Source organism: Rhodococcus sp. RS1C4, assembly GCF_002258225.1.
GTDB classification, from domain to species: Bacteria; Actinomycetota; Actinomycetes; order Mycobacteriales; family Mycobacteriaceae; genus Rhodococcoides; species Rhodococcoides fascians_E.
This window is the reverse complement of sequence record NZ_NOXZ01000056.1, coordinates 1-54,103: the sequence shown is the minus strand read 5'-3', so window position 1 is coordinate 54,103 and position 54,103 is coordinate 1. Positions and strand designations below refer to the sequence as shown.

At 64.0% G+C, this 54,103-nt stretch carries 67 protein-coding genes (1 of these 67 cut by a window edge); 32 read left to right on the top strand and 35 right to left on the bottom strand.

Translation table 11 applies throughout. From position 1 onward, the window contains the following. The 8 genes in view from CH289_RS27675 to CH289_RS27645 are tightly spaced (each overlapping or abutting the next) and all read left to right on the top strand, a layout consistent with a single transcriptional unit that may run on beyond the window. On the top strand, nt 1-1,241 hold the 3' portion of the coding sequence (locus CH289_RS27675; RefSeq protein ID WP_094729123.1) for a P-loop NTPase family protein. It extends 676 nt beyond the left edge of the window; only the last 1,241 of its 1,917 coding nucleotides appear in the window; its start codon lies off the left edge, out of view; it ends in the stop codon at nt 1,239-1,241. Further along, on the top strand, nt 1,238-1,603 hold the full coding sequence (locus CH289_RS27670; protein ID WP_462052420.1) for a hypothetical protein: 366 nt from the start codon (nt 1,238-1,240) through the stop codon (nt 1,601-1,603). The genes CH289_RS27675 and CH289_RS27670 overlap by 4 nt, the downstream gene beginning before the upstream one ends. Beyond that, nucleotides 1,600-3,297, top strand: a complete 1,698-nt coding sequence (locus CH289_RS27665) for a M23 family metallopeptidase (protein ID WP_094729121.1) — start codon at nt 1,600-1,602, stop codon at nt 3,295-3,297. The genes CH289_RS27670 and CH289_RS27665 overlap by 4 nt, the downstream gene beginning before the upstream one ends. Then, entirely contained in the window at nt 3,294-3,884 is a 591-nt protein-coding gene (locus CH289_RS27660) for a hypothetical protein (protein WP_094729119.1), read from the top strand. Before CH289_RS27665 ends, CH289_RS27660 begins: the two co-directional genes overlap by 4 nt. Beyond that, complete coding sequence (locus CH289_RS28475; protein WP_179276890.1) at nt 3,881-4,054, top strand: hypothetical protein; 174 nt, start codon at nt 3,881-3,883, stop codon at nt 4,052-4,054. The genes CH289_RS27660 and CH289_RS28475 overlap by 4 nt, the downstream gene beginning before the upstream one ends. Next, nucleotides 4,051-5,934 (top strand): type IV secretory system conjugative DNA transfer family protein, encoded by a 1,884-nt coding sequence (locus CH289_RS27655; protein ID WP_094729117.1) that lies wholly within the window; start codon nt 4,051-4,053, stop codon nt 5,932-5,934. The genes CH289_RS28475 and CH289_RS27655 overlap by 4 nt, the downstream gene beginning before the upstream one ends. Next, complete coding sequence (locus CH289_RS28895) at nt 5,931-6,719, top strand: DUF4913 domain-containing protein (protein WP_256977622.1); 789 nt, start codon at nt 5,931-5,933, stop codon at nt 6,717-6,719. The genes CH289_RS27655 and CH289_RS28895 overlap by 4 nt, the downstream gene beginning before the upstream one ends. Beyond that, entirely contained in the window at nt 6,716-8,566 is a 1,851-nt protein-coding gene (locus tag CH289_RS27645; protein WP_094729115.1) for a hypothetical protein, read from the top strand. Before CH289_RS28895 ends, CH289_RS27645 begins: the two co-directional genes overlap by 4 nt. A gap of 48 nt (nt 8,567-8,614) precedes the next feature. On the opposite strand, the gene CH289_RS27640 is transcribed toward CH289_RS27645, so the two are convergent. The 3 genes from CH289_RS27640 to CH289_RS28470 all read right to left on the bottom strand — a co-directional run bounded on the left by CH289_RS27640 (nt 8,615) and on the right by CH289_RS28470 (nt 12,299). After that, a complete protein-coding gene (locus CH289_RS27640; RefSeq protein WP_143545147.1) occupies nt 8,615-10,099 on the bottom strand; it encodes an ApeA N-terminal domain 1-containing protein in 1,485 nt (494 codons plus the stop codon). A gap of 65 nt (nt 10,100-10,164) precedes the next feature. Beyond that, nucleotides 10,165-11,892: a relaxase/mobilization nuclease domain-containing protein gene (locus CH289_RS27635; protein WP_256977619.1), complete on the bottom strand. Its 1,728-nt coding sequence runs from the start codon at nt 11,890-11,892 to the stop codon at nt 10,165-10,167. A gap of 26 nt (nt 11,893-11,918) precedes the next feature. Then, entirely contained in the window at nt 11,919-12,299 is a 381-nt protein-coding gene (locus CH289_RS28470; RefSeq protein WP_179276889.1) for a plasmid mobilization protein, read from the bottom strand. A gap of 301 nt (nt 12,300-12,600) precedes the next feature. On the opposite strand from CH289_RS28470, the gene CH289_RS27625 reads away from it, so the two are divergent. Both CH289_RS27625 and CH289_RS27620 read left to right on the top strand, forming a co-directional pair. Continuing rightward, complete coding sequence (locus tag CH289_RS27625; protein ID WP_256977618.1) at nt 12,601-14,127, top strand: toll/interleukin-1 receptor domain-containing protein; 1,527 nt, start codon at nt 12,601-12,603, stop codon at nt 14,125-14,127. A gap of 203 nt (nt 14,128-14,330) precedes the next feature. After that, nucleotides 14,331-15,734: a pentapeptide repeat-containing protein gene (locus CH289_RS27620; protein ID WP_094729107.1), complete on the top strand. Its 1,404-nt coding sequence runs from the start codon at nt 14,331-14,333 to the stop codon at nt 15,732-15,734. Between the two features lie 11 nt (nt 15,735-15,745). Here CH289_RS27620 and CH289_RS27615 read toward each other — a convergent pair whose 3' ends face one another. Further along, a complete protein-coding gene (locus CH289_RS27615; protein ID WP_094729131.1) occupies nt 15,746-16,090 on the bottom strand; it encodes a helix-turn-helix domain-containing protein in 345 nt (114 codons plus the stop codon). Then, nucleotides 16,090-16,293 (bottom strand): hypothetical protein, encoded by a 204-nt coding sequence (locus CH289_RS28890; protein WP_256977617.1) that lies wholly within the window; start codon nt 16,291-16,293, stop codon nt 16,090-16,092. Before CH289_RS28890 ends, CH289_RS27615 begins: the two co-directional genes overlap by 1 nt. A 386-nt stretch (nt 16,294-16,679) precedes the next feature. Here CH289_RS28890 and CH289_RS27605 point away from each other — a divergent pair, with 386 nt between their 5' ends. The 4 genes from CH289_RS27605 to CH289_RS27590 are packed head-to-tail and all read left to right on the top strand — an operon-like array spanning nt 16,680 to nt 18,563. Next, on the top strand, nt 16,680-17,132 hold the full coding sequence (locus CH289_RS27605) for a hypothetical protein (RefSeq protein ID WP_094729105.1): 453 nt from the start codon (nt 16,680-16,682) through the stop codon (nt 17,130-17,132). 4 nt (nt 17,133-17,136) lie between these two features. Then, complete coding sequence (locus CH289_RS27600; RefSeq protein WP_094729103.1) at nt 17,137-17,337, top strand: hypothetical protein; 201 nt, start codon at nt 17,137-17,139, stop codon at nt 17,335-17,337. A 57-nt stretch (nt 17,338-17,394) separates the two neighbouring features. After that, on the top strand, nt 17,395-18,222 hold the full coding sequence (locus CH289_RS27595) for a hypothetical protein (RefSeq protein ID WP_094729101.1): 828 nt from the start codon (nt 17,395-17,397) through the stop codon (nt 18,220-18,222). Then, nucleotides 18,219-18,563 carry a hypothetical protein gene (locus CH289_RS27590; RefSeq protein WP_094729099.1) on the top strand — a complete coding sequence of 115 codons (345 nt, stop codon included), beginning with the start codon at nt 18,219-18,221 and terminating at the stop codon, nt 18,561-18,563. Before CH289_RS27595 ends, CH289_RS27590 begins: the two co-directional genes overlap by 4 nt. Nucleotides 18,564-18,665: 102 nt before the next feature. On the opposite strand, the gene CH289_RS27585 is transcribed toward CH289_RS27590, so the two are convergent. From CH289_RS27585 to nrdH, 5 genes are read right to left on the bottom strand one after another with little or no spacing between them, the layout of a single operon-like run. Then, on the bottom strand, nt 18,666-19,460 hold the full coding sequence (locus tag CH289_RS27585) for a hypothetical protein (protein ID WP_256977616.1): 795 nt from the start codon (nt 19,458-19,460) through the stop codon (nt 18,666-18,668). After that, the gene (locus tag CH289_RS27580; RefSeq protein WP_094729095.1) at nt 19,457-20,077 is read right to left on the bottom strand and encodes a DnaB-like helicase N-terminal domain-containing protein; all 621 of its coding nucleotides are present in this window, start codon (nt 20,075-20,077) and stop codon (nt 19,457-19,459) included. The genes CH289_RS27585 and CH289_RS27580 overlap by 4 nt, the downstream gene beginning before the upstream one ends. A 49-nt stretch (nt 20,078-20,126) precedes the next feature. Further along, nucleotides 20,127-20,264, bottom strand: a complete 138-nt coding sequence (locus CH289_RS28465; RefSeq protein WP_179276888.1) for a hypothetical protein — start codon at nt 20,262-20,264, stop codon at nt 20,127-20,129. Next, on the bottom strand, nt 20,261-20,401 hold the full coding sequence (locus CH289_RS28460) for a hypothetical protein (protein ID WP_179276887.1): 141 nt from the start codon (nt 20,399-20,401) through the stop codon (nt 20,261-20,263). Before CH289_RS28460 ends, CH289_RS28465 begins: the two co-directional genes overlap by 4 nt. Before the next feature lie 32 nt (nt 20,402-20,433). Further along, nucleotides 20,434-20,667 (bottom strand): glutaredoxin-like protein NrdH, encoded by a 234-nt coding sequence (gene nrdH / locus CH289_RS27575; protein WP_094729093.1) that lies wholly within the window; start codon nt 20,665-20,667, stop codon nt 20,434-20,436. A gap of 489 nt (nt 20,668-21,156) precedes the next feature. On the opposite strand from nrdH, the gene CH289_RS28455 reads away from it, so the two are divergent. Then, entirely contained in the window at nt 21,157-21,330 is a 174-nt protein-coding gene (locus CH289_RS28455) for a hypothetical protein (RefSeq protein WP_179276886.1), read from the top strand. A gap of 177 nt (nt 21,331-21,507) precedes the next feature. Here CH289_RS28455 and CH289_RS27570 read toward each other — a convergent pair whose 3' ends face one another. From CH289_RS27570 to CH289_RS27545, 7 genes are all read right to left on the bottom strand, one after another. Further along, nucleotides 21,508-22,530: a DUF4192 domain-containing protein gene (locus tag CH289_RS27570; RefSeq protein ID WP_094729091.1), complete on the bottom strand. Its 1,023-nt coding sequence runs from the start codon at nt 22,528-22,530 to the stop codon at nt 21,508-21,510. Nucleotides 22,531-22,583: 53 nt separating this feature from the next. Further along, a complete protein-coding gene (locus CH289_RS28450; RefSeq protein WP_155291694.1) occupies nt 22,584-22,724 on the bottom strand; it encodes a hypothetical protein in 141 nt (46 codons plus the stop codon). A gap of 494 nt (nt 22,725-23,218) precedes the next feature. Continuing rightward, a complete protein-coding gene (locus CH289_RS27565) occupies nt 23,219-23,683 on the bottom strand; it encodes a hypothetical protein (RefSeq protein ID WP_094729088.1) in 465 nt (154 codons plus the stop codon). A gap of 15 nt (nt 23,684-23,698) precedes the next feature. Continuing rightward, on the bottom strand, nt 23,699-24,085 hold the full coding sequence (locus tag CH289_RS27560) for a hypothetical protein (protein ID WP_094729086.1): 387 nt from the start codon (nt 24,083-24,085) through the stop codon (nt 23,699-23,701). A 43-nt stretch (nt 24,086-24,128) separates the two neighbouring features. Continuing rightward, the gene (locus CH289_RS27555; RefSeq protein ID WP_094729084.1) at nt 24,129-24,485 is read right to left on the bottom strand and encodes a hypothetical protein; all 357 of its coding nucleotides are present in this window, start codon (nt 24,483-24,485) and stop codon (nt 24,129-24,131) included. A 34-nt stretch (nt 24,486-24,519) separates the two neighbouring features. Further along, on the bottom strand, nt 24,520-24,801 hold the full coding sequence (locus tag CH289_RS27550; RefSeq protein WP_143545144.1) for a hypothetical protein: 282 nt from the start codon (nt 24,799-24,801) through the stop codon (nt 24,520-24,522). Nucleotides 24,802-24,897: 96 nt separating this feature from the next. Continuing rightward, complete coding sequence (locus tag CH289_RS27545; RefSeq protein ID WP_094729080.1) at nt 24,898-25,113, bottom strand: hypothetical protein; 216 nt, start codon at nt 25,111-25,113, stop codon at nt 24,898-24,900. A gap of 113 nt (nt 25,114-25,226) precedes the next feature. Here CH289_RS27545 and CH289_RS28105 point away from each other — a divergent pair, with 113 nt between their 5' ends. Further along, a complete protein-coding gene (locus tag CH289_RS28105) occupies nt 25,227-25,412 on the top strand; it encodes a plasmid mobilization protein (RefSeq protein WP_143545143.1) in 186 nt (61 codons plus the stop codon). Nucleotides 25,413-25,466: 54 nt separating this feature from the next. Here CH289_RS28105 and CH289_RS27540 read toward each other — a convergent pair whose 3' ends face one another. The 6 genes from CH289_RS27540 to CH289_RS27515 form a co-directional block, all read right to left on the bottom strand. Continuing rightward, the gene (locus tag CH289_RS27540; protein ID WP_094729078.1) at nt 25,467-25,727 is read right to left on the bottom strand and encodes a hypothetical protein; all 261 of its coding nucleotides are present in this window, start codon (nt 25,725-25,727) and stop codon (nt 25,467-25,469) included. A gap of 58 nt (nt 25,728-25,785) precedes the next feature. After that, on the bottom strand, nt 25,786-26,136 hold the full coding sequence (locus CH289_RS27535) for a hypothetical protein (RefSeq protein WP_094729076.1): 351 nt from the start codon (nt 26,134-26,136) through the stop codon (nt 25,786-25,788). After that, complete coding sequence (locus tag CH289_RS27530; protein ID WP_094729074.1) at nt 26,133-26,999, bottom strand: hypothetical protein; 867 nt, start codon at nt 26,997-26,999, stop codon at nt 26,133-26,135. The genes CH289_RS27535 and CH289_RS27530 overlap by 4 nt, the downstream gene beginning before the upstream one ends. A 39-nt stretch (nt 27,000-27,038) precedes the next feature. Continuing rightward, nucleotides 27,039-27,245, bottom strand: coding sequence for a hypothetical protein (locus CH289_RS27525; RefSeq protein WP_094729072.1), 207 nt, complete (start codon nt 27,243-27,245; stop codon nt 27,039-27,041). Between the two features lie 311 nt (nt 27,246-27,556). Continuing rightward, nucleotides 27,557-27,772, bottom strand: coding sequence for a hypothetical protein (locus tag CH289_RS27520; RefSeq protein ID WP_094729070.1), 216 nt, complete (start codon nt 27,770-27,772; stop codon nt 27,557-27,559). A gap of 327 nt (nt 27,773-28,099) precedes the next feature. After that, nucleotides 28,100-28,342, bottom strand: coding sequence for a hypothetical protein (locus tag CH289_RS27515; RefSeq protein WP_094729068.1), 243 nt, complete (start codon nt 28,340-28,342; stop codon nt 28,100-28,102). 610 nt (nt 28,343-28,952) lie between these two features. Between CH289_RS27515 and ligD the strand changes: the two genes are divergently transcribed. Together ligD and CH289_RS27505 are read left to right on the top strand one after the other, a co-directional pair. Next, the gene (gene ligD / locus CH289_RS27510) at nt 28,953-29,888 is read left to right on the top strand and encodes a non-homologous end-joining DNA ligase (protein WP_094729129.1); all 936 of its coding nucleotides are present in this window, start codon (nt 28,953-28,955) and stop codon (nt 29,886-29,888) included. 89 nt (nt 29,889-29,977) lie between these two features. Continuing rightward, nucleotides 29,978-30,358: a histone-like nucleoid-structuring protein Lsr2 gene (locus CH289_RS27505; protein ID WP_094729066.1), complete on the top strand. Its 381-nt coding sequence runs from the start codon at nt 29,978-29,980 to the stop codon at nt 30,356-30,358. Between the two features lie 151 nt (nt 30,359-30,509). Here CH289_RS27505 and CH289_RS27500 read toward each other — a convergent pair whose 3' ends face one another. The 3 genes from CH289_RS27500 to CH289_RS27490 form a co-directional block, all read right to left on the bottom strand. Further along, nucleotides 30,510-32,288, bottom strand: coding sequence for a ParB/RepB/Spo0J family partition protein (locus CH289_RS27500; RefSeq protein ID WP_179276885.1), 1,779 nt, complete (start codon nt 32,286-32,288; stop codon nt 30,510-30,512). A 95-nt stretch (nt 32,289-32,383) separates the two neighbouring features. Then, complete coding sequence (locus tag CH289_RS28445) at nt 32,384-32,698, bottom strand: hypothetical protein (protein WP_094729061.1); 315 nt, start codon at nt 32,696-32,698, stop codon at nt 32,384-32,386. 357 nt (nt 32,699-33,055) lie between these two features. Beyond that, on the bottom strand, nt 33,056-33,787 hold the full coding sequence (locus CH289_RS27490; protein ID WP_256977613.1) for an ImmA/IrrE family metallo-endopeptidase: 732 nt from the start codon (nt 33,785-33,787) through the stop codon (nt 33,056-33,058). Between the two features lie 145 nt (nt 33,788-33,932). On the opposite strand from CH289_RS27490, the gene CH289_RS27485 reads away from it, so the two are divergent. Next, the gene (locus CH289_RS27485) at nt 33,933-34,256 is read left to right on the top strand and encodes a hypothetical protein (protein ID WP_032364207.1); all 324 of its coding nucleotides are present in this window, start codon (nt 33,933-33,935) and stop codon (nt 34,254-34,256) included. Nucleotides 34,257-34,404: 148 nt separating this feature from the next. Continuing rightward, a complete protein-coding gene (locus CH289_RS27480; RefSeq protein WP_094729127.1) occupies nt 34,405-34,845 on the top strand; it encodes a VOC family protein in 441 nt (146 codons plus the stop codon). Nucleotides 34,846-34,894: 49 nt separating this feature from the next. Here the strand turns inward: CH289_RS27480 and CH289_RS27475 are convergent, their stop codons facing one another. Further along, nucleotides 34,895-36,289, bottom strand: coding sequence for an MFS transporter (locus CH289_RS27475; RefSeq protein ID WP_218828477.1), 1,395 nt, complete (start codon nt 36,287-36,289; stop codon nt 34,895-34,897). 85 nt (nt 36,290-36,374) lie between these two features. On the opposite strand from CH289_RS27475, the gene CH289_RS27470 reads away from it, so the two are divergent. The 4 genes from CH289_RS27470 (at nt 36,375) to CH289_RS27455 (ending at nt 39,423) form a co-directional block, all read left to right on the top strand. Next, nucleotides 36,375-36,959, top strand: a complete 585-nt coding sequence (locus CH289_RS27470) for a TetR/AcrR family transcriptional regulator (RefSeq protein ID WP_094729059.1) — start codon at nt 36,375-36,377, stop codon at nt 36,957-36,959. A gap of 63 nt (nt 36,960-37,022) precedes the next feature. Beyond that, on the top strand, nt 37,023-38,240 hold the full coding sequence (locus CH289_RS27465) for an MFS transporter (RefSeq protein ID WP_143545141.1): 1,218 nt from the start codon (nt 37,023-37,025) through the stop codon (nt 38,238-38,240). A 51-nt stretch (nt 38,241-38,291) separates the two neighbouring features. Next, a complete protein-coding gene (locus CH289_RS27460; protein WP_094729055.1) occupies nt 38,292-38,711 on the top strand; it encodes a DUF6153 family protein in 420 nt (139 codons plus the stop codon). An 85-nt stretch (nt 38,712-38,796) separates the two neighbouring features. Next, nucleotides 38,797-39,423 (top strand): DUF305 domain-containing protein, encoded by a 627-nt coding sequence (locus CH289_RS27455; protein ID WP_094729053.1) that lies wholly within the window; start codon nt 38,797-38,799, stop codon nt 39,421-39,423. Nucleotides 39,424-39,527: 104 nt separating this feature from the next. Here the strand turns inward: CH289_RS27455 and CH289_RS27450 are convergent, their stop codons facing one another. Both CH289_RS27450 and CH289_RS27445 read right to left on the bottom strand, forming a co-directional pair. Beyond that, nucleotides 39,528-41,696 (bottom strand): heavy metal translocating P-type ATPase, encoded by a 2,169-nt coding sequence (locus CH289_RS27450; RefSeq protein WP_094729051.1) that lies wholly within the window; start codon nt 41,694-41,696, stop codon nt 39,528-39,530. A gap of 34 nt (nt 41,697-41,730) precedes the next feature. Continuing rightward, the gene (locus tag CH289_RS27445) at nt 41,731-41,961 is read right to left on the bottom strand and encodes a heavy-metal-associated domain-containing protein (protein ID WP_032364250.1); all 231 of its coding nucleotides are present in this window, start codon (nt 41,959-41,961) and stop codon (nt 41,731-41,733) included. A 213-nt stretch (nt 41,962-42,174) separates the two neighbouring features. On the opposite strand from CH289_RS27445, the gene CH289_RS27440 reads away from it, so the two are divergent. From CH289_RS27440 to CH289_RS27430, 3 genes are all read left to right on the top strand, one after another. Next, entirely contained in the window at nt 42,175-43,287 is a 1,113-nt protein-coding gene (locus CH289_RS27440; protein WP_032405569.1) for a tyrosine-type recombinase/integrase, read from the top strand. A gap of 13 nt (nt 43,288-43,300) precedes the next feature. Beyond that, nucleotides 43,301-43,651: a helix-turn-helix domain-containing protein gene (locus CH289_RS27435; protein WP_094729049.1), complete on the top strand. Its 351-nt coding sequence runs from the start codon at nt 43,301-43,303 to the stop codon at nt 43,649-43,651. Between the two features lie 317 nt (nt 43,652-43,968). Then, nucleotides 43,969-45,048 (top strand): hypothetical protein, encoded by a 1,080-nt coding sequence (locus tag CH289_RS27430; RefSeq protein WP_032364200.1) that lies wholly within the window; start codon nt 43,969-43,971, stop codon nt 45,046-45,048. Here the strand turns inward: CH289_RS27430 and CH289_RS27425 are convergent. Beyond that, entirely contained in the window at nt 45,024-45,251 is a 228-nt protein-coding gene (locus CH289_RS27425; protein ID WP_094729047.1) for a hypothetical protein, read from the bottom strand. The two genes, CH289_RS27430 and CH289_RS27425, sit on opposite strands and share 25 nt — an antisense overlap. 589 nt (nt 45,252-45,840) lie before the next feature. Between CH289_RS27425 and CH289_RS27420 the strand changes: the two genes are divergently transcribed. The 3 genes from CH289_RS27420 to CH289_RS27410 all read left to right on the top strand — a co-directional run bounded on the left by CH289_RS27420 (nt 45,841) and on the right by CH289_RS27410 (nt 48,579). Further along, complete coding sequence (locus CH289_RS27420; RefSeq protein ID WP_143545140.1) at nt 45,841-46,554, top strand: hypothetical protein; 714 nt, start codon at nt 45,841-45,843, stop codon at nt 46,552-46,554. A 501-nt stretch (nt 46,555-47,055) separates the two neighbouring features. Continuing rightward, on the top strand, nt 47,056-48,201 hold the full coding sequence (locus CH289_RS27415; RefSeq protein ID WP_143545139.1) for a hypothetical protein: 1,146 nt from the start codon (nt 47,056-47,058) through the stop codon (nt 48,199-48,201). A 162-nt stretch (nt 48,202-48,363) separates the two neighbouring features. Further along, nucleotides 48,364-48,579, top strand: coding sequence for a hypothetical protein (locus tag CH289_RS27410; RefSeq protein WP_143545138.1), 216 nt, complete (start codon nt 48,364-48,366; stop codon nt 48,577-48,579). Between the two features lie 45 nt (nt 48,580-48,624). On the opposite strand, the gene CH289_RS27405 is transcribed toward CH289_RS27410, so the two are convergent. Further along, the gene (locus CH289_RS27405; RefSeq protein WP_094729039.1) at nt 48,625-49,668 is read right to left on the bottom strand and encodes a hypothetical protein; all 1,044 of its coding nucleotides are present in this window, start codon (nt 49,666-49,668) and stop codon (nt 48,625-48,627) included. Between the two features lie 183 nt (nt 49,669-49,851). Here CH289_RS27405 and CH289_RS27400 point away from each other — a divergent pair, with 183 nt between their 5' ends. Further along, nucleotides 49,852-50,400, top strand: coding sequence for a recombinase family protein (locus CH289_RS27400; RefSeq protein ID WP_094729038.1), 549 nt, complete (start codon nt 49,852-49,854; stop codon nt 50,398-50,400). A 59-nt stretch (nt 50,401-50,459) separates the two neighbouring features. Here the strand turns inward: CH289_RS27400 and CH289_RS27395 are convergent, their stop codons facing one another. The 4 genes from CH289_RS27395 to CH289_RS27380 all read right to left on the bottom strand — a co-directional run bounded on the left by CH289_RS27395 (nt 50,460) and on the right by CH289_RS27380 (nt 52,846). Beyond that, on the bottom strand, nt 50,460-50,759 hold the full coding sequence (locus tag CH289_RS27395) for a hypothetical protein (RefSeq protein ID WP_094729036.1): 300 nt from the start codon (nt 50,757-50,759) through the stop codon (nt 50,460-50,462). Nucleotides 50,760-50,833: 74 nt separating this feature from the next. Then, nucleotides 50,834-51,184, bottom strand: a complete 351-nt coding sequence (locus CH289_RS27390; RefSeq protein WP_143545137.1) for a hypothetical protein — start codon at nt 51,182-51,184, stop codon at nt 50,834-50,836. 290 nt (nt 51,185-51,474) lie between these two features. After that, nucleotides 51,475-52,383, bottom strand: a complete 909-nt coding sequence (locus CH289_RS27385) for a zeta toxin family protein (RefSeq protein WP_094729032.1) — start codon at nt 52,381-52,383, stop codon at nt 51,475-51,477. A gap of 1 nt (nt 52,384) precedes the next feature. Next, nucleotides 52,385-52,846: a helix-turn-helix domain-containing protein gene (locus tag CH289_RS27380; RefSeq protein ID WP_094729030.1), complete on the bottom strand. Its 462-nt coding sequence runs from the start codon at nt 52,844-52,846 to the stop codon at nt 52,385-52,387. A 205-nt stretch (nt 52,847-53,051) separates the two neighbouring features. On the opposite strand from CH289_RS27380, the gene CH289_RS27375 reads away from it, so the two are divergent. After that, on the top strand, nt 53,052-53,936 hold the full coding sequence (locus CH289_RS27375; protein WP_094729027.1) for a hypothetical protein: 885 nt from the start codon (nt 53,052-53,054) through the stop codon (nt 53,934-53,936). Nucleotides 53,937-54,103: the final 167 nt, after the last annotated feature.

The window sequence follows — 54,103 nt, the reverse complement described above, 5'->3', positions numbered from 1 at the left end:
TCGATCCCGGTCCGATCGGGGTCGCACTGGCCCGCTACATCACCATCGACCCGGACCTGCGTCGCCGCTACGAGTTCGCGCTGCATTTCCGTCAGGTCAACCTCGTCCTGGCCCTGTGCGAGATCGTGCGCCGAAGTCCGTTGCAGGACTACGAGGAAGCGGTCATCGACTCCGGTATCCGCCTGCTCTACACCCCCGTCGTGGGCGGTGGCCGCGGACACGACGTCGAGAGGCCCGCGCGCCTGTCGGATCTGCTCGACCTCGTCGACAGCTGCCCCGACGAGCTGCAGAACGACGTGGTCGCCGACAGCCCCGAGGAGTACCGCGGACAGGTCAAACCGCTGCTGCGCACCCTGCGAGCCCTCACCAAAGGCCGATTCGGCGAAACGTTCGACTCCGCCACCACCGTCCGGATCGACATCGACAACCCCTCGACCTGCCTGGACATGTCCGCCGTACCCGAAGGCGACTCCCTGATGCGCGCCGCTGTCCTGGTCTCGGGCTGGTCGGAGTGCTTCGCCGCGGTCGACGCCGCACACCTGCGCGCCACCAGCGGCAACGGCCCACACCTGGCGTTCTCCATCCTCATGGACGAGCTGTGGCAGGTCCTCTCCTGCGGTCCGACAATGGTCGACCGCCTCGACGGTGTCCAGCGCCTGCAGCGCACCAAAGGAGTCGGCGTCATCGCCGTCACCCACTCGGTCGCCGACCTCGAAAAAGTCGGTGCGTCCGGGTTCTTCGAACGCTCCCGCGCCCGCATCATCGGCCCCATCCCCCGCAGTGAGGTCGCCCGCCTGTCGGAGGTGATGCAGTTCTCCGAACGCGAGAAGACGATGCTCACCAACTGGTCCGACTCCGCCGACCTCGGCTCGGCTGCCACCGCGATGACCGCTGCCCGCATCCGCTGCAAGCACTGCTCGAGGTCGCTGCTCTTCCTCGCCGGCACGCAGACCCCCATATGGGTGCACCAGGACAGCGAAGCGCGGCACTGCGACGCCGTCGACCCGCACGAGAGCGTCCAAGAGTTCGACCCCAGCCGTATCGCCGAACCATTGGAGTCGGTCAAACAACCCCCCTCCGGGATGGGGCACTTTCTGCTCAAGCTCGGCGAAGGTGGCCGCCCCGGTGTGCCGTTCCGGGTGTGGGTGACTCCGGCGGAGAAGAAATCCGGAATCCACGACACCGACGAGCGTCTGGACGCCGCCACCGAAGAGCAGCGCCGTGCGGCGGTGACCCGATGAGCGCCCACCTCGCCCGGCACACGACGATGACACCGGACGCCGCCGAATCCGCAGGGGCCTGCTCCGCCGTGGGTGAGCGCCGGAAGTACCGGCTCGTCGACGACGACACTCGCGATGCTGCGATCGGCACCGTCTGCACAGCCATCGAACAAGGAACCTCCTTCACCGCTGCCTGCGCGGTGGTCGCCGCACACATCGGTGTCGCTGCGACCACCGTCCGCGGGTGGGTCAACGACTCCGGACGCCGCCCTCGTACGGACTACGACGAAGTCCTCGAATTGCGCCGCGCGTTGGCTGCGGCCGCCGAACTCAACCACCGTCTCGCTGCCGGACGAGAACCACCGACGACGGAGCTGCGGTGAGCGATCAGGGTGGCTCCTCGGGCCTGACGGCAGTCGCGATCGCGGCCGTCGGGGTCCTACTGGGGGCCGCGGTGCTCGCAGCATTCCTCGCTCAAGACGAGCAAGACCGCGCCGCTGCGTCGACCGACTGCCTACCCGGAACCTCTCAGCTCGGCGCGACGCCCGGGAACCTGCTCGCCGCCCCCGGCTCGTTCATCAAACCCGTCGACCCCGCCACGGTGACCTTCACCAGCGGTTTCGGACCCCGCTGGGGTGCGCAACATCAGGGCATCGACCTGGCCGGTCCGATCGGAACCCCGATCTACGCCGCCGCCGACGGCACGGTCTACGCCGCCGGGGAAGCGTCCGGTTTCGGGCAGTGGGTCGTGCTCGATCACGTGCTGGGCGGCAAGACCGTCTCCACCGTCTACGGACACATCGACTCCTACAGTGTCGCCGCCGGCCAAACTGTGCGCGCCGGACAGGTCATCGCCACCATCGGCAACCGGGGGCAATCCACCGGGCCGCACCTGCATTTCGAGATCTGGGACGGCGGCCGTGCCGGCGGGAGCGCGATCGATCCGCTCGCCCAATACGAGGCCGCACCAGCCCCCGGCGCAGCACCACCTGCTCCAGCACCGTCCGCTCCTGTCTCGGCTCCGATACCTGCGCCGGTGGATCAGCTCGCCGGAACAGTCCCGGGCGCTGGCGGGGATCTGTCGACGCCCACCCCGGCATCGATGGGAAACGAGACCAATCTGCAGGTCGGCACCAAACGCGTGATGCGTGCTCTGGCACTGAAATTCGGTACCCGTCTCGATTCCCTCGGTGGTTGGCGGGCGAGCGGCGGAGCAGTCGACGATCATCCGCAAGGCCGCGCGGTCGATGCGATGATCCCGAACTACTCCTCCGGAGACGGCGTCGCGCTCGGCAACGAGATCCTCGACTACGTCATGGCCAACGCCGACTTCTTCCACCTCGAGTACGCCATCTGGCGGCAAACCATCCACTTCCCCGGCCAGGAACCCTCCCTGATGGAGGACCGCGGCTCGGACAACGAAAACCATATGAACCACGTCCACATCACCGTCGACGCCTCCGGATTCGACGACGCAGGCGCAGTGTGGGGCCAACTGCCCGGCGGAACGGCCACAGGGCCGGGTGCGTCCGCAGCCGCCCCCGGATGCACCACCCCCGGGGCCGGGCTCGGTGAGGATCTCGCCGCCGGCACGGTACCGGCGGAGTTCGAACCGTGGCTTCGCAAGGCCGGGGGGATCTGCCCGCAGATCAAGTCCTCACTACTCGCCGCGCAGCTCGACGCCGAGAACGGCTTCTCCTACGGCCCCTACGCCCCCGTCTCGAGCACCGGCGCCGGTGGCCCCGCGCAGTTCATGCCCGGCACCTGGGCGAGCTACGGCAAGGACTACGACGGCGACGGGTCGATCGACATCAACTCCATCGGCGATGCAGTCATGGCGCAGGGCCAGTACATGTGCGACATCGCAGGGGTCATCGACGCCGGGATCGCCGACGGCCGGGTGAGCGCACCGAACGGACCCACCGAGCTCTACCTCGCCGGCTACAACGCCGGCGAAGGCGCAGTGCTCTCCTCCGGCGGATTCCCCACCGGCTCCAACGATTACATCGTGCAAACCCGCCCGTACGCGGACAAGATCATCGCCGCCGAACCGACGTTCAGGAGCCAGAACTCATGACACACACTGCTTATCGTATCAGGTTCTCGCACAACACATCCGGTGCCCGTGTGCTGGCATCGGTGGCCGCTGCGATCGCCACCGTCGTGCTCGCGGCTGGCTGCGGTAGCTCACCGGACCCCGATCCGGTCCCCGAAGGCACCGACGCTCACGTACAGATCGACCCGCTCGACCCCACATCCCTCGGGCCGCAGGAGGCAGCCTCGGTGGCGATGAACGCGATCCTGTCCTGGCAGCCCGCGTTCGACACCAGCAAGACCGACGCCCTCGCCCGGGCGCGGCCCTGGCTGACGGTGCCGCTCACCGACACGCTCGACGCGCCGCAAACCTCGACGCAGTTGCGTCCGGATCGGGAATGGGACGCCTGGGCAGCATCCGGAGACACACTGACCGCGACGTGCACCCCGTCCGCCGATACCCCGGCCAGCCCGGAGGGTATGCGGACCGTCATCGTCGACCTCGACTGCCGCCAACGCGTCCTGCACGCCAGCGGCGCATCGACGCTGCGGCCTGTCGAGACCTGGAGAACCACGATCATCTCCACCCCCGGCGGGTGGCGACTGTCCGACTTCCGGTACCGCACATGACATCGCCCGAGACGTCGATCGCGCAGTGGACGGTGCTGATCGCCAAAGCCGCGGCCCTGGGCGTCCTCCCCCGCTCCGACGAGCTCGACACGGACCAAGCGGATCCGGCCAACGAACTCGACACACACCTAACAGCCATGACCCGTATTCACGAGAGGACTTCACCATGAACACCGACGTCAAAGATCCCAGCAACGACTCCGCGACGATGTGGCTTCTCGGCGGTCTCGCCTCCGCTGCCGTGCTGATCGGCGGCGGAGCATCGATGTCCCTGCGCCTCGGTAGCGAGCAGGAGGTCCCGGCGAATCCGGCCGACGTCGTCTCCCAGCTCTACACCGGCGATCTGGTGTGGACATCCGGGGCCACCGTCGTGGCCGTATTCTTCACACTGCTGATGCTGGTCCTGCTCGGCGCGGTCGGTGTTGCTCTCGGTCGCCGGCGTGCTCGGCGTAGCCGCGTCGACGACGCCGCCGAACACCTCGGGCGCATCAAAGACGTCCGGTCGCTGACCTACAAATCCTGCCGCTCGGTGGCCGAACGCCTCGGAACACCCGTCGAACGGGGAAGCGAACCCGGTGTGCCGCTGGGAATCATGGTCGGCACCCGCGCTCACCTGTACGCCGACATCGAATCCACCCACGTCGACATCTGGGGTCCACGTTCCGGTAAGACCACCTCCCGGGTGATACCGGCGATCCTGGCTGCGATGGGCTCGGTGCTGACCACCAGCAACAAACGCGACGTCGTCGACGTCACCCGCGCCTACCGCGACGAGATCGGCACCGTCTGGATCTTCGACCCGCAGCGGGTCGCGCAGGAACCGGCGACGTTCGTGTGGGATCCGCTGTCCTGGGTGCGCTCGGACACCGCGACCGTCGCCGACGCCGGCGACCTCGCAGGGCTGGATGCCGATGTCTCGGTGCAGGAACGCAAAGCAGCGGCGCTGGCGAAACAGTTCGCTGTCGGTGAGGACGGGCAAGCAGCGAAGAAGGATGCGTTCTTCGACCCGGAAGGTGAGGATCTGCTCGCCTCGCTGATTCTCGCGGCCGCGGTTGCCCGCAGGCCGATCACACAGGTCTACCGGTGGGTCACCGATGTGCAGAACCTCGAACCGATCTCCCTGCTACGCCAGGCCGGCTACGCGCTGATGGCGGACGGACTGTCCGCGCACTACACCGCCACCGACAAGCAGCGATCCGGGGTGTTCACCACCGCCAAGAAGATGATCAACTGCCTCAAGTTTCGATCGGTGCACCCGTGGATCGAACGCACCGGCCCGGGCGATACCCGCCCGGAATTCGATCCTGCGCAGTTCGCCCGGTCCGACACCGACACCCTCTACAGCCTGTCCAAGGAAGGGATCGGGTCCGTCGGTCCGATCGTGACCGCACTGACCGTGGCAGTGTGCGACGAGATCCTCGAACGCGCCAGCGAGATCCCCGGCGGCCGTCTGAAGACGCCGTTCCTGTTCGCACTCGACGAAGTGGCCAATGTCGTTCGGTGGCAGGAACTTCCCGGTCTCTACAGCCACTTCGGTTCCCGCGGAATCATCATCATGTCCATCCTGCAGTCCTGGTCGCAGGGCGCACGCTGCTGGGGCGAGGACGGTATGAAAGCTCTCTGGTCGGCCGCCAACGTCGCCGTCTACGGAGGCGGCGTCAAAGTCGACGACGGGCCGTTCCTGCGGAACATGTCCACCGCCCTCGGCGATCACTACGAGATCACCGGTTCGATCTCCTCCGGACGAGGCGGCAACTCCCGCTCCCGTCAACGCACACAGGTCCGCACCCTCACCGAATCCGATCTCGAAGCGCTCCCCCGCGGCCGCGCGATCATCCGCTCCTCTGGCAACCGGCCCGTCCTGGTCGAGACCGTGCAATGGACCCACGGACCCCACGCCGACGCCGTGCAGGACGCGACCGCACGCGCGGACGAGTCGGCGACGGCGACGGACGACTCAGGGGATCGGCGTGACGCCATCGGAAGTGGAAGCGGTGTGGCTTTGGGTAAGACACCGAGCTTCACCGGGACCGAGAGCGAGGCACTGTGAGCGACGACGAATTCGATCCCGCCACCGAATTCGCAACCCCCGGGGACGATTCGGAGCCTGCCAGGATCGATCACGACAACGTTGACGCGGAGGGTGCGCTCCCGGTAGCGGACGACGACCGCGGGGCAGCCGGCCATGACGAGTTGTCCGCTGCGTTCCAACAGCAGGTCGACGCAGCTGTGTCCGCCCGGATCCGCACGGAAGTGGCGGCGATCGCCGACGCACAGTTCGGTGAAATCCTCACCCCGGAACTGTTCAAGCAGTTGCAGGCCGCGACCGCACGCGCTCTGGCCGCGACCCTCGACAAAGAGGTACAGAAGGCGCAGGCGGCCGCCGACGATGCCGAAGCCGCACCGGTCTACACAACGCTGTTGGACTTCGTCGACGAGGTGATCCGCCCGCACTACCGCCGAGAGGTCTCGGAAGGAAATCAGAAGAAGTGGTGCCCACAGTGGTGGGCACACGGGGAAGCCTACCGGCGACTCGATGCCCTCTGGCGTGCGTGGGAACACCTGCGTAAAGACCCGAACGCCGGGGCGAGTGTGTGGTGGAAAGACCACGCAGACCACCACATGGGCATGCTCCTCGACCCACAGGGCCCGTTCTCCGCGTGCGGTGTTCGGCACGGGCACAAGACCACCCTCCCCCCGCTCCCTGCCGACGAACCGGACCCCGCTCTGTTCGCGATCCCGGCCGATCCCGACACCGCAGCCGACGCCGACGTCCCACCGCCCGCCGACACCCGCTCGACCACCACCGCCGCCATTGAAGGAGCACAACGATGACGCAAGCACCCGACACTCTCACCGACGACCTCGGTCGTTCACTGCGCACCAGCCTGCAAGTCGCCCTCCTCGCCGGCGAAGCGATCGCCCGCCGCCGGGAGAACCGACTCCGCGAGGCCCGCCAACGCAGCGACGAACGCGCTCGCGCATTTCAGACGCGGCTACGCGCCGAACGAGGATCCGCCGAAGCGCAACTGCGCCCGGTGCACTCGTCTCGGTGGTGGGAGGCAGCGACACCCGAGATCCTCGCCGAGACGTACCGCACCGCCCACGCGTGGAAAGAGCAGTCTCCTGTTGCTGCAGACGCGCTGGCACGCCTGGACGATCAGCTCGCCGCTCGGCACGGGATCGACACGGCCACACTCGGAGTCGAACAGGCCGGTGTGGCGGATCGTTTGGCCGCGATGATGAACGAACGCGCCGCCCGGGAAGCAGCATCGAACTCCTACACCGAGCGCGGCTTCACCGTCGTCGATGATCGTCCTGCCGGCCGCGGGTTCATCCCCACCTGGGATCTTCGCCAGGCAAACGGCAAGAACATCGACCGCGGCGCTATCGACGAAGCACCGCAACATTGGGCCGTGTTTCTCACTCGCGACGACAAGAACGAATGGGCCCCAGAATTCTTCTGCACCGACGTCGCCGCCGCAGGCCTCGACCGTCCCGTCCCGCCGCTGTACCTCGCTCACGAGGACTGGTGGTGGGAGATGGCCGCCGAGCATCAGATCGCCGAAATCTACGAGCAGTTCATCCACAACGGTGGCACCTACGGCGTAGCCCGCATGGAAGATCAGATCTCACGTCACTACGGCATCGACGCCAGCACCTCACGGGGCCTACCTGACGAACTCGCCGACCGCATCGCTGCTGTGAACGCCGAACGCGCCGCCACGGTCAGCGCCGAGAAGTCGACACGAGAACGCGCGGACACCGTCGCCGCGATCACGCTCGCAAACAGCGTCGACGCCTCACGCGGTGCCGCACGAGGATCTGTCGAAGCGCAACTGCGCGCGGTGCACTCGACCCGTTGGTGGGACGCAGCCACATCCGAGACCCTCGCCGAGACCTACCGCATGGCCAACACGTGGAAAGACCAGTCGCCTGTCGCCGCGGACGCGCTGGCACAACTCACCGACCAACTCGCCACCAGATATGGAATCGACACGACCACACTCGGCAACGATTCGGGCTCGGTGGCCGATGACCTGGCGGAGGTGTTGAATAGGCGCGCCGCCCGGGAAGCACAGTCCACCCCCACGCCCGACCCAATGGCGGACGTGTTGAACAAGCGCGACCCACAGGCCGCGGAATTCGACGCTGCGCTGGAGTGGGCTAAAACAGCCGTCCCACGCGACGCCGAACGCTACGTCTACGCGGGCGGAGAACGCAAAGACGCAGCGCGCGAAACCATCACGACCGGATGGGAAGTCGTCCAGTCCAAAGCCTGGGCCACCGAGAACGCACCGGCATTGGCAGCGCAATTCGCGCAGACCGAAATCTCGGCCAACCGTCAGGACTACCTGACGGCGAGAACCGAGCTGATCCAGGAATGGTCCACAGCGGGACGCCCGCGCGTCGACGCCGCACTGGGAACACAACCCGCCACCGCATCAGCGAGCTCGGCCGCACCGTACCGGTACGACTCCAAAGAACGACGCGACGCACTGACCGCACAGCTCCACGCCGCTGGCGTCGACCCGGACGCCATCGAAGCCCGCCTCGCCGCCGACCGCGACAATGCACACCCCATCGGCACTCCCGCTGCGTCCACGTCGAAGTCCCCGAAAGCAAGCAAGGGCGACCGCAGCAACTCCCGCTCTACGAGCACCGAACGCGGAGACCGCTGACAGCCCATGGGCGTCGCGGTGTAGGGCCTCCCCTAACTTGGCGGGGCCCTACCTGCGCTCGGATTCCAGCGCTCGTTGTTGCTCCTCGTGGCCACACCCCAAAACTCGCAGCAAATGTGCCCTGATGATCCGGTGGAGAACCTCGCTAGCGCCGGCAAGGCTGCTCGCCGGGTGGTCTCGCGTTCCGTGTGCGAGATCATTTCGCACCATACGTAAAACATTCTCGGGTACCGGCGGGTCTGCAGTTGAATTCTCTTCCAACACCGCAGCCCTCACCTCCGCTACAAGAGCCAGCGCATCGAGCTCAACTTGCACCGAGCTCGGAGGAAGCATCTCGATCAACTGCTTCAAAGCGGCGTCGAGACCTGACGTAGCTCGGTGACCGAGCGCTGACTTCGCGAACTTCCAGTCCTTACCGGTCAAACTTGAGCCTTCAAGTTTGCGTATGGAGTCCAGATGCTGAAAGAAGTTCCAGCGCTTCAGATTGTGGCTCCGCTGGTTCGATCGGATCGCCTCTTGGTTCTCGAAACCGTGCAGACTTTCCAGGCATTGCATCGCGAATAAGTAGCGGCCACGTGGGTGCTGATCCTGGTCCATCATCCCCGGCCGGTAGGTCTGCAGAAGTGGATTTCCCGCAGACCTGGCCTCCAGTGACGCACGAATCAAATCGATGGGCGAGACCTTCGAGAACTTCAACGCCGCTCCCACTCGCGCACTGTCGTCCTTGTTGGAGTGGAACACCTCTTGACTAATTCCCGCGGCGAAAAGCTGTGCCACAGCGTCCAAACGTCCCTCGGCGTGCAAGTCCGGTAGTAGTCCGAGATAGGTAATCCTTTCGGTCTTGCCGGTGGCGAGCGACGCCACGTCCCTAAGGGGCTCGATCCACAGATCGATCCACGCTTGAATCCCTATGGGCGAATGCTTATTGAAGCGCATGAGCGGGATGTAGCGCAGTCTGAATTCGTACGGATCGTGCATGCGCGCGGTCATGTTGTACTCGTGGCTGACCTCGATCTCTGAGTCGGTCCACACCTGCTTACTGTCGCCGTTCCCCTGGACCGTCCACTCCCCTCCCGCCCAATCCTTAGTCGGATAGCGGATGGTCTCCAGCGGCGTTTGACCGCCGAGCACATCGAGGGCGGTGATCTGAACTTCGGCACCGAGGAACCGGAACTCGTCGCTGGGCGGCAATTCGACTCCGACGACTGCGGCGCTTGCCCGCACCCACGACACTTCGTTGCCCATGATCGTTATTTGCGCGCCAATCAGGGCAATGTCGAGCCCTTGATTGACCAACCGGCCGCGCAGCAGCGGAAAGTCGAGATACTGCGGAAATGTACTTGACGTTTCACCGCTTTCTGGATGAGTGATCAACTTCCCAGTAACGCCGTGGACCGTTCCTGTAGGTGATCGCGACGCCACGAGATCGACTGTTCCGGCGTGCGTCTGCACTTCACCGTCTGAGTCCGAGACATGCCATTCACAGGGATAGTCCCCCGGTTCGATGGTCGACAGATTCAGCGCGGAGGGCATTCAAAAGTTCCTAATCTGAGTCAATTCGAGAGCACCTGTTTGATCTGCGGCCGTTGCAGCAATGCTCATCGTCCTCTGTCCCTAGGTTCACGGTTCAGCTGTCCGTCTCGGGTCGGTTTAGCTTGAGGTGACTCGGTCAATCGCCGCCCCTTCGACTTGGCAACCCCGACAGTGTCGGCGTGGCGTGCCTTAAGAACCTCTTTGATCTCCTCGGAGATGTCAGTGCGCGCATCGACTTCCGCGTTGTACGCCTTGCGTTGCTCACTGGCCGTCAACGGCCGCGTGCGCTCGGCAACCGAAACCGGTGACGTCGCCGGAGCAGCCTCGGACACGGGCTGCAACCGTGCACGCACAGCCGCGAGTTCGATTCGCGCCAACGTCTCCACTGTCGACGCTCGGGCCAGATCCCCTGCGGCGCGGTGCGCGTCCGCGATCGCTTGCACTGTCTTGGTCAACTGATGCAACAGCAGCATGTACCCCGCGGCCGGATCGGTTGTCCCCACTTGCAGCAAGATCAGTGCGGCCCCGCCTGCGGACAGTCTTTTAGGTGACACCGGGGCACGCTGGTGCGCTGAAATCTGCGCCGAGTCGGCCAAGGTGCGGGCGGCTGCTGCCAGTGGTCCCGGTGTCGGTTCCATCCGCGCCGACCATGCTGCGAACACACCTGATGTGCGGCCCGCAGCGCGCGCCCATTGCGCGGTATCGGTGGTCGGTATCGACGCCAGATAGGCGTTCCACTTGCCGATGTCCTGGGCGGCGCGGGCGATCAGCTCCGGGTCGATCGGCGCGCGTTCGCGGCCATTGCTCACGGTCACCGCTGTACCGCGGCGCGTTGCCTTCCATTCCGCGGCCGCCGCTGTCCGTGCGTCTTCGCTCTGATCCCACTCGTCCCGCAACCGCGGCAACGTGAGGTCCTTCGACAACCGTCCGCCGCCGTACCAGACCGGTCGTCCGCCGTTGGCTCGCTCGGCCGGTGTCGGCGTCGTGGCAACGGAGTATCCGACGACCTCGCCGGCGGTTCCCTTCTCGTAGCGCGGGCGCACCAACAGCTTCCGGGCGCGCAGTCGTCGCACGAATTCCGCTTCGGTCTTCGATGCCGTCGCGCACGCACGCACCGTCCGCTCCATCGCCTCACGCGCAGTCTCCGGCGCGTTCGCGCGGCGGGCGCGTGCCGCTTCGGCGGGTTTGATTCCGCGGTTTCCGCGTTCGGCTTCGCGCGAGGACAGGACCACCAACTGGTGGCGGTGTTCGAGAACGTTGCAGGCGGTCTGGGCACGCTTGAAATCGTTGAAGGTGTTGACCTTCGTACCGTCCTCGCGGACCGCCGATGCAGCGATGTGGATGTGGTCGCCGCCCGCGGTGGTCTTGCCGTGACGGATGGCCACCCAGCGGGCAGGTGCGCGTGGAGAGTCCGGGTCGTCGAACCCCATCTCCTTCATGAAGTCGGAGGCGATCGCAGCCCATTTCTCGTCCGAAAGTTCACCCTCGTCGGGGTTCAGTGACAGCGAGCAATGCCATACGTTCTGATCCGATGTCGCATCGGCCAACGCGACCGACCGGGCTATACCGTCGTCGATCGCAGCGTTCATCTTCCGCTTGCTCGTGACGGTCACCTCGGTACCGAACACCACCCGAGCAGCGTCCAACTTTCCAGCAAGCTCGATCGCGTCCTCGTGTGACAGCTCGCCCGATGGCGCCGCGTACATGATGGTTTCGTGGCCGGCGACGACGTGCGGGTTCTCGTGCTCGTTCGACTTGCCCGGCCCGGCGAGATACACCACGAGCCCGGTCATTTTCGCGCCCCGAGTGATGTTCGGAATCAACGCCCGACCAGATCCCGTGGGAGTCGTTCGAGTCGATCGAAAACCCTGCGCACCGCATCCACTGCCGCAGCCGTTTCCGGTGGCACCTCGCCCGTCGCGTTCGCGACCTTCGCGAGCTGGTTCAGGTTGCGGCCGACCGCAGCGATGAGCTTGGTGACCGCGAACAATTCAGTCAGATCCTCACGCGACACCGACGCCCGCGGAGCCTTCAACGCCGAATCAGCAAGTAACCGCGCCACCGTCACACCTTGCACCCGTGCAGCGGCCTGGACCGCGAGCTCTTGCTCCTCGGTCAGCTTCACGACATGTCGGTGCATCCGGCCGCCGACGACGTTCGACTGACGGGTGCGCAGCCACCCTGCTTTGGTCTCCCCCATCACCCGCTCCTCAAGTCCGCACCTCACATTTGCCCAGCGCAGCGACCCCACACCTGGGGACCCACACCAACAGTGTGGCAGCTGCCCGCCGAAATCGCCAGATTTAGGGCACCCAAGTAATAGCTTGCTCCGCCCGCGCATCGCTAGTGGCTCGCGGAGCATGCGGAGTGGGTCGCCGGAAAAGATGCTCAGGACGAGCGCCGCGAGTTTCCGATTCCGTGCACGGAAGATCTGCGGCCGCCGAAGGCAAGATGCGGTTACACACCCAAAAAGAGACGGGACGGTCTCTAGACTTTGGTTCATGACATCGTCCGGTGCGAAGCACGTATTCATCTCCTACGTCCGACAGGACGCAGCAGAGGTAGACAAACTGTGCGACCTGCTGAAGGCCGCCAATATCCCGTACTGGCGCGATCGAGATTCACTAGGCCCGGGTGACTCATGGCAACGCGTCATCCGCGATGCGATTCGTGACGGTAGCGCTGTCTTCCTGGCTTGCTTCTCCGAGAACCAGCGGTCCAAAGAAAAGTCAGTCATGAACGACGAGATATCCATAGCCGTGGAGGAATACAGGCAACGCCGCCCCGGGAAGACCTGGCTCATACCCGTACGTTTCGACGACGGCGACATCGATGATTGGCCCCTCGGAGCCGGGCAATCATTGCGCGGAATCAACTACTCCGATCTCTTCGGTGACAGGTACACCACTGAGGCTGTCAAACTCATCGCAAGAATCCAGGACGTGTTCGGCGGGCCCACCTCCGATCCCGCAACGATCCAGGCGTCCGTCAAACAGCTGTCCGAAAAGGATCTGCCGGCCAAACTGCGAGAGCTGACGAAGACGTTCATTCTCGACCCCACCAAGCGCATCGAGCTCGATGACCTAGTCGCCTCCGAGACTCAGCGCGTTCTGGCCGAACTGAAATCGACAGATCGGTTTCCGCTCAATGTCACAGCGGACAACGCCGACCGCGATCTAGATCTACTCATAGCTGAACTGGCCACCGACTATTGGCACCTCATCGAACCACTGTGCTGGTCGCTTCAAGTCGCAGCCCGGTACGCCACCAAGGCCGAACAACTGACGCCGTGGATCCGCGCCCTCAAAGCACTGCACACATATGCCGCCGAGATGGTCGGCGGACGAACCGTGCTCATAAAGCTTCGATACATGCCGATGCTCGCCTACGTCGTAACCGCAGCTGTAGCCACCGTCGGTGACGAACGCTGGGACAACTTCCGCCAGCTCCTCATCGAGACCACTGTGCCGGTCCGCGCAGGAGACACCACCGTGACATCAGTTGCCGAGGCGGTCGACTTCTATACCCCGTTCGCCGAAGCGGGGAAGAACGCACCCAGCGCACTCGCGTACGCGGCGGACGGTGACAAGTACACCCTCGAATCCGCACTAGCCGCCCTTCGGGGGCAAAGCATCCCGTACAGGCTGCAACCGACTGCGGACTGGATGTGCGTAATGCTCCGCCCAGTATTCGCCGGCCAGTTCGCCGACAACGACTCCTACGAGAATGCGTTCGACCGCGCAGAAATAATGCTCGGACTCGTCACCACGGACATCATCAGCATGTTCGCAAAGCAAAACCCTGAATTGGCCTGGCTCAGCGGCACCCACTGGTTCGGACGGTCCGCCTGGCGGTACAAGCACAGCAGGACTAACCCCGTGGACGAGTACGCCCAACTACTAGACACCGCCGGAACCAACTTCGGCCCGCTGAAGGCCGGGCTCTTCGGTGGCCAAAGGGACCGCGCGGAGGCCGCAATGACGAGCTACGCAGAACAACTCGCCAAGGTCTCACGCGGATACTGGTGACCATCGTCCAACTCTGAAGGTTATCCCCGGTTGTGGATTCGGATCCGATTGTGGGTGCCTGAGATCAAGCGGAGCGGCCCGGAAACTCTCGGACATCCACATGAGGACCAAGTCCGATCCACAGTTGGGGGCAACCACAAGGTTCCGTCCTGCACCCGAATGGAAGCGGCCGCAACAAAGGCGATCGGTGGTTACATTCAAAGATGGCGCGACGCGACAGCAAACCAGAACCCACACCAACAAAGGCGTGGTGGGTCGTCGGCGGCATCGGCACATCGACGGCGGCTGGCCTCGTTCTCTTCTACCTCTTCGCATGGCAGCAACAAGGACCGTTCGGAAACTTCTACTTACAAGGAGTGACCGGGCAGCAGCTCTTCGATTCGGCGCGCACGACGGTAGCTCTCATCGGAATCATCGGCCTTGGCGGAGCAGGCTTCCTCGCCTACCGCCGCCAACGGACGAGCGAGGAAGTGCAACTGACTGCCCTGAATTCCCACAACCTTAGCGCCGAGCAGTTCCGACACGAAGCCACACGAACCTTGCGTGATCGATACACCGCCGCCGCAGAGCAGCTCGGATCGGAATCTTTCGCTATCCGACTTGCCGGCGTGTACGCGATGGCCGCCTTAGCTGACGATTGGGCGGCGGCCCGGAAGCCGAGTGAACGTCAAACATGCATCAACGTTCTGTGCGCCTATCTACGCACACCGGAGCCCGTTGAGCCGGACGGCTCCGTCTCCAGAGGGGTGGCGCGTGGATGGATCGCGGCTCAGGCAAACCGGTGGCGAGATCAAAGTGCGGCCAGCCTCATTCTGATCAGGCAAGAACAGGAGGTCCGGCAAGCTATTCTGTCGGTCATTGCGTCGAAGACGTCCGACTATCCCGATCCCGGGGAAGGCCCATGGTCACCGTGCCGATTCGATTTCACCGGTGCCGCGCTCGGCGCAGTGGCCTTCAGACACTGCCGGTTCGAGGGCCAAGTCATCTTCACCAACGCCACCTTCACCGGGACCGCAGACTTCAGCAACAGCATCCTGTGCACCGCCGATTTCACCGGCGCTCACTTCTATGAGACAGCACAATTTTCCGGTGCGACCCTCGACTGGAGGGTCGAGTTCGAGCGGGCAACATTCGCCGCAGATGCAATCTTCAAGCGCACTCGGTTCGTGAAAGAAACCTCGTTCATAGGCACCGCATTTCGCGGCAACCGGGTGGACTTCCGGAAAGCAAGTTTCGAACCGGATGGATCGACCTACGTTCAACCCCAATGGGTCAGCTCGACGACTGTCCTCGACTTTTCCGACGCCCAGTTCAATGGGACCGTGTTGCTAACCGGTGATGCTCTCGCGAACGCACAATCAATCGTTTTTCGTAGGACCACGAAGCCGTGGAAGGTCATTCCGACCGTCAACTGGAATGAATCTGCTCTGCCGCAGAACATCCAACCGCGGTCATGGCCTCCAGCCCCCGACAGTCCAGAAGGCCGAACTTCTAACATCGTTCGAGACGCGGAAGACGATGACGTATCGACGTCGCCGGCGCCGGCGCCGGCGACGGACACAGGGAGCCGAGTTATGGCCCGAGTGCGGCGAATACTTCGTCATTAGTGCGACCGCAATCATGCAAAGGCGTCGAGGTCGAGCGCGATTTCAACGCCGTCTTTTTCGACGACGATCTTCGGGTGCACAGCACCGGTCGCGGCGAGGTACTGCCGCAGCGTCGACAGCAACAGGTCGTCACGGTTCTCGATGCGCGACACCGCACCTTGATTCGTTCCGAGCAACGCGGCCATCTCCACTTGCGTGAGGTTGCCGGCCTTACGGATGTCGGCGAGACCTTCCGCGTACACGCGGTTCATCGCCTCTCGTTCGGCCGCGAACTCGACCACCGTCTCCGAGATAGCGGGCTTGGTACGTAGCTGTTCGATCCGGTCGTTCGCGCGCCGGAACGTCTTCTCGCTCATCACTGCTCTCCTTCTGCGGTCTCTCGTAGCCACCGCTCGATCGCGACATCAGCCCTGGCACCGACACCGTCGTAGAACACATCACCCATCCGCGCCTTGTCGGCCGCAAACAACGCCACCACCACCGAGTTGCTGCCCGGCGGGAACCAGCAGATCAACCGCAGCGCGATCTGCGCATCGAACGGATGCGCAGTCCGCCACACCGGAAACTTCTTCGACTGCCGCACCCGCTTGAGGTCCGGCCGATCCTCCGCCGCGGACCATCGAGCTCGCGCAGTTGCACCAACGCATCGGTCACCCGAGCAAGCACCCGCACCGACGCGGCATCACCCGCGTCGGCTTTGGCCTCGACGCGATCGAGCCAGTCGAAGAACTCTTCCGGTGCATCAACATCCACCACCTAAGTATACCGCGCACGGCATATGCCGCACAAGACATACAGTCGGCGGTGCGCGTGCATATGTCGGTTGTATTCGATAGCGTTGCCTTCGGATATCGGGCAGCCGTGCGGGCCGCCCGAGACCGCGTCAGAAGCAGCGCCACACATCGATTGTGTGTGCGCTCTACGCCGTCTCCGAAAGGCCCGCACATGTCACTCTCACCGCTCGACCCGTCCACCGTCCGCGCCGCCGCGCAAGCCGCCCTCGATGCCCGCCTCGGTCTCATCGACGCGATCGTTGCCGCGCAGAACGAACGCACCGCGGCCGCAACGAAGGTCGCCGAAGCGAACGCCGTCGAACGCGCAGCAGGCGCGAAGGAACTCGCCGCGATCAAAGCCGCACTCGACGGTGGTTGGTCGGCCGCCGAGCTTCGCGCGTCCGGTCTCAAAGTCCCGCACTCAGCAGCCACCAAGAAGACCGCCAGCACCCCTGCGGCAACCAAGTCCGGCAGCTCACGTACACCGCGCGTGCGGCCGGCGGTAGCCACCACCAGCGAGCAGACCGCTACAGAGGCGACGCCGGACACCGGGCAGTCGCCGGATACCGATCGCACAGGATCAGGGCAGAGCGTGTCGGGCGAGAACTACGCGAACGCGAGCTGACCCGATGGGCGTCCTCAACACAGGTGTGTGGCTGTTGGTGTTCGTCTCCATGTTCGCGATCGGTGCGGCCGGTATCCGCTTCGCCTTGATGCCGTTTGTATGTGCGCCGATGGACCGGCTGTCGAAGACCCTGTTCGTTATCGGCGGCGTCTGCGCACTCAGCGTCGCCGTCATCCGACTGCTGCCTCTCGATGCCGCGTTCTGACCGCCGGCCACACCGCGTACGTGCCGTGCCGAATCCTCGACCCGAAGGCCTTCCCACATGACGACAACCGAACACTCCACACCCGCCCACCGACCACCTCCGACCTCGCCGGGGTCCGCTGCCCTTCTTTCTGTCGAGATCGCCACTCTCGATCAGTACGGCGACCCCGGGTTTGTGCACACCCGCGGGCACTTCTTCACCCATTCCACTGCGGCCCGGTTCGCGATCACGCAGGCCGAAGCGGTGACCGCACTGCGCGAGGCCGACGAGCTCGCGGTCACCATCAACCGGGAGGGCGAGGGTCACACCGAGACCGATGTTTTCGTGGTCGGGTCGCCCGGTGAGATCGCGTGCGCGTTGGCGGCCATCCCGAACTATGCCGCTGGTGTCCGCGGCGCCGAACTCTCCCCACCGGACTATGTCCGCGCGGCCGTTGCGGCGGTGCTCTCTGCGCGGCCGCCGCTCCCCGACGGACATGAGCGGGTCGATGTGCTCGAGGTTCAGGTCCGGTCGGTGCGCCCGGATCCGCTTCCCGACTCGACCTCGGTCTTCGGCGACTACCCCACGTCGCTGGCGCGGCAGGTGGCCGGTGAACTCGTCGACCAACTGACTGCGGCCGCGCCGGGCCGATTGGAGGGCGCGGTCACCGAGATCGACGCCCGGTCGATCGTGCTCGTCGCGCACAGCGTCGCACTCTCCGATACCGACGCTGCCGCAGTGGAGCGGTACGGGCAGATCACCCGCCTGCGCGCGAACCTCGCGGCCTTGGATTCGGTCGTCGACGCGCACCAGGTCATCGAATTGACCGCGCAGCTCGACAGGCTGCTCGCGCACACTGTTCGCTTCGCCGGCGGCTCCGCGCCGGCAGACGGGGCGCGGGCGTGACCGGCGGCGGCCGCGATCACGGCGGCGCTCTGTCTGAGTCCGACCTTGCGGAGGTGGCGGTACTTGCCGAACTCGGATCGCCGGAGGCGGTGACGGCGTTCGAGCTGATGCGGCACACGTTGCAGCTGGAGACTGCGCCGCGTTTCGTCGAACTGTTGGCAACGATCAACCGGTTGTCCGGACCGGGTTTCGAAGTTCGGGCATCGTTGGAGCTACTCGATGCGGTCCGTGATTCCGGGGATCTCGACCTGGTCGAACTGTTCGCGCCCTCGCTCGACGATCCCACCGGTGCGCTCGCACTTGCGCAGCTACTGCGGACGTATCACGGTCACGACGACTGACCAGGCAGCCACCTCGAACACGACGCAGCGCCTGACACAGAAGGGTGTCAGACGCTGCGTCGTGTTCGGGTACGGCCTCAGGTGGCCAGTGCGACAGGTAACTTACTGCGGCCAGCCGCGGGCGAGCATGGCAGTGCCGCGGTGTAGGTCGTTGAGGCCGTCGACGATCATGCTCAACCAATTGGTTGCGGTGGGCGGGTTCGGGACGAGTGTCGACGGAACTAGGTTTTGGGCGTCGTCGTCGAGCTCGTTGAAGTCGGCTGGGTAGTCGGTGGCCGCGCCGTCGGTGACGTTCGGTGCACCGGCGATGTCGTAGGTGATCTGGTAGACGATCTCGTGCTGGTTCGGTTCCTCGAACGTCGCCGACAGTGTGAGGTCGCCCCACTTCTGGCGGTCGTAGGTGATCACCCCGGTATCGAGAGCAGCTTGCAGGAGCCAGTGTTGCTGCAGCCGCAGCAGCGAGTCGTTCCCGGTGGGGTCTTTCACGCTGTCGTCGAGTTCGTCGACACGCTCTGCGTGCAGTGTCAGCAGCGGCGGTTCGACGGTGATGTCGTGGGTGCTCATAGCCGTGTCCTCCGCGGTGTAGGTGTGGGTGACGACGAGGACTCCGGTGTCGGTGTGCAGGTTGGCACTGTCCCCGAGTGCGTCGACGAGCCGATCGGCGAGCAGGGCAGCATCGGCGGCGAGGTAGGTGCCCAGTGTCGTCCATGTCGCTGGGTCGTAGGACAGTTCCGATGCCGAGCACACCTGCACGGTCAGCGCGTCCGGGCCGGTGTCGGCGGGCTCGAGGTCGCGTGCGGCGCTGCGGACGGCGGTGATCGTGTCGCGGACGTGCGCCGGGAGTGTGTCGTCGGTATCGGTGGCGTGTTCGTCGGTCATCGCTGTCGAGCTTGTCATGCCGGGTTCTCGTTGTTCTCGGTGTGTGCGCTTCGGAACTGGTTCAGCCGGTTGAATGCTGCGCGTTGGCGGCGGCCGTGTTCGAGCATGTGCTCGAACAGGTATTCCTCGGGTGCTTCTTCGGCGGCCTGCATGATCGCGGCGGCGGCGGTGTGGAAGCTGCGCCGGTAGGACTGGGAGAGGACCATGTCGGCGTAGTGGGTGGCTTTGTATCCGTCGGCTCTGGCCGTGATGACCTCGTTGAGCCTGCGCCGCACATTCGCGTCTTTCTCGCCGTCCGCTCCGGCTCGAACGAGTGTGATGGTGACGCTCGCTGGGTCGTAGTGCTCGCCGGCGGTGATGAGGTCTGCGATGACAGTGAACAATCGCCCGTACGCGGTGATCTCGAAGTCGCGGTCTGCCAGGATTTCGGCGATCCGTCGATCTTCGGTCGGCAGTCCCCCGGTGTGATCACTCCACATCAGGGCGCACAGCAGCAGCGCTTCGGGGTCGGTGGCGGGATCGTAGGCGAGCTCGTCCGCGAGGGAGGTGAGGACCTCGACCACCGCTGCGGACGACGACTCCTCGTTCTGTCCTGCTTCTTCATCCGGTGTGGGGACTGCGCGTAGTGCGTTCATCTCACAAGGCCTCGTGTTCGGGTCGCGGCGATCTCGGACGGGTGGGGTTTCAGGGTGTGTCGAGAGCGCCGGCCAGGTCTTGGCGTACGGCGTCGAGCACAGTCGCGACGTCGGAGAGGCGGTGGGCCAGGCCCGCACGGCCAGCGGTGGAGTGGTCCACGTGTGCATCCGTGACGGTGGCGGTCACGACGCGATCCTGTCGTGATCCACTCGCGGGATCTCGCTCTCGGAGACCGGCGCGCTGCGCTGCTCTGCGTGCAGTTCGGCTTCGATCTGGCGGTCGATGTAGTCGGGGTCGAGGGTGTAGACGGGTACGAGTCGCATGGCGGGTGCCTCCTTTAGTGGTTGCCGAGTGGTCAGGCTGCTGCGAGTTTGTCGATTGCGTCGATCCGGAAGCCGCTCCAGTGGGTGTTGTCGTCGACGACCACGACGGGCGCTTGCAGGTAGCCGAGTTCGCAGGTGACGTAGTGGCGGGCGGTGTCGTCTTCGGTGATGTCGACGATCTGGTACTCGAGACCGCGCTTGTCGAGCCTGCTTTTCGTGGCGTCGCATTGTCCGCAGTTCGGTTTGGTGTAGACGGTGATCGGCATGATTGTCTCCGTTTCGGATGTGCTCGATTGGGTTTCATTCTATCGAATATACGGCCGTGTGTCTAGATTTATTCGACTACGCTAAATACATCAATATTGTTGTTGTCGAGCACTTTTCGTCATTCCACGTGAACCACATGCAGCACCTCCAGCCACCCTTTGGAACTGGCCGAGCGGCCTGTCCGTGTTGCTGTGCCACGTTTTTTTCGCCGTGATCTGGCGCAGGGAAGAGACAGCGGTGGACGGGTGGACGCCTGTCAATGCTTGGGCCGGGCAGTTTTCACCGCGTGCAGGGCGCGTGTGGGTGTGAAAAGTGTTCGGAGCCTTGGCCGGAGCTCGCGACGCCAGGGGTTGACCGGTGGTGCCCGGAGGCCGCATTCTCGTTCGAAGCCAGATGCCGACAAGAACGTTCTTCCCTTGTCGTGAGGTACGGAGCGAGCGGAGTTCAGTCCGGGTGCCGGCCGAAGGTCGGCCGGTAGGGTGCCGGGTATGAAGCGCTCGAAGGTCGAACACGCATTGTCGAAAGCGGTGGTGAATGCCTCGCCTGCGCCGTCTGATCTCGCGTTGGATGCGATCGTGGCCGGTATTCCGGTGGACGAGACCCGTCCGGAGTCGGCCGGCGACGTCGATGTCACCTGGCCAGCCCGTCCGACCTCTCTCTGAGCGCTTTCCGCTGCGTTCACCCCGGGTACAGGTGGGCCGCCTGCTCCGGGGTGGGCTGCTGGTCGAGTTCGCGCTTGTCGGTGTGAGGGCTCGATGCCCGAAGCACCGACCCCACGCCGTGAGCCGAGCTGCCGGGCGCGGCCACCTCGGCGGTGAGGGACCGCGCCCGGTCTTTGTCTAGGTGTAGCTCTGGACTCGGCCGATGTGGTCGGCGACGTAGTGCGGGGTGATGACGGCGATGACGTCGCGGATGAGTTTCGGCGGTGCGCCTCCTTGCAGTGCGGTGTCGAGCAGTCGGGCCAGGCTCGGCATCGGAGTCGATGGGGTGGTCTCCCGGTTGACGGTCTCGATCGCGATACCGGCGGTTGCTCCGTCGCCGACGGCGTAGTGGAACAGCCCTGCGAGGGTGAGGGCGTGCGCGCGGGCGGTTCCGGTGAGCCTGGCAGCGATGCGGACGAACGTCTCTCCTGCATCGCGTGCGCCGTGGGTGGCCATCGCGAGGAACGCGTCACGTACTTCGGTGTGCCCGGTGGACAGTGCGAGTCCGACGCGGGCGGTGAGGTCTGCGCTGGGGATTTCGCGGGCGTGGATCACGGCGGCGAGCTCGTCGAACGTGACGGGTAGGAAGTCCTCCCCCATCGTTGTCGCGGCGGCCAGCCCGATCGATTCGGGGATGGCCGCGCCTTGGTCGAATCGTGCTGCGATGTCGCTGCGGCGGCCGGTGCTCGAGACGCCTTCCTCGACTGCCATTGCTGTCGCTGCTTCGCTGAGGGCGGGGTCGGGCACGATTCCGTCGGTGTTGCGGTCGAGGTCGGTGTAGATCGTCCCGGCGGTGAGGCTGTAGACGTGCAGGGCGAGAAGGGTGTCGATTGCGGATCCGGCCATTGCTTCGCGGATCGCGTCGAGTCCGATCAACGCGGCTCCGGCGTGTGCGGGGTCTGCGATGGCGGCGAGGATGACGGCGGTGACGGGTTGCCCGTCGATGTCTTGGCGGGCTGCGGCGGCCGCTAGCCGGGTCGCTGCGGTTTCGGCCCCGAATGCGTCTACTCGCATCGCGGCTGCGACGAGGTGGCCACCACCAGCGGCGTCCTTGGCGAGGGCGATGACGACGACGGAGTTTTCGGGTGTGAATCCGAGTAGTGCGGGGATGGCGGCGAGGGTGTCGGCGGCGGTGGCGAAGGAGATGCGGTCTTGCGTCATGGTGAATGCCTTTCGGTGTGTGCTGAATTGGGTTGCAGGACGGGCGGTGTGGGTTAGTTGCGGAGTTCGCGGCGTGCGGTTCGGCGGTCGCGTCTGGCGCTGGCGCGTTTGACGGTGCGGCGGATGGCGGGTTTGCCTTGGCGGTGGACGAGGATGTCGATTTCGTCGGCGGTGCTGGGGTGTTGTGCTCGCATGGTGACCTCTCCCTCGTGACGGTGGCCGGACCTTCGCCCTGCCAATTTCTTTTGCCGTGGTGGCTGGGGAGAGAAATTCAGCGCACGGGGCCGGAGGGTCAACGGTCGGGCCGGGGAAGTTTTCACGCGAGCGCAGCGAGTGTGGGTGTGAAAAGTTTTTCGGAGCCCTTGGGCCGGCGTCAGCCGCCGGCGGTTGATGCGCAGGTCACGGGTGCTGAATGCTCGGAGAAGCCACCGACGTCGAAAGAAATTGATGCTTTTCAACGCTGTTGAGAGCGGAGCGCAGCGGAGTTCCATTCGGGGCGGCCCGCAGGGCCGCGTGTGGCCCGCCAGGGCCTGCCTGTGAACCGGGTGCCTTGCTGGTGGGACGCCTGCGCCGCCGGAGCGTGGGCTCGACGGCGGCGCGGTGTGGGGTACGGCTGCGAAAGTGATTGTGCGGGAGCGACGGAGCGTGACCTGGCTCGGTGTCGCGGTAGCGCTGGTGTTGTGTTTGTTCAGTTGTTGCGGTTGTTGGTGCGGGTTTCGTGGGCGGTTTTGGCGGTGTCGATGATGCGTAGTCCGTTACCGAAGCAGGGGCTGAGTATTTCGTTGGTGATGCTGTTGTTGATTGCGGCTTTGGTTGCCCAGGTGAGGGCTGCGGTTGCTGTTATGAGGATGGTGGGGAGGGTGATGCCGTTGTTGGTTGTGTTGAGGATTGCGCTGATGGTGAGGGTTATCAGGGCTGCCCAGGTGAGTGTGCGGGCTGCTTCGAGGAGTGTGAGTTTGCTGTAGTGGTATTTCTCGGCTGTGTGGGTGTAGTGGTCGGCGAGTTCTGGTGTGTAGGCGGTCCAGAGTTGTTGTTGGAGTGGACGAAGTTGTTTGCGTGTTGTGGCGTAGTTGTAGGGGACGAGGAGGAGGGGCATGTCGTAGTGCTCGATGGTGGTGCCTCCTGTGGTCGTGGTTCGCTCGGTGTCGAGCACCGGTGGCCGGAAGGGTCAGTCGTGGTCGTGGTCGCGGTTCTTTAGTTCGTTGATGTGTTTGGCGTTGTTGACGTCGTTGATGGTGTCGGTGGCGTGTGTGGTGTTGAGGTTTTTGTTGGTGTGGTGCAGGTGTGTGGCGAATGCTGTTGCGAGGAGGGGGAATGCGACTTCGATGATGCTTATGTGGTTGCTGTCGCCGTTCCAGATGTGGAGGACGTTGTAGGCGGCGGCGGTGAGGGCGAGTAGGCCGAGTGTGTATTCGCTGAGGGTGTAGAGGGTGATGCGCAGTTGGGAGTAGTGGTGGGCGTGGTCCATGTATTTCTGGACGTTGTCTGCGGTGTAGTTGCTGCGGAGTTGGCGTCGGCGTCTGGTGTGTTCGCCGTGGGCGGTGAGGATGTTCATGAGGCCTCTTGGATGATGCCGCCTGCAAGGATGAGCATGCCGGTCAGTGTTTGTCTGGGGTGTTGTGGGCGCGGTCGATGATGTCGTCCATCGCGATTTCGTCGAGAAACGTGGGGGCCCTTTCGGCGCGGATTCGGCGTAGGAAGTACACCGGTACGGCGGGTACGAGGATCGCGGCGATGGCGATCACGATGGTGGTTGTCGTCGACAGTGATCTGTCTGTGGCGACTGCTGCGATGACGAAGATTGCGCTGAGGATCCAGTGGAGTTGTGCGTTGTGGAAGTTCTTCGACGACGAGGGTCCGACGGTGTAGCGGTACTGGTAGTACATTGCGGCGACGATGTTGCCGGCCGCGAACGCGGCGGCGACGATGCGTGCGAGATCGAGATTGCGGTCCATCTGGGTGCCTCCTCTGTTCCTGGGTCGAGACCGTTCAGTCGCGGGTGGAACTGTCGTTGGTGCGGTGAATCCAGCGACGGATGATCTTAGGTCCGACCAGGAATGCAAGCGGCACGAAGACGAAGACCGTTATCGCTGCGGTGACGCCGATCATCGTCCAGTAGGTGGTGGTGCTGACCGGTGATTCCGGTGCGAGCCCGCCGGTGTTCGCGGTGGGAGCGCTGATCCACAGGACGAGGGCGAGGACGCCGATGGCGACGAGGCCTGTGAGTGCGCGAAAGATTGCTGCGTTACGGGTGTTGTGTGTCTTCGTCATCATGTGGTTCCCCCGGTTGATGTCGTGAGTGTGGTGGTGATGGTGCCAGGTGGGTGCGACAGGTTCTTCCTGCTCGGGTCCGCCTGGGGCGCCGTTTCAGCTGGTGAGTTGTTTGCGTGTGACGTTTTCTATCGCGGTCTTGGCTGTCACGTAGATACGGTCGGGGACGGTGATCAGGCCGTCGGAGAGGCGCTGGACGGTCGTCATGGCGGCTTGGCGTTCGCCTGCGGCTGCGGAGTCGTAGAGGGCGAGCTCAGGCAGGATGTCGAGCAGGGTCGATGCCCCCTGAGGTAGTTGCTGTTCGTAGTTCATGTGCCTCCCCCGAATGTTTTGTGTAGCAGTCATTCCGCCGAGATGGTTCCTATTTATTGTATGCGGTTAAATAGGGCTGCGCAACCATTTATTGTAGTTGGTAAAATGGGTGTATGACGCAGCGTGGTAGGCCGAAGTCGGAGGGTCCGACGCTTGATTTCGTGGTGTCGGTGCGTTTCACCGAGTCGGAGCATGACGAGGTCACCCAGGCCGCGGGCGCTGCGGGGGTGACGTTGAGTGCGTATCTGCGAGCTCGCGGGGTGGCTGCGGCGAGGCGTTCTTTCCGCCGTGGCCAGTAGGCGTCCGACTTTTGAGCCACAACGCAGGCCGCGCTGCGCGGGCCTGCGGGATGGTTAGTTGGTGTTGAGTTCGTCGAGGTAGCTGCCGTCGCTGATGGCCGGTTGCTGCTCGGCCGGGCCGGGTTCGTCGCCTGCGGCCGGCGCTGATTGTTCTGTGGTGGCGGGGATGAAGTGATCGGGCTTGGTGAGGTAGGGGTAGACGCCGGTTCCGGGTGTCTCGTGTTCGACCATGACCAGGCCCTCGTCGTGGATTTCGCGGATGACGACGACGCTGGATGCGCCGGGGGCGATGTGGACGCGGTCGCCGATGTTCATGTGTCTCCTGTGTTCTGGTCGAGCGTGCGTTCTATTGTCTCGCGTCACTGGTGGTGGTTCAGTGCATGGGTGTGATGGCGTCACTTGGCACCCATTGGCTTTGTAAGTCCAAGTGGCCCTTGCCGTTTCCTGTGGGTACGGTGAAGTTCACGCATGCGAGCCATGCCCCGTTGGCGAGCCGTGCCCACGCCAACAACGTTCCTTGGACCTTGACGTCGACGGTGAGGGCCTCGGCTCGGACCTTGAGCGGCACGCCGTCGCGGAACGAGGTGCTCGAGGATCCTGGCAGTGCCGCCGATACGGAGACGATGACCGGTCGGGGCGGGTCGACGATGCGGCGTGTGGGCGGGTCGAAGGTGACGGGCCAGCGGGCGAACAGGTCGCCGGCAGTGTCGTGTTGTGTGGTCATTGCGCGGCCGCGAGCGTCCGGCTTGTGGCGGCGGTGAGTGCTGCCTGGTCGTCGGTGGCGGCCGTCCAGTTGAGGTGTTGGTCGGTGCCGAAGGTGGGTGCGGTGAGGGTGTAGCGGCCGGTGCGCTGGGGTGTTCCGCGGCCGTGGACGGCGGTTTCGACGGTGATCGCACGTAGGCGGCCTCTGCCCTGCTCGATGCCTGCGACTGCCACGGTCCGGGATGCAATGGTGAGGTCGAGGCCGGGCATGCGGCCGTCGGTGGTTATCAAAACCGAAGCGTGACTGCGACATCGGGCTAACAATGCACGAGCTCGGGTCGGTGGGATGTCACGGCCGCCGAGGGTGGTCACGACGATGTCGAGGCCATCGAGGCAGATACTGGCGGCATCGAGAGCCGTGTCCGGGTCTCCGGGATCCACGACAGCGACTCGGGCGAGGTCGCCTCTGTGTTCGTGTACGGCGAGTAGCCCGAATTTGGGTTGCCCGATGATCGCGACGTGGTGGCCGGCGGCGGTCGCGGCGGCAACGAGTCCGACGAGAACGGACCCGGCTCCTGTGACGGAGAGGGCTGTTCCACGGGCCAGAGCGCCGTGTGGGAGTAGATCGGCCATCGGCAGGGGTACTGGGATGGTTCGAAGTGTTCGAGACCGGACAGCGGGCGTGAGGGCGTTGCCGTCGCTGGCGCCGTCGACAGCAGCTGTGGCGACGTTGGGCGGCGCGGGTTTGACCGGAGGTTCGGCTGGTAGGTCGGTGGGTGCGTGGTCGCGGCGTCCGGGGATGGAAGCCATTCGCATGCGGAGGGCGTCGAGCTGAGCTGTTTTGTCGAGTCCGGTCAGGTCCGGGATGGGGTCGGCTGCGGCCATGGAATCGACCTTTCGCCGTGTCGGTGGGACACTCCGAATCTACTCGAACGCGTGTTCGATGTCGAATACGGGAAGTGGAGGCGCAGGTAGGTACAGCTCGGACGCGATGTGGAGCCAGGGGTAGCCGTCGGGGAGATGGCGATACGCACGCAGTGTGGCTGTGACCTGCCGCAATGCCGAGATGACGTGCGGATCGTCGGGGTCGAAACCTTCGTCGCAGATTGCTCGTCGCTCGTGATCGTCCATATCCGATTGGACGCGGCAGTTCGTCGGTTGGTTCCGCCGACTGTCATTCATGTGAATGATTTCGAGCCACGCACCCGGTGTACCGGGGTGCGTGGCTCGTCGGTCGAGTTTGGGTGACGGTGTTCGCCAGTGCGCCTCTCGGCAGGTGGCCGCTCGTAGCAGCTGATGGTTGGTACCCGGGGCATTGGGATCGAACCCGTCGATCTGGTCAACAGCGTTGCGGGCCCGTTCTATTCCGGCATCGCGGCAGTGACAGTCGAGCTGCGAGGGAACTGGTGGCCCCGCCCGGTATGGGCGGGGCCGGGCTGTGTTCAGGCGGTGCGGTGTGTGGTGAGGAAGTGTTCCCAGAGGTCATCTGGGATGTTGGCGGGTGCGGTGTAGTGGCCGGTGGCGCTGAGTCCGGAGCCGGGTAGTCCGGCGTGGTGGATGTCGGCGTGAAGGCCTCCCAGGTTGTGGGTGGCGGCGTTGGCGCCGCGGTTGCGTGCTTCGGAGGCGATGGCCGTCAGGCGATCGGGGACGTGGTTCATGGCGAGTTCCTTTCGAGGTTCGGATGAGACGCAGCGGTCTGACGTGGCGAGGGTGGCCTGTCAACCCCGAAGAGGGAGCGTGCGAGCGTGGGTTGATGGGTCGGGGTCCCCGGCATGTCAGGCTGAGGCGACTCGTACGACCCCCTTGGTGACCACTGGAAGCGACCCCGCAAGGGGGCGATGCGACCGCTCGCGGTCGCCGATCCGATCCGATCGGGTGGAGGTTACGGCTGCAGCTGGTGTTCGGCGCCCCGGTCGATCTCGTGTGGTGAGGGCCAACAGGCAACCTGCCCAACCCTTTCGGGCTGGGCAGGTGCGGATCGTTCTCTAGTGGGTGCACCAGAACGATCCGACCGGGATGGCCGCGCCTGGCACTCCTGCACACCAGGTGCAGGTGGTGTCGTGTGCGATGCGCCCGAGCACTCCCTCGGCCTCCTCGATGAGCAGCGGCAGCTCTGCTGCGCTGGCGAGCGCGAGCGCCTTGAGCGCCCAGCGCTTCGCGCGGGGATCTTCGGCGGGCAGCTGAGCGGCTTCGCCGATGAAGTGGGTGATGATCTGGTGATCGTTCATGACTTGGGGACCTTCCGGAAGGTTCGGATGAGACGTCCCGGTCGGACAGGCTGAGGGTGGACTGTCAACCCCGAAGAGGGAGCTTGCGAGCGTGGGTTGATAGGACGGGCCCCCGGCATGTCAGGCTGAGACGGCTCGTACGACCTCCTTGGTGACCACGGGAAGCGACCCCGCAGGGGGCGATGCGAACGCGGCACGCGTTCGGTCGGTGTCGGGCGCGGACAGCAGCATTCGGCCGGTACACCGGTGCTGACCCCGCCCGGTGTGGGCGGGGCCGTGTACGGGTCAGTCGAGCTGGAGCGAGACCGTGTCGGCGGCGACGACTGCGTCGTGGCGGTCGGGAAGCATGCGAGATCCTTTCGAGGTTCGGATGAGACGCAGCGGTCTGACGTGGCGAGGGTGGCCTGTCAACCCCGAAGAGGGAGCGTGCGAGCGTGGGTTGATGGGTCGGGGTCCCCGGCATGTCAGGCTGAGGCGGCTTGTACGAACCCCTGGGGTGACCACTCGGTGCGGCCCCGACAGGGGCCGGTCCGGCCGTTCACGGCCGGGGTGGTTGACCTGCGGAGTGTTCGGGAATGCGGTGGTGGTGCCGCCGAATCCGTTGTCTCCGATGCTCGCCAGTCCGGGCGCGCCGCCGTCCGGAGCGCAGTGGGTTTTCGAGTGGAAGTGGGACGGATGCCGCGCCGTGGCCTCGGTCGCCGCTGGTGTGGTGAGGTTGTTCTCCCGCAACGTCAATGACGTCACCGTCTCGTATCCGGAGACGGTGGAGGCGCTGGGCGCTATGGCGGCGGGCCGGCCTCTGCTCGTCGACGGTGAGCTCGTGGTGCTGAACGCGGCGGGGCAACCTGATTTCGGGTTGCTGCAACGCCGGATGCATGTCGCGCGGCCTGCGGCTGCGTTGCTGAGGTCGGTGCCGGTGGCGTATTTCGTGTTCGACGTTCTCGACGTCGACGGCGAATCTGTGCGGCATCTGCCCTATCTCGAGCGTCGACGCATTCTCGACGGTCTTGCATTGGCGGATGGGAAGGGTGTGCAGGTGCCGCCTAACATGACCGGCGTCGACGGCGCGACGTTGATGGAGATCGCGGCTGAGCACGGTATCGAGGGCATTGTCGCCAAGCGCGTCGATTCGATTTTCCGTCCCGGGGTTCGTTCGAAGTCGTGGGTGAAGACGCCGATCAGGATGAGTCGGGATGGAGTGATTTGCGGGTGGGTTCCCTCGGGCGGCCGCGCCGGTGGCCCGCTCGCGGCGCTGTTGCTCGGTGCGTACGACGACAGCGGCGATCTGGTGTATATCGGCAGTGTCGGAACGGGTTTCACCGATCTAATGCGGCGCGAACTCCGCGCAACCTTGCACGCGATCGCTCGTCCGGACAGCCCGTTTACGGTACCGGTCCCACGCAGCGAGACGATCGGCGCAACGTGGGTCGATCCGGCGTTGGTGGCGATAGTCGAATATCGCGAGCAATCAGCCTCGGGACGGTTGCGGCATCCATCGTTCAAAGGCGTCAGAGGCGATATGAACAGTACTCACGTTTCGAAATGAGTCGGTGCGCACTGTGTGCATTGTCGCTGGTTACGCTGTAGAAAGATTTTCATTCGATTCCGTAGGAACGAAAGGCAGCGATCTCAGACGTGGCGAGACAAACGTATGTGCAATTGGTCGACGATATCGACGGGTCGGTCATTTCCGACGACGATTCCGGGGAGTCGATCGAATTCTCGGTCAGCGGAGTCGAGTACGTCATCGACTTGAAGTCGAAGAATGCCACCGAGTTTCACCGCAAACTCGGCTACTACATCGAGCACGCGACACGGGTCGGTGGCCGCAAGCGTCGGGCTACCCCGGCTGTAGCGTCCTCGCCGTCGACGGCGTCCGCACCGACCGCCAAGCGAGATCCAGCGCAGACTCGGGCGATCCGGCAGTGGGCAGCCGACACAGGTTATGAGATCAGCGATCGCGGCCGGATTCCGGCGGAGATCGTCGAGGCGTTCGAAGCAGCCCACTCATGCTGAGGTGAGACGCCCGTCCCGGTGCTGGTAGCCGGTGGGTGCGCGTTCGCCGGGGGTGCTCGAGGGGGCGCCGCAGGCCCCCCTCGACCGACGCCGGGAACGAAACAAGGGGCGGGGAAGCCGGTGACGGTCTCCCTCGCCCTTCGTCGTGCGGTTACTCGGTCTCGCTGGGTTGTGGGCTGTCACCGGTGCGTGTGGTGAGGGCGTCGTACCCCTGTTCCGGTGTCAGCTCGCCGGTGGCGACGTTCTCCACCGGGGCGAGGGAGTGCCCGTGGTGATCGAGAAAGCCCAGGTAGTTGTCCTGGTTGCCGAAGCTGCTGCGCTTCCACCAGTCCTTGCCGGTTCCGCTCAGGCGTGCTTCGTATGCGGCCAACACCTGCGCGAGCTGGATGACCTGGGCGCGGGCCTCGGATGCTTTGTCGACTACCGGGGCGATTGCTTCACGGGCGGCGCGGTCCTCGGTTCCGGGGTATCCGGCGCTCGGGCCGGTCACCGCAGGAACGCTCACGCCGAGTAGCTTCGCGAGGAACTGCGGTGCCTTGTTCTGGGTGAGTAGACCGGGCTCGTCGACGAGGGTGTCGGTGATCCATTTTCCCGCGCCCTTGGGCAGTGTCTTGCGGGTCAGGAACTTGGTGAGCCATTCGATGCGGACTTCGGTCGCGATCACCGATGCCTTGTTCAGCTCCTTGGTGCGGCGCAGCGCTGCCCTCTGTGCCTCTTTGTGGGCGGCTTCGGCGGCGAGGCGTTTCTGCTCCCGTGCTCGGGCGACGGCGGCGGCGTCGTCGGGATCGACCTCGGCGGCCTCGGCGTCGGCGTCGGCTTCGGCCAGCGCTGCGGCGAGGATCGGGCCGGGCTGCACACCGGCAGCGGCGGGGTCGGTGGTGAAGTACTCCGCTTCCCAGACCTGTTCGGTCGTGATGTCCTTGTGGTGGTGGTAGCCGGTCGCGGCTGTGGCGTCGGGGTCGTCCTCGGTGCCCCAATCGATGCTGTTCTCGCTGATAACCTCCCCTGTCGCGGTGAGGGTGAACCGTTCGCCCTTGCTCAGCCACACCGACCACGCAGTGGGGTGCGCCTCGATCACCTCGGCGGTGATTGCTCGCTGCGCTCCGTTCTCGCCGTCGGCGGGGACCACCAGGTCTTCGGCGCGGAACTGACCGTCGGCGAAGATCGGTTCGGCGTCGGCGATGGTGAAGCCTCGTTCGGCGTACGGCTGCGCGGCGGTCGCGCGTTCCTTACGTTCGGCGCGGTCCGCCAACAGCCGCTTGGCGGTGCGCTCGAAGGCGTAGCGATGCACCTCGAGCAGTTCGCAGACTGCGTCGTGGTCGCCTTCGGCGTCGAACGTGGCGAGCACTGCCGCTTGCTCAAGGTCGAGCTGGCCGCCGTCGAGGGCGTCGAGGGCGGTCTGCGACCGTCCGGCTGCGGCAGCGGTTTTCACCTGCTCGCGGGGCATCTGCACCGCTTTGCTGATCTTGGTTGCCGATACTCCGAGTTCGAGCATGCCGGTCACGGCTTTGGCTCGCTGCCCTTGTGTGAGGTCGGTACGGCGGTCGTTGGCAACGACCTGCTGCGACAGTCGGGCGATTTCGCGTGCCTTCGCGTTTCCGGTGACGCTCCGGATCACGACGGGCACTGTCTCGACTGCGGCTTCGATGCTCGCAAGAACCCGCTGCTGACCGTCTATGACGACGACGGCTTCGCCGTCGCGGATCGCGGAGATTGCCTGTAGCACACCGTGTTCGCGGATGCTGTCGACCAGTGCATGGAACTCGGGCGTCTCGGTGTCGACCTGATCGCGGACGTTCGGTCCGACCTCGAGGGTGGAGGGGTCGAGGCGGGCGAACTGCTCGCCCGCCTCCGCCGTCGACGTGGTGTCGACGGCAGGGGCTTCGGTTGCAGCGGTAGCGGTTTCGGTGGTGCTGTTCTGAGCGGTCATGGTGTGGGTGTCTCTTTCCTGGTAGATTCTGGGATCGGAGACACCGGGCAGATAGGACCTGTCCGGTGTTTCTTCGTTTCTCGCTCGGGTGTGGGTCAGTCGCCGGTGGGGCCGCTGTGGTGTCCTTCCTGGTAGGCGGTGGTGATCTGGTGTTCGCTCGCGCCGTTCTCGCGTGCGATGCACGCCCATTTCGCGGCCTGCTCGCGGTGCACCGCCTCGGTGCTGGCGTTCGGGTCGACGGCGGCGCGGTCGGCGTGTGCGGTGTAGGCGACGACCTGGTTCAGTGCGTGCGTGCGAACCTCGGCCGGGACGGTGGCGACTGCGGCCATGATCGCCCGTTCGACTGGCTTCGCGGCGCTCGTGCTCGCGGGGTGGCTCGTGCTGGAAGGGATGGTGGTGACCTCGTGCATGGGGTGGGTTTCCTCTCTCCACTGGTGACCGGACTGTGTTGTCCTGCCACGTTTTTTCGCCGTTTCTGGCGTGAGGAGAGAAGCCCGCACACGGGCACGGTGTCCTGACCCTGGGCCGAAAAGTTTTCACTGAAGGGCTTTGAAAAGTTTTCGGATCCTCCGGACGCGAGCGTGCGAGCGCCAGGGTTGGGTAAGGCGGGCACGGGTGCGGGATGCTCGCCGGTAGCCAGAACCGAGTGAAAAAACGTCTTTTGCTCTGTTGGGTGCGGAGCGCAGCGGAGCTCGATTCGGTGGACACCGAAGGTGGCCCCCTTGCCGGCCCCGGACAAGTTCCGGTGGCCGGCGACTGTGGCCGCGTTATGCGACCTTCTCCGCTTCGTCCTCGGCTGTGCTGTCGTCGAGGGCTTCGGCGAGCTCGTGCACGGTCGCGAGCACAGCTTGCGCGGTCTCGGTGATGGTGTCGGTCTCGCCCTCGGCCCATCCGGCGATGTAGCCGACGGAATAGGCGCTGGTATCGAGTCCGAGCAACCCCGCGAGCACATACGCGACCGATTCCGCTTCGACCTCCATCCGGCCCCGGTGCAGGTCCTTGCGGGCCTCCGGTCCGACCAACTCGGGTGCGTGCATCAGAGCATGAGCGGCCTCGTGGATCATCGTCTTGGCAGCCGCTGCGGGCTCTAGCGCGACGTCGACGACGATGCGGTGGGAGCCGTCGGTTGTGGTGTAGCCGTTGGCGGAGCTGGCGATCGGCTCACGGGTGACCGTCCACCCCCGCTCGGTCATGACTGCGGCGGTGCGGTCGTAGATCGCGGCCGGGTCGGCGCCGGTGAGCAGCTGCGTGATCTCTTCGGGCTGGGGGTGGCCCTCGATCGGGTCGGTTTGGGAGATGTCGAATACGGACAGGATCGGGAACGTGGGGACTTCACGGTCCTGTTCGTCTCCGGTGGCGGGGTCGGTTTCGGTGACGGTGCGGGAGCTGTAGCCGTAGATCCGGATCGCCTTCTGACCTTTGCGGACCTGCCGTCCGCGCTGCTGCCAGGCACGGAATCCGGCGACCTGCGTCGCCTCGGGCTTCTGGGCGAGGATCAACAGGACGTTGTTGAAGAAGGATGCGGAATAGCATCAGGTGCACGATCGCCGCCTCGCCCGTTGCAGCCGACACGATCTCACCATGAACTGACCCCCGTTGTGGCCGCACCGGCACGCCATCCGATTCGAGGGCAGACTCGCTCGTATGAAAGTCGAGATCTTGTACTTCGACGGGTGCCCGAACTGGCAGGAAGCTGCGGACCGGGTTCGTGCTGCAGCCAGCCTGATCGGACAGTCAGACATCGAGATCGGACACCGGCTGATCTCCTCCGACGCCGAGGCGGCGGCGTCGGCCTTTGCAGGCTCACCGACCATCCTCGTTGACGGCGTCGACGCCTTCGACGATGCCGTGCAACTGACCGAACTTGCCTGCCGTGTCTACTCGACCGACCGCGGCCTGGCGGGTCTGCCGACCGTCGACCAACTCGCCGCGTCGCTGCGATCCAAAGGCGAAGCGTTGCAACGATGAACGCAGCGAAGGGTCGCGTCACGCCGACCCTGTCGAACGCCGAGCGGTAGCGTCCGCGCTGCGACCAGTGCACCTCGGCCCGCACGCACTCCCCGAAGGCACGGCAGCGTTCGCTTCCTCGTGCCGTTCGTTGGCGTTAGTGTTGCCCATGCGTATGTCCAGAGCGGTCCCCGCACTGCCGGTACGGCACATCGAGACAGCTGTCGCTGTCTACACCCGCTCCTTCGGCTTCACGGCGCAGTACTCCGATCCCACCTTCGCCAAGCTCACTCGAGACGACGTCGAGATCCACCTGTGGGCCGCCGACGACGACAGCTGGAGCAGCCGGCCCGACACCGCACCCTGGCCTGTGTGCAGCGGAGCGGAGACCTTCCTCGCGGGAACGGCCAGTTGCCGCATCACCGTCGACGAGGTCACCGCGCTGTACGACGAACTCTCGCGCGCGGGCGTTCTGCACCCGGCAGACGCCGGCCACCCCGTCGCGACGGACTGGGGGACGATGGAGTTCGCGACCGTGGACGGAGACGGCAACCTGATCACGTTCTCCACGAACACTATCCGGACCGAGAGCTCAGTCGTCGGACGGTGACGGTGACGGTGTCACCACTTCCTGATCGGCGGTGCCTGGTTTTGCACGATCAGAGTGCGGGGCGTGGCGGGATGATGACGGCGGAGATCATTGCGGCCAGTGCAGCAGCGGCTGCGGCGAAGAGGAACGCGTGTTGGAACCCGGTGTCACCGCCACCCGCGACGAGGCTGAGTGCAGCGATGCTCGAGACGGTTGCCACGCCGATGGATGCACCGAATTCGTGGAAGGTGCTCAGCAGGCCGGATGCGATGCCGGCCTCCTCGGGGCCGATCTGTCCGAGCGCGGTGGCTGAGGCGACGACGAACAGCGCGCCGATACCGAATGCGCCGAAGCTGACGCCGATCGTGGTCGCCGCGGTGGTTGCCCACAGGGCCGGCACAAGCAATCCCAACGCTGCGATGAGCATCCCGGCGGTGCCGAGGATTCGTGCGCCCCATCGTCCGATGAGGCGTCCGCCGAGGTTCGCTCCCGTCATCGTGGCCACCGCGATCGGTAGAAACAACAGTCCGGTCACGAAGGGACCATGCCCAGCGGACTGCTGAAAGTAGAAGGTACCCAGGAAGAACACTGCAACCATCAAAGCTGTGGCGATCAAAATCACGAACACTCCGGCCCCGACTGGACGTCGGCTCAGCAGTCCGAGGTCCATCAGCGGGGAAGACGTAGTCTTCTGTCGCCAGTAAAACAGCAGGTAGAGCGCTGCAGCTGCCCCGGCGGCGATGAGGGTCTGAGGGTTGGTCCATCCGATTTCACCGGCGACGGTCAACGAATAGATCGCCGATCCGGTCGCAGCGGTGACCAGTACTGCACCGAGAACATCGAGCGCGGGCCGTGGCCCGGGTGCTGGGGCAAGGGGCGGGAGGACACGCAGGAGGCCGAAGATGACGATCAGTCCGACCGGGATGTTGATGTAGAACACCCAGGGCCATCCTGGCCCGGCGGTGATCAGGCCACCGAGCAGGACACCGACCGCCGCGCCGCCGCCGCCCAATGCCGACCAGATGCCCAGGGCGCGGTTGCGTTCGTCGCCGGTGAACAGGCGCACCACCACCGACAACGCCGCCGGTGACAGCATCGCTGCGCCGATGCCTTGAACAATGCGGCCACCGAGCAAGAACTCGGCATTGACAGCCAGTCCGGCCGCCAGGGAGCCGGCGGTGAAGACGACCAGGCCGGCGAAGACGATCGGTTTGGACCCGAACAGGTCCGCGCTACGCCCGCCGAGGAGCATCAAGCCGCCGAAAGTCAGGGTGTACGCGGCGACGACCCACGTCACCGCCTCCCGCGAGAGGGCCAGGTCCATGCCCATCTGTGGCAGCGCGATCGCGACCACTGTGACGTCGAGAATCAGCATGAACTGCGCTGTGCCCAGCAGGGCCAGTGCGAGCCATCGCTTCGGGTGAAGCCCTTCGCCCGCTTCCGGTGTCGTTTTCGACGTGGTCACCACGGCCCCCTAAGTTGTACATAGTTGTTTGAGTTGGACACTGGTACCGTAACTCATACAAACGTGTTCGGGAAGTGAGGGTTCTATGACGACCGATACGTCACAGGTCGGCGGTAAACGAGCCGACGCGGTACGCAACGTCGAGCGGATTATCGATGCCGCGATCGTCTGCCTGTCTCGGCGGCAGAACGCCACGATGGGCGATATCGCACGGGAAGCCGGTCTCGGGCGGGTGACGCTCTACGGTCACTTTGCCTCTCGCCCAGCGCTCATCGATGCCGTGGTGGCGCGTGTGATCGATCGCGGTGAGCAGACGTTGGCTGCGGTCGATCTGGGTGGGGATCCCCGAGAAGCGTTGTCCCGGCTCATTCACAGCAGCTGGGAGCTGGTGGACCGGTCACGATCGGTCATTGCCGCCGCCGAGGAAGAACTTCCCCCAGCGCGTATCCGCGAGCTTCACGACGGCCCCGCGAGCCGGGTCGAATCGTTGATCGAACGCGGACGCAGTGCAGGACTGTTTTCACGTGACATGCCCACCTCGTGGCAAGTCGCCGTGCTCCATCAGGTCCTTCACGGTGCCGGAGCCGAGATAGCAGCAGGGCGACTGGATTCGATGGACGCACCCGATCTGATCGTGAGGACCGTCCTTGCTCTACTCGACACCCATTGAGGCTTGGGCGCACCACCTTCCGCTCGGTTGGTCGCACACCTTCGGTTCGGTCGGCGTAGATCGGTGAACCGTCGCCCTCGTTCACGCAAGACCTTGCCGTTACCTGTGGCGTTGTCGACGGCGGCGGGCGTCCTGGTTGTGTCGTTGTGGGCGAGCGGCGCGCCCTCGATGGTCTATCCGCTCTTAGCGGATCGGTGGCGCGTGGGTGAGGTCGTCACGACCGCGTTGTTCGCTACCTATCCGGTAGCGCTGGTCCTCGCTCTCGTTGCGTGTGGGTCTCTCTCGGACTCGATCGGGCGACGCCGCGTACTGCTTGCCGGCGTCGGCATGGTCGCCGTCGGCACTGCGCTGTTCGTGTTCACAAGCGGACTCGTCCCGATCTTCATCGGCCGCACTCTTCAAGGACTCGGGGTCGGGCTGGCGATGAGTGCGGCCAGCGCCGCACTCGTCGAGTTCGCACCGCGCCGCACCGCGGCACTGTCCACTTCCGTCAATACTGCGGCGACGGCCAGCGGTACCGCACTCGCGCTCGTTGTCGGCGGTGCGCTCGTGCAGTACTCCGCCTTGCCCACGACGTTCCCGTTCGCCATCTTGCTCGGCGTGACGATTGCTCTGCTGCCGCTGGTGTGGTTCCTCCCCGAGGAGGCCACGCGCAGCAATGTTCGATGGCGGCCCAGTCGGGTGCGAGCACCCGCGAGGAATCGAATGCAGTTCGCCATCGGTGTTGCTTCCCTCACCGTGGCCTTCATGATGGGCGCGGTGTTCATCGGGCTCGGTGCGCAGATCGTGAGGGATCTCGTCGGTACCGTCGACGCTTTCGTCGCCGCGTGTGCACTTGCGTGTTGGGCTGTTGCCATCGTTCCCGCGTCCATCCTTGCCCGGCGCGGTTCGCCGACGTCCGCATCTTTGGCCGGTTCGGTGCTTTCCGCCGCCGGGTCTGTCACCCTCGTCGCCGCATCGCACGTGGACTTGCTGACGGTCTTCCTGCTCGCTGCGGTCATCAGTGGGGTGGGGTACGGCCTGATGTTCTACGGCGGGCTCGGGATGGTCGTCGCAGCCTCCGAGGCCGAGACGCGGGCGACGACACTGTCGTTGATGTACTTGGTGGCGTACCTGTCGCAGGGTCTCACTGCGGTTGGGATCGGTGCGCTCGCAACCTTCTGGGGGCTCGACAGGGCGATCGTGGTGGCGATGCCGACGCTCGCGACACTCAGTGTCGCGAGCGGGGTGTTGGTTCACTGGTTCGCACGACCGAGAGCTGACGTCCGACTGGCCAGCTGAACGATGCACCGACGCTACCCCTGGGGGGTATGCCCTGTTACCGTCGAGAGCATGAACTCGACGATTCGTCGCTCTCGACGGGGCACAGCCTCGGCGATCGGATTGTTGATTGCAGTGACGGTGTTCGGGGTGTTGTTGATGCATTCTGTGACACCGGCATCGTCGATGGCTGGCCCGATGTCGGAGTCGATGAGTGGTGGTCATGCCGCGATGGCGTCGACAGCCCCGGGCAGTAGCTCGGCTTCGGTGATGTTCGGGGAACACGATTGTCCGTCGGCGCATCAGATGATGCATCCCTGTGTGGGAACTCCGGTGTCGTGGGCCGCGTTGTCCGTCCCGACGATGAGCACCGAGATAGGCCAGTCGCCGACAGCGGTGGACGGGATCGGCGGGCGCACAGACTCCATCCTGGAGCGTGCACCGCCGTGGACCTTGTGGGAGTTGGACAGATCGGTGACCTTGCGAGTGTGACAGGGAGCCCGGTAGACGCGCGTCGACCGGCGGACCGAAACACGTCACACACCCCTGATTGTCCACTCTTGCAAGGAGATTCCACATGCGTACCAAAGTCATGGCTTCACTCGCTGCTGCCGCCGCCAGCGCGTTCCTCGTCGTCGGCTGTAGCAACGACTCGACCGATTCGTCGATGGACGGGCATTCCATGGGCTCGATGTCCTCCGCACCGATGTCCTCGGCCCAAGCAAGCGCGTCCGCAGAGTTCAACGATGCCGACGTGATGTTCGCGCAGATGATGTATCCGCACCACGCACAAGCAGTCGAGATGGCCGACATGGCGAACGGCCGCACCGACAACCCGGACGTGCTGTCACTGGCGTCAGCGATCGCCGGCGCACAGCAGCCCGAGATGGACCAGATGACCGCCTGGCTGACCGAGTGGGGCCAGCCCATGCCCGACATGGACATGAGTGACATGGGCGGGATGGACCACAGCTCTGGCAGCGGCATGATGACCGCTCAGGACATGGACGCGTTGATGGCAGCGTCGGGACCGGAATTCGACCGCCAGTGGTTGACGATGATGATCGCCCACCACACCGGTGCCATCGAGATGGCGAACACCGAAATCGCGGACGGTTCCAATCCTGACGCCCTGGAGATGGCACGCGCCATCGTCGCCACTCAGCAGCAGGAAATCGACACCATGCAGCGGCTGCTCGGCTGACCCGGCCCGCCACACAACGATGGCCGCATCCTCTCCGGCGGAAAGGATGCGGCCATCAGCGTCTCGCAGTCGTCAGGGCTGCGTTCCCAGTACGAGATCAGCTCTCACAGTGCCCGTTCGCTCTGCGACGCAGGATTGGAACTCCCCTCGTTCAGCGCTCCGGCGATGGCGTCGGGTGAGAGGTCGAGTCGCCGGAGCAGCTGCGCGTTCGCGGCGACGATGATCGTCGACAGCGACATCAGGATCGCGCCGATGGACATGGGCAGTACGAACCCGACCGGTGCGAGCACTCCTGCCGCGAGTGGGACTGAGATGAGGTTGTATCCCGCTGCCCACCAGAGGTTTTGCTTCATCTTTCGGTACGAGGCGCGCGAGAGTTCGATTACCGACAGCACCGACCGCGGGTCGTCGCTGGCGAGGATCACTCCGGCCGATGCGATAGCGACGTCGGTGCCGGCCCCGATCGCGATACCGACATCGGCGTGCGCGAGCGCCGGTGCGTCGTTGACTCCGTCGCCGACCATCGCCACCGTACGTCCTTCGCCCTGGAGTGCAGCGACGGTGTGGGACTTGTCTTCCGGCTTCACCCCGGCGAAGTAGCGGTCCACACCGAGTTCGGTGGCGACGGACTTCGCGACAGCATCGGCATCACCGGTGATCATCACGACGGTGATTCCGCGGGCGTGGAGTGCATCGATCGCGGTGCGTGATTCTGACCGGATCTCGTCGGCGAGCGCGAGTGCACCGATCACGGCCCCGTCGGCGAGGATATGCAGGATGATCGCCCCGTCGCCGCGCCACCGGTCGGCGACGGCGAGTTCGGATCCGTGTTCCTGCTCGAGCAGCGCGGGCCCGCCGACCTGAATGCGGGTGCCGTCGACATTCGCAGAGACCCCGACAGCGGGGGACGACTGGAAGTCAGTGGCCGCCGGGACGGTCAGGTTCCGTGATCGTGCGGCACCGATGATGGCGCGTGCGAGTGGGTGCTCTGAGTCGGCTTCTGCGGCAGCAGCCAAAGCGAGGACATTGTCGGCGGTGCGCCCGTTCGTCACCTCGATTGCGGTGACGGTGGGTTCACCCTTGGTGAGGGTCCCGGTCTTGTCGAAGAGCACGGTGTCCACCGTGCGCATGGTTTCGAGTGCGAGCCGGTCCTTGACCAGAACGCCGCCGCGGGCAGCGCGTTCGGTGGCGATGGAGACCACCAGCGGGATCGCGAGGCCCAGCGCATGGGGGCAGGCGATGACCAGCACGGTGACGGCGCGAATGACGGCGTCGTCGGGCATCCCGACCAGAGTCCATACAGCGGCTGTGATGATCGCGGCACCGAGAGCGAACCAGAACAGCCAGCCGGCGGCGGTGTCGGCGATGCGCTGAGCGCGCGAGGTCGAGTTCTGGGCGTCGGCGACCAGGCGGCCGATGCCGGCGAGGGCGGTGTCCTCCCCGACCGCGGTGACCTGGATGCGGAGACCGGAGTCGGTGGCGACAGTGCCGGCGATGACCTGGTCGCCGTCGCTGCGGCGGACGGTGCGTGATTCGCCGGTGATCATCGATTCGTCCATGCTCGCCGATCCGGAGACGATGGTGCCGTCCGCGGGTACGCGTCCGCCGGGGCGGACGACGACGAGATCACCGAGCTGCAGCTCGGCCGGGGATACCTGCACTACGTCGTCGCCGTCGACGCGTTCGGCGGTGTCCGGGAGCAGTGCTGCCAACGAGTCCAGGGCGGAGGTGGTCTGAGCGAGGGATCGCATTTCGATCCAGTGCCCGAGCAACATGATCACGATCAGCAGGGCAAGTTCCCACCAGAAGTCGAGCTGATGATCGAGCAGGCCGAGGCTCGCTCCCATCGACGCAACGAATGCGACGGTAATGGCCAGGTCGATGAGCAGCATCATTCCTGGTGCACGTGAACGGATTTCGCTGACTGCGCCGGTGAGGAACGGGGAACCGCCCCAGACATACATCACGGTGCCCAGTACCGGGGAGACCCACGCGATCCACGCTGCGTCGGGCAGCGAGTATCCGAGCAGCATCGCGAACATGTTCGAGGCAACGATCACCGGGACGGCGAGGACCAGCATGATCCAGAACAGGCGACGGAACATGCCGACGTGATCGCCGTGACCGGCATGGCCACCGTGCCCGGTATGGCCTTCGTGTTCAGTCTGCTCGCCGTGTCCGGTGTGGGCTGCGCTGTGTCCAGACGGGTCGTGGCCCGACTGTGTGCCCGCTGTCTCGGCCACGCCGACATCGGCATGTGTGTGGTTGTTCATCGCGGGAAATCCTTCTCTCCACCGAGTTCAGCGGCTACGCGGTGCGTGAATCTGCGGGTTGCGGTTCGGCTGTGTATCCGGCATCGCGAACGGCGGCGACGACCTGGGCGTGGTCGGGCTCATCGGCGCTTGTCACCGTCAGCGTCCCCGCCGACGCCGATGCTTCGACCGTGTCGACCCCGGCCACAGCACCGACTTCTTCCCGGACCGACGCCTCGCAGTGTCCGCAGGTCATGCCGGTGACTCGGTAATTCGTGGTGATCATGAGGTACTCCTTCATCCTGAACGATACCCCCAGGGGGTATCTTGCGACGATTCGGACCATACCCCCTCCCCGTACCGTTGAAAAGGGGGCATCCATGTCACAACCGCCTACTTGCATCTGCGTCGATCTCCGGGGGCGGCCGCGGGCTCGTCGGTCATCAGCAGCTGAAGAGCATCACGTGAACATGCATCGAATGACTGTTACATTCATCCAGTGCCGGTCGACCCTGTTGCCAAAAAGCCCGCGTCCGACGCCAAAGGTTCCGCCGACCGCTTCCTCAGTGATGGCGTCGTATTACTGGTTCCGGAGGAAACGGTCCTGGAAGGAATGATCGACGGATGGGAGACGCAGCAACGTGCGCGGATGCTCGCAAACTTGACGATCGAGCGACGGACACAGATCGTGCGGAGGCTGGTCGCATTCACGAACGACTACCCCTGGAACTGGTCGTCGATGGACGTCGAGGAGTGGACCGCACATCTTGTCGATTCGGGGGTCGCTCACTCGACTGTGCGGCTCTACCAGATGGCCGCGTCGCTGTTCTGCGCCTACATCACTGATGTCCGATATCGGTGGGATGAAGTGTGTCAGCGATACTTTCGCGTTCACCCGGTGCAGGTTTTCCACGAATGGAACACCGTCGTCCACCGCGGGGAGTACGAAGGTCGACCAGGAAACCGGCCACTGACGAGGGACGAGTTACAGGCCTTCTTCGACTACTGCGATGAGCGGGTGAACCGGGTTGGGTTGTCCGGCCGCAAGGGATGGCTTGCCAGTTACCGAGACGCGACGTTGTTCAAGGTCATCTATGCCTGGGGGCTGCGTCGCCGCGAGGCAGCGATGTTGGACATCGTGGACTGGACCGCGAACTCCGCGGCCAAAGAGTTCGGCCGCCATGGCGCATTGTCGGTTCGCTACGGCAAAGCCCTCAATGGAGGGCCACCGCGCCGCCGAACGGTACTGACCACGATGGGGTGGGCCGCCGAAGCCGTCGCCGAGTGGGTCACCGAGATTCGGCCCCTGTACGACACCGACCATCTCGCCATGTGGCCGACAGAACGTCGGGCACGCGTCGGCACCGAGTCGATTTCGCACCGTTTCGCCGAGTACCGGGACGCAATCGGACTGGAGAAGCATCTCGGTCCGCACTGCCTACGGCACTCGTATGCGACACACCTACTCGAAGACGGTTTCGACCACCTGTTTGTTCAGCAACAACTCGGACACTCCTGGGGATCTACCACCGCGATCTACACCAGCGTCGGCACCGACTACAAGAACAATGCCCTCCGACGGGCATTGGACCGAGCGTTCACCGCAGAGTAGGACGGAGACAGGGATGCAACAGCCACGCTTGAACTACGACTGGCACCTACGCCGACTGTTGGCCGAGAGGGGAATATTCGCGACGACCGGTTTGGGACCGCTGCTTGCCGAGCGCGGGATCAGTTTGTCCGAAGCTCAGGTGTATCGCCTGGTCACTGGAACGCCGGAACGCCTCAGCCTGCGTACCCTCGCGGCGCTCTGCGACATACTCTCGTGCACACCGAACGATCTGATCGAACCAGTCGCCGAACGGGCGACGGTGCGAGCGACCGGTACAACTACCCATCGGCACAAGACCGCAGCAACACCATCCGACGCGAAGACGCGCACACCACGGCGAGCGGAAATCAAACGTAAGAAGTGATCAATACTGTTTGTGTACTGTGCAATTCAGTCGTAGACCGCGTCCGGGTGTGCGACCGCTGCAGGAAAAGACGACGACAGCATCGCGGCGCGTGCACCGGCTGCACGAAACCCGACAAGCTGTTGGACGACAACGCATTATGCCGATGGTGTCGCGAGAAGGCGCAGCGAAGCTGCCCGCGGTGCCCCAGCGTCGGTCAGCCCCTGATCGCCATGGACGGCGAACGCATGTGCGCGCGATGCGCGCTCCGCTGCCACCTCGAGCACGTCTTACCACCGACTGCCGACGGGCTCCTGGAACCACTTCGTGACGCCATAATGCAGGCTGAACCGACGACCACACGGCGATGGCTGAACCGCAACACGGACCTATTGCGCGGCCTCCACGACGGCACCATTCCCCTCACGCACGAATCACTCGACCTGCTCCCTCGGCCCAAGTCGGTCGACTACCTCCGATCACTCCTCATCGCTACGGGCATCCTCGACCCCGACGTGCACCGTAGTCTCCGGCGGCTCGAGACGGAGCTCCCGCAACTCCTCAGCGGACTCGACACAGGCCATCGCAAGCTCGCTAGCCAGTGGACGCACTGGGCTGTACTGCCGCGTTTGCGCGGACTCGAAACGCACCGACCGATCGGCACCGCCGTACAGAACGCACGTTGCCAGATCCTCCAAGTCATTCAGTTCCTCAACACACTCGAACGACGAGGAACCGAGATGCCTCGATGTGCGCAATACGACATTGACGCCTGGTTCGCAGAGCCCGGTGCGTCCCGATGGCACATCCGCCCGTTTTTGAGCTGGGCACAAAGAACACGGCACCTATCGAAAGAGATTGCCCTCCCGAAAGAGCGTCGAGCCCATGCAGAACTACCGACCGACGCCGAGGATCGCTGGCAGATCGGCCGGCGCCTTATCCACGACGAGTCACTCGACCCGGTAGATCGACTGGCCGGTGCGCTGGTCGCCCTCTACGCCCAGCCGCTACGGCGAATCGTCAGCCTCACCACAGCCGACGTGATCGCCACCGCGACAACCACAGGTCTACGACTCGGTCCCACCGACGTCCTCGACCTGCCAGATCCGTTCGCAGCCATCGCCCGAAATCTACCCCTCAAGCGGCGCACCGGAACTGCGGAACAACTACCTACGACATGGCTTTTCGCAGGTGGCCACGCAGGCAAACCGTTGAGTGCAACCAGTCTAGGAAACAGGCTGCGCGCCATTGGAATCGAGCCCCGAAAGCTACGACTGTCCGCCACCGAACAGCTAGCCCGTGAGCTCCCGCCGAGTGTGCTCGCGGGAATCCTAGGGCTCAACGCTCATACCGTCGCCAAACACACCTTCAAGACGAACGGCCAATGGGCAAACTACGCCGCCGACCGCCGACCCTGAGCGACGGCATTCGCACCCCCGAATACACCATCCCTGCCAGTGCTGTAGGAGTGGAACGAGGCCACGTGATCGAGGTACGCGCGCCAGGTGTCGGAGCTGGTCAGCTCGGCTACCTTGTCGGTGATCGAGGTGTGCAGTGATGCCGCCAGCTCGCGGCGTGCATCGGCCTTGTCCGCTGTGCTGGTCTTGGTCCGTGATGCCATGACTGGCCCCTCTCCCTCGTGACCGGTCCCCCGGCCTGCTGTTGCCAATTTCTTGTCGCCGTCATCTGGCGTGAGGAGAGACAGCAGCGCACGGCAACCCCGCGGCCGGACAGTTTTCGTGGGAGCGCAGCGAGTACGGGACGAAAAGTGTTCGGAGCCTTCGGCCGTAGCGCAGCGGAGCGCGGGGTTGAGGCGGCGGGCCCGGGTGATGCAGTATCGCCGGGAGCCAGATGTGCGACAAGAAATCGAATGTCTTTTCACGGTGCGGAGCGCAGCGGAGTTCGGTTCTGGGGACGCCCGCAGGGTGGCCGGCACCGCCGGCAGGCGGGATGCATCACGCTCGTCGACGTCAGCGGGGTGGCCACCTCCCACCTGTGGAGCTCGCAGCGTGATTGTGCGGGAGCGACGGAGACCGGCAACGCTCGGTGTCGCGGCAGCAATGGGACGAATTCGGCGGTCGGGGTGGCGTGGAATGTTGACAGACCAACATGGGCGATGTTGGAGCAAGGCATGATGCCAAGGCATGAAGTGGGTTCGTGGTGTGTTGTTGGCGTTCGGTGTCCCTGTTGTGCTGATCGTGGGAGGAATCGTGTGGGGTCCGTTGATGGAGTGGGATTTGACTCAGCCGCAGGCGACGTTGATCGCGGGGTTCGTGGCGGGGCCGTTTCTGATCACTGCGGCCTATATCGCGTTTCATGGTCAGCAGGAGAATATGAAGACCGAGCGGGAGAAGTTCGACGAGCAGATCCAGGTGCAGAAGGATCAGGCTCGGGATGAGTTGCAGCTCAAGCGTGATCAGTGGCTTGCGGAGCAGCGTCTGGTGAACGCTCGGAACGTGCGCGATCGGGACGGTGCACTGTTTGCCCGGATGCTGGCGTTCTATGCGGAGTTCGCCCGTGCCGTGGGGAGGACGAGGAATGCGATACCGCGACTTGCTGTCGCCGATCCGGACCGTAGTTGGGCCTTAGTCGACTCGTATCTCGTCGACGTCGTAGCGGCGGCCAACAGTAAGAATGACTTCACTTCTGAGTTGCGTCTTGCTGGGTACGACTCGACACGTATTCCGCTCAACCCCGTTCACCGGGCGATGAGGCAGGCCCGTGACCATCTTGAGTACGCAGTTCGAGCCAGGCTGCAGGACGCGGAACTACGTGACTATGCAGACTCGCCGATCGACGAATTCGGCACCGCGTTCAATGATTTGACGGCGAGGGCTGTCGCGGCTCTCGACGATCGCGATAGGGACGTTCTGAGGCTTGCGGACGCATTGGAGTCAGTGGACCGGCCTACAGGCGGCGCCTGATCGACCCCCGACGGCTGGCTCACTGCGTGCTTGGTCGACTATCTGCAGGGTGGTGAGGGCGATTGCACGGGCCGCCTGTTCGGTTATTTCGGCGGGTAGTGGTGGACCGTCGATGGTTCGTATTCGCATGACGGCAAGCATGGCAGTGGGTACCGACTCAGTTGTTCTCTCGCAACGGTTTCAGTTTCGTTTGTGCGCACTGTACTGGCGCTAGATGGATAGCGGCAGTGTGGTGGTGGATGCGTTCGAGGTTTTTTCGAGCGGTGGCTTGCCTGCAAATCCGGACGGTCGTGAATACTGGGTTGTATGCCATTTTCGTGCACCGGCTTATCTGTTCTCTTCACTGGTCCCAGTGACACTGAGGGCCTGGTGAAGGCCGCCATCGAAGAGGTGCACAAGTGGAACAGCCGTCGAGCAGTGTCGGCGGGTTTCGTGTTGGTTCCTCGACACTATTCGACGGATGCGGTGTCGCTGTTCGCGACCGGAGGTGATGGGCAAGCGATGATCAACGATCAGTTGGTCAATGATGCCGACATCGTGATCTCTTTGTTCCGGCACAAGCTCGGATCTCCCACGCCACGCGCGGTGTCGGGCACAGCGGAAGAGATCGAGACGACGTTGGCGAACGGACGCCGATTGCACATCTTCTTCTCGAACGACACTCCCGACCTGCGCGAGCAGGCCGCACGCGATCAGTGGGACAGCCTAGCCAAGTTCAAGGAAAACCTGAAGGGTGGCCTGTGGGACACATTCGACTCACCCACAGGGCTGCGTGAGTTGGTCGGTCGTGCGATCGAATTCGATGTCAATGACCACTTCACCAAGACGCTCCCAAAGGCTGGAACGCCGACGTCGTCGGCCACTGCTCCAACTGCTGCATCCGTGTTCGACTTCGCTTTCGATACGCCCGAGTCGTCGGTAGTCACGTTCGATGATTACGACATCGCTCGGGACCGGTACATATCTAACGTTATCGACGAAGGTATGAAGGAACTGCGCAGGAAGCGGTCAGGCTCCGACCTGATCCAATTTGGCTCACCGTCGACCTTGCCGTCGGACGCGGAATGGAAATCGACGCTCGATGAGTGGGCTGACGCGGTACGTGAGTCGTGGCGGGAATCCGTGCAGTACCTGGCCGGGTGGGCTTTCACACCCGTGCGTCTCAGTGTTGAACAGCTATCGGATCATTTCCTCAAGTCCGTGCGGATCGATTTGAGGTTCCCAGGGGTCCGTGGCGCGAAGCCAAAGGTAGGCCGCGAGTTCGATCCACGAAAGTTCGCGCTGCAAAAACCACGATTGCCGGGTTCGACACCGCTGGTGTCGCCTCCGACTTACAGCTTCTTGAAGCCCGGCTACGACTTCTCCGATTTGAAGCCCGTCGGCTATCCGGTCGAGTGGGAGAACGTCGGTGACGAGGTGGTCGTGACCATCGAGTTGGAGCGCCTTCGGCCTCGGACTGCGTGGAAGAGCGAGCCGGTTGACGTTGTTTTGCTGATTCCGGGGGCTGTAGACCGCGAGTCGGTGGAGGTTGTATGGACTGCTACTGCCGAAGGTGTTAATGGTCTCGCGGAGGGCACGTTCTCGATGCCGGTTCGTCGTAAACAGGTGCTCACGTCACTGGGCTTGCTCACGAATCGCCAGCAGTAAGGCGGTAAGTCAGTTCACCCATTGCACATCGAGCCCGATCGCTGTCCGGCTCGATGTGCAATAGCATGATTTCAGATGCCCGAGTCGACTCTGCCGATCCGAGGAGGTAGCTCAAGATAGCACCCCGTGCGGCCACCACCAGCAAGGAACTGTGGTGCACGGATGACGACCTTGTCGAGGACGGCTACCGGCGCGTTGGTGAAGCTGTTCGGCAACACGACCGAAGGTCCTGACGGGATTGTGGGGTGGACCTCGGCGTCGGTAGCGAAGATCGAGGAGTCGATCCTCGAACCTGCATACCGCCTGATTGCCGACTTGTTCCAGTCGCTCGATGATGCCGACACCATGCAGGCTCGTGTTGGCTACTCCCGTTGGTGATCGATACCGTCACACAGCCGCCTGCCCATCTGATGCTGCCCCGCGCTATATCCACAGCTCGATGTCTGCGGCCGGTTGATCGATTAATCGAACTGCGTGCAAAACCTCATCTTCAATGACCTCGAGCTCAACCTCGGCTGTGGCGAATTTCTCGAATGCGTTCACGTAGTCTGTAGCACGAACTAGGTTGCGCGCCATCCCTTTCCACTGTCGCACCTTGCTGTATTTGACCTTCTTGGTCTCCGCACTTCTGGAGAAAATGGCCTTGAGCGTTCTGTCTCGCGTTTGCTCGCCGACTATCTGTCTGTCGTCGCCCCCGTTCGAGGCAACGTAAGTGAGGTCGTGGTCGAGCTTCTCCAACCTGTCGAGTAGGTGTTCGGACAGTGCCTCGGCAAGCTTCTCGGGTGCGTCGATGGGTGACTGCGCCAGAAGGCTCTCTGCGTAACTACTGAGCTTGTGGGAGTGGTGGCGTTCGCCTGGATATAGGGCGTCGAGTTCCGCTGTTACAGCGCCGATCTCGATTGGTTCCGGAAGCGATGTGAGTCGCTTCATGAGGTCACACACCACGTATGTGTAGATTTTTGCCGCCGTTTCGATGGTGGCCGGCCTGACCTTGTCTTCATGATAGATCTCGTTGCGGTAGCGGTGTAGGCGCGTCAGAACGGCTGCGTGGGACTCACTGAAGAGCTTATTCCGTTGCAGATAAAGAACTTTGGGGACGAACTTGCCGACGATCTCGCTCTGTTCTTTCTCCGTAACGGTCTGGCGTTTCAGCTCTGCTTCGATGTCGGCGAGCTTGCGGGGTGTCTGGCCCGGGGCGGCACGCGGCGATGTCGCCTGGTGGGTTTCACCGCGATGCATGGCTTCGCGCACCTCTTCATACAACTGCCGCCCAAGGTAGTTGAGCGCGAGCTTGCTGTTGCACTCTCGCCTGAGCAATAGTTCGGCCGTGTTGTCGAGAAGCATCAGGCTGATACGCCAGCGAGCTACGCCGCCCTGACAAAGTAACCGGTTCGATTCTGAGATCTGCACAACAAGCCGTTCGACACTCTCCATTTTCGCCTCTTCCTCGGCCTGCGGATTCGCCACAGTAGTCCAGTGAGGTTCGGGCTCTACCGTCACCTACCAGAATTAGGCGTGTCATAAACGATCGTTTGTGACACATCAGGATCTTGGTACGTCGACGACGCCCGTTCCATGTGTCAAAGGTCGTGTCCAAAACCCGACCTGCAAAATGGTTCGTAATGTTGGGTTTTGACACACTGGATCGTCATGGGCGAGCTTTTGGGGTATGCGAGGGTGTCGACGGCCGAGCAGAGTGTCGGTGCGCAGAGAGATGCTCTGAGCGCTGCGGGGTGTTCGCGGGTGTGGGTGGAGACTGCGAGCGGTGCGACGACGTCGCGGCCGGAGTTGTCGGATCTGTTTTCGCATCTGCGGTCCGGCGACACGTTGGTGGTGTGGCGGCTCGACAGGTTGGCGCGGTCCCTCCCCCACCCGTTGCAGACTGTCGAGGATCTGGAAGCCGGCGGTATCGGTTTTCGGTCGTTGTCGGAGTCAATCGACACAACGACGTCGGGCGGCAAGCTGATCTACTCGATTTTCGGAGCGCTGGCGGAGTTCGAGCGCAACCTCATTCGTGAGCGTACGCAGCTCGGGTTGGCGGCCGCGCGTGCGCAGGGTCGGGTGGGTGGTCGGCCCCGTCAGATGTCGGATGCAAAGGTGAAGCAGGCCAAGCGAATGCGTGCCGGTGGTATGTCGCTGACCGACATCCGCGATGTCGTGGGTGTTTCTCGGTCGACGCTGTATCGGTATCTGAAGTAGTCCCGGCTTGCCGCGTGAACTAGACGCACTAGACGCATTCCTGGTGACAGAGCACTCCCCTACGAGGTCTGGTGGTCGGTCGAGCTTGGATCGGACTCGGTCGAGAGTGCGTTCACCGCTGCGCGTAGCCGCTGGCGGTCGACGACGTGATCGGGGTCGCTGACGATGACCGCGCCGTCACCGGTGTGGTGGGTGTGGATCCGGAATCCGCGAGCTTTCGCTTCGGCTCGTAGCTGTGATCGCCAGGCAGTGAAGTCCAGGCTTTCGACCGGTTCGCGGCGTATGACCAGCGCCCCTATGTCTTGGACTCGGTCCAGAAGGTAGGCGTCGGTGAGTGGGTGCCCTTCGTTGTCGATCACGGGTTCGACGTAACCACACCGAGGCGATACGCGGGCACTGAACTGCATACCGACAACCACAAGCAGACCTTGCTTCAGATGAAGAATGCGCTGGCGAGCATCGACGTGCGGTCGCGTTCGTCGATCGCGCACAGGTGGTTGTCCGGGCCGACGATCTGTCGGTAGTGGGTGGCTTTCGATGGGGACGTGGCGATTTGGCCGAGTTTGAGGACGAACTCTTCGTAACCTTGCGGTGCGAGTGCGGCGCCCCAGGCGTCTGCCTCGTCGGGGTCAATTGAGGCGATGCTGCCGGTGCGGGCGTGGCGCGCGCTGAGCGAGACGAACATGAGCTTCGAGCCGGTCGGATAGTCCCCGACGAAGCCGGGGTCTCCATTTATGAGGTCGCGGGAAGCAAGGATGCGGACGTCGAGCATCTTGTCGAGCACGGATCGAGCCTCATACCGGGGTGTGTTGCGGCCTGTTCGCGTGCGGTTCATCGCGACTGCAGAGCCGGCGTCGCTGAGAGCTGTACGGCGCAGCCGCTCCAGGTGGCGTCCGTGCTTGGTTCGTACGAGAGCGAGCAGTTCTTCGGGACTGGTCATCGGACGGCCTCGGCGAGTTCACGAGTATGGGACTCGTCGGTGGTTGCGGTCTGATCGGATGCAGTTGGTTGTTCCTGTGGTGTGTCGAGGACCGGACTACTGCGCTTGTTTGCGATCGCTCGTTGCATATAGGTTTACAGGCTTATCCACTCGCCGGTGTCAGTTCTGGACCAAGAAGCTTTGCGTTTCGGGGCTAAACTATCGGCGGACGCTCTGTACAGGTCGTACTTCACAACCTCCGAGTAGCTGTTGACGATCTCGATCGCATTGACTTCGCAATGCGATCGTGCCGGCCCTGTTGGAAAGAGCCGAGTCACTGCCGACGCAGGTAGCCACCGGCCTCCCAGTGCCGCGTCTGGATCATGAGGGAAAGCAACCGCCTTCTCGTAGCCCGTTCTCCATCGTGTGACGACGCGTGCCAGTGATAGTTCCTGCTCGGCTTCGACGTCGATCACGTGGATCTTGTAACCGAAGTCCCCCAGTTGCCGAACCAGGCCCTTCGCCCACGGCATGTAGCCCAGCGTCCCGTCGATGACTATGTTCTCTCCAGCACGCATCGCATCGCTCAAGGCACGCTCTTGAAGGATCGTCGACTCGCGGTGCACTAGGGCAGACAGCTCGAGCGGGTGGAACCGTTCTCCGAAGTTGTCTCTCAGAGGTAGCGGTACCAGAGAGTCGATTGAGCCGTCCTCCACTGCAGATTGAAGCAATAGCGCCTTGAAGTCGTCGGCATCGATGCGACGATGCTCTACGAAATGTGTATCCGATGCCCGCATCAAAGTGCTTTTACCCGCGGCGGGCGGTCCGGCGAAGAGCTTCGCCCTGCGCGCATTCCGCACATCCTTGCAACTGTCGCGCCATATGCCCAGTAGGGCTGCGTGCAGCTTTCTACGCGACGCTGTGGGTACCAGCTCGCCAGCTACTGTCCGGAAATGGCGCCGATCCTTGACGGTCGACAGCGGGGCGTCGATATTGAGCGGGCCGACGGGCGTCGACAAGCTTTCCAGCCGCGCCCGGCGGTCCTCTGTTGCTTCGTAGGCCAAGTCAGTCTGCTACTGCCTCGAGGATGCGGTCGTAGTCGGCCTCGTCGATAAAACGCTCGTCCAATGCCCGGCCGACCTGGAGGTTGAACCCCGACAAATTCAGTCGTGGGACATCGCCTTCGCCGACCGGAGCCTGCTCGACCGTCTCGTAGACCCATGTCGACAGCTGTTCGATCATCGTCTTCCGATCAAGCATTTTCGCTGCGTAGCGTGCCGCGATTTCGTATGGGGTACCGCCAGCCAGACCTGGCCGCACATCCGGCGCATCGATGCGCGCCATCTTCAACCACTGCGAGATGGCGGGCTGGCTGACCCCGTTTGCTTCTGCCAGACGTGTCTGCGTCCACTTCTTCTGCTCATGGAGCTGCCGCACGCTTCGGAGATGTTCGATGCGATCGACAGCGCCACGCGCTTTGGATGTCGTCATGGTCGTCTCAAGCGCACGTTCCAACAAATCGGACATGACTACCTCCTTCGATATAAGTAATCTTATACCCCCGGCGCAAGGGGCCAGCAGATGGTGTCCGAGGGCTGGAAGGAGCGAATGCCCCGGACCCGCCACTGGGTCCAGGACATGCGCCATCGGCGAGCCCCAAATCCGCCTCGACGATCTGCGTCGCGGCCTGATACGCCCGCATAGAATGAATTTCGACCTATTCTCCTGGGCTATGCCACACAACGGGAACGAGCGCATCGCGATTGACGACATCGTCTCGGCTGGGCTCGTCTTCGACCTCTCATCGGACAGGCTCCGAGCGACTGTCCGGATGCTCACCCCCGCCAGCGAGCCGATTCTCACTTTCGGATCGGTCACCAAGCGAACCGCAGCTAGATTCGCAGTTGGACGACCCGGCGAGTGCTCCAGCGTCTTCCGCGTATGGGCCAATAAGGGAAAGCTCGACGTCTACGCCTCGATCCGCACATGGAAGAACATGGCCAAGTTCTCTTTTCACCAAAGCGGTCGCTGTATCTTTCACTTGTCTTCGGTCGACCACCCCGGTGCCAAATGGGTCGAACGGCCTGATCCTGAGAACCGCCGCATCAGCGCATGGGACCGTCCCGCACCGTTCGTTCCTGGCTGGACACACCTCGTCACGATCATGGTGCCGACAGAAGACGTCCGCCTGTCGCCGAACTCGGGATGGGAGGACTACGAGAAGGTCCGCTGGATCGCCAGACCAGAACGAATCGATACTGTGACCGAATTCCGAGTGGCAATTGGCGACCCAGGGATGCGGCTGATCGACGCGGGGCCGGCCAACTACTTGATTGACGCAGGCATCGTCGACGGGTTTGTCCTACCCGACGGGCGCCTCGTTCTCATCACCATGCACGTCACCCACTTGGACGCGACAGGTCGCGGCCTACTGACAGATCTACGCAAAAAGTACATTAATTGCGCCGAGAACGCCGGTTTCGACCTTGACCCCAAGCTGGGTCCTCGTTTCGCCGATCACAACGTTCAGTCCGACGGACGTCACGCGCTCTGGGATCTATCTGCGCAACCTAGTGATCCTCGCTCTACCCCTGGTGAACAGAACTTGTCACAGTAAACGTTCGGGATTCTTCGCCTCGCGAAGCGATTGGTCCGCTGCGCGTTAGAGCAATGCGACTACATTGTTCGTTTCCTCACTTTGCGCGGTGAGCACGGTACACATCTCGAAGCCGCTCATAGCGCACGTCGTCGATAGAGCTGAGGTAGGCAACCGCAGCGCCAGAC

Coding starts and splice junctions, on each gene's coding strand:
- CH289_RS27670 (WP_462052420.1), top strand. CDS start 1,238: ATGAGCGCCCACCTCGCCCGGCACACGACGATGACACCGGACGCCGCC.
- CH289_RS27660 (WP_094729119.1), top strand. CDS start 3,294: ATGACACACACTGCTTATCGTATCAGGTTCTCGCACAACACATCCGGT.
- CH289_RS28475 (WP_179276890.1), top strand. CDS start 3,881: ATGACATCGCCCGAGACGTCGATCGCGCAGTGGACGGTGCTGATCGCC.
- CH289_RS27655 (WP_094729117.1), top strand. CDS start 4,051: ATGAACACCGACGTCAAAGATCCCAGCAACGACTCCGCGACGATGTGG.
- CH289_RS27645 (WP_094729115.1), top strand. CDS start 6,716: ATGACGCAAGCACCCGACACTCTCACCGACGACCTCGGTCGTTCACTG.
- CH289_RS27640 (WP_143545147.1), bottom strand. CDS start 10,099: ATGCCCTCCGCGCTGAATCTGTCGACCATCGAACCGGGGGACTATCCC.
- CH289_RS27635 (WP_256977619.1), bottom strand. CDS start 11,892: ATGACCGGGCTCGTGGTGTATCTCGCCGGGCCGGGCAAGTCGAACGAG.
- CH289_RS28470 (WP_179276889.1), bottom strand. CDS start 12,299: ATGGGGGAGACCAAAGCAGGGTGGCTGCGCACCCGTCAGTCGAACGTC.
- CH289_RS27625 (WP_256977618.1), top strand. CDS start 12,601: ATGACATCGTCCGGTGCGAAGCACGTATTCATCTCCTACGTCCGACAG.
- CH289_RS27620 (WP_094729107.1), top strand. CDS start 14,331: ATGGCGCGACGCGACAGCAAACCAGAACCCACACCAACAAAGGCGTGG.
- CH289_RS27615 (WP_094729131.1), bottom strand. CDS start 16,090: ATGAGCGAGAAGACGTTCCGGCGCGCGAACGACCGGATCGAACAGCTA.
- CH289_RS27605 (WP_094729105.1), top strand. CDS start 16,680: ATGTCACTCTCACCGCTCGACCCGTCCACCGTCCGCGCCGCCGCGCAA.
- CH289_RS27600 (WP_094729103.1), top strand. CDS start 17,137: ATGGGCGTCCTCAACACAGGTGTGTGGCTGTTGGTGTTCGTCTCCATG.
- CH289_RS27595 (WP_094729101.1), top strand. CDS start 17,395: ATGACGACAACCGAACACTCCACACCCGCCCACCGACCACCTCCGACC.
- CH289_RS27585 (WP_256977616.1), bottom strand. CDS start 19,460: ATGACAAGCTCGACAGCGATGACCGACGAACACGCCACCGATACCGAC.
- CH289_RS27580 (WP_094729095.1), bottom strand. CDS start 20,077: ATGAACGCACTACGCGCAGTCCCCACACCGGATGAAGAAGCAGGACAG.
- CH289_RS28460 (WP_179276887.1), bottom strand. CDS start 20,401: ATGCGACTCGTACCCGTCTACACCCTCGACCCCGACTACATCGACCGC.
- nrdH (WP_094729093.1), bottom strand. CDS start 20,667: ATGCCGATCACCGTCTACACCAAACCGAACTGCGGACAATGCGACGCC.
- CH289_RS28455 (WP_179276886.1), top strand. CDS start 21,157: ATGAAGCGCTCGAAGGTCGAACACGCATTGTCGAAAGCGGTGGTGAAT.
- CH289_RS27570 (WP_094729091.1), bottom strand. CDS start 22,530: ATGACGCAAGACCGCATCTCCTTCGCCACCGCCGCCGACACCCTCGCC.
- CH289_RS28450 (WP_155291694.1), bottom strand. CDS start 22,724: ATGCGAGCACAACACCCCAGCACCGCCGACGAAATCGACATCCTCGTC.
- CH289_RS27560 (WP_094729086.1), bottom strand. CDS start 24,085: ATGAACATCCTCACCGCCCACGGCGAACACACCAGACGCCGACGCCAA.
- CH289_RS27555 (WP_094729084.1), bottom strand. CDS start 24,485: ATGGACCGCAATCTCGATCTCGCACGCATCGTCGCCGCCGCGTTCGCG.
- CH289_RS27550 (WP_143545144.1), bottom strand. CDS start 24,801: ATGACGAAGACACACAACACCCGTAACGCAGCAATCTTTCGCGCACTC.
- CH289_RS27545 (WP_094729080.1), bottom strand. CDS start 25,113: ATGAACTACGAACAGCAACTACCTCAGGGGGCATCGACCCTGCTCGAC.
- CH289_RS28105 (WP_143545143.1), top strand. CDS start 25,227: ATGACGCAGCGTGGTAGGCCGAAGTCGGAGGGTCCGACGCTTGATTTC.
- CH289_RS27540 (WP_094729078.1), bottom strand. CDS start 25,727: ATGAACATCGGCGACCGCGTCCACATCGCCCCCGGCGCATCCAGCGTC.
- CH289_RS27535 (WP_094729076.1), bottom strand. CDS start 26,136: ATGACCACACAACACGACACTGCCGGCGACCTGTTCGCCCGCTGGCCC.
- CH289_RS27530 (WP_094729074.1), bottom strand. CDS start 26,999: ATGGCCGCAGCCGACCCCATCCCGGACCTGACCGGACTCGACAAAACA.
- CH289_RS27525 (WP_094729072.1), bottom strand. CDS start 27,245: ATGGACGATCACGAGCGACGAGCAATCTGCGACGAAGGTTTCGACCCC.
- CH289_RS27520 (WP_094729070.1), bottom strand. CDS start 27,772: ATGAACCACGTCCCCGATCGCCTGACGGCCATCGCCTCCGAAGCACGC.
- CH289_RS27515 (WP_094729068.1), bottom strand. CDS start 28,342: ATGAACGATCACCAGATCATCACCCACTTCATCGGCGAAGCCGCTCAG.
- ligD (WP_094729129.1), top strand. CDS start 28,953: ATGCTCGCCAGTCCGGGCGCGCCGCCGTCCGGAGCGCAGTGGGTTTTC.
- CH289_RS27500 (WP_179276885.1), bottom strand. CDS start 32,288: ATGACCGCTCAGAACAGCACCACCGAAACCGCTACCGCTGCAACCGAA.
- CH289_RS28445 (WP_094729061.1), bottom strand. CDS start 32,698: ATGCACGAGGTCACCACCATCCCTTCCAGCACGAGCCACCCCGCGAGC.
- CH289_RS27485 (WP_032364207.1), top strand. CDS start 33,933: ATGAAAGTCGAGATCTTGTACTTCGACGGGTGCCCGAACTGGCAGGAA.
- CH289_RS27480 (WP_094729127.1), top strand. CDS start 34,405: ATGCGTATGTCCAGAGCGGTCCCCGCACTGCCGGTACGGCACATCGAG.
- CH289_RS27470 (WP_094729059.1), top strand. CDS start 36,375: ATGACGACCGATACGTCACAGGTCGGCGGTAAACGAGCCGACGCGGTA.
- CH289_RS27460 (WP_094729055.1), top strand. CDS start 38,292: ATGAACTCGACGATTCGTCGCTCTCGACGGGGCACAGCCTCGGCGATC.
- CH289_RS27455 (WP_094729053.1), top strand. CDS start 38,797: ATGCGTACCAAAGTCATGGCTTCACTCGCTGCTGCCGCCGCCAGCGCG.
- CH289_RS27450 (WP_094729051.1), bottom strand. CDS start 41,696: ATGAACAACCACACACATGCCGATGTCGGCGTGGCCGAGACAGCGGGC.
- CH289_RS27445 (WP_032364250.1), bottom strand. CDS start 41,961: ATGATCACCACGAATTACCGAGTCACCGGCATGACCTGCGGACACTGC.
- CH289_RS27435 (WP_094729049.1), top strand. CDS start 43,301: ATGCAACAGCCACGCTTGAACTACGACTGGCACCTACGCCGACTGTTG.
- CH289_RS27430 (WP_032364200.1), top strand. CDS start 43,969: ATGCAGGCTGAACCGACGACCACACGGCGATGGCTGAACCGCAACACG.
- CH289_RS27425 (WP_094729047.1), bottom strand. CDS start 45,251: ATGGCATCACGGACCAAGACCAGCACAGCGGACAAGGCCGATGCACGC.
- CH289_RS27415 (WP_143545139.1), top strand. CDS start 47,056: ATGATCAACGATCAGTTGGTCAATGATGCCGACATCGTGATCTCTTTG.
- CH289_RS27410 (WP_143545138.1), top strand. CDS start 48,364: ATGACGACCTTGTCGAGGACGGCTACCGGCGCGTTGGTGAAGCTGTTC.
- CH289_RS27400 (WP_094729038.1), top strand. CDS start 49,852: ATGGGCGAGCTTTTGGGGTATGCGAGGGTGTCGACGGCCGAGCAGAGT.
- CH289_RS27380 (WP_094729030.1), bottom strand. CDS start 52,846: ATGTCCGATTTGTTGGAACGTGCGCTTGAGACGACCATGACGACATCC.
- CH289_RS27375 (WP_094729027.1), top strand. CDS start 53,052: ATGCCACACAACGGGAACGAGCGCATCGCGATTGACGACATCGTCTCG.